The 57,671-nt window shown below is 32.5% G+C and carries 38 protein-coding genes (2 of these 38 only partly in view); 22 read left to right on the top strand and 16 right to left on the bottom strand.

What is annotated here, in order from left to right; translation table 11 throughout:
• The 6 genes from ACJ6WR_RS04340 to ACJ6WR_RS04315 form a co-directional block, all read left to right on the top strand.
• Window positions 1-747, top strand: partial view of a FemAB family protein gene (locus ACJ6WR_RS04340; RefSeq protein ID WP_409417157.1) — the 3' portion only. Its footprint begins 201 nt before the window's first position; 747 of the gene's 948 nt are visible here — the last part of the coding sequence; its start codon lies beyond the left edge, outside the window; the stop codon is at window positions 745-747.
• Entirely contained in the window at window positions 744-1,844 is a 1,101-nt protein-coding gene (locus ACJ6WR_RS04335; RefSeq protein ID WP_409417156.1) for a DegT/DnrJ/EryC1/StrS family aminotransferase, read from the top strand. The genes ACJ6WR_RS04340 and ACJ6WR_RS04335 overlap by 4 nt, the downstream gene beginning before the upstream one ends.
• A 2-nt stretch (window positions 1,845-1,846) precedes the next feature.
• Window positions 1,847-3,121, top strand: coding sequence for an O-antigen translocase (locus ACJ6WR_RS04330; RefSeq protein ID WP_409417155.1), 1,275 nt, complete (start codon window positions 1,847-1,849; stop codon window positions 3,119-3,121).
• Window positions 3,122-3,133: 12 nt separating this feature from the next.
• Window positions 3,134-3,370 (top strand): hypothetical protein, encoded by a 237-nt coding sequence (locus tag ACJ6WR_RS04325; protein WP_409417154.1) that lies wholly within the window; start codon window positions 3,134-3,136, stop codon window positions 3,368-3,370.
• A gap of 201 nt (window positions 3,371-3,571) precedes the next feature.
• Complete coding sequence (locus ACJ6WR_RS04320; protein WP_039111158.1) at window positions 3,572-5,011, top strand: MBOAT family protein; 1,440 nt, start codon at window positions 3,572-3,574, stop codon at window positions 5,009-5,011.
• Window positions 5,011-5,931 carry a hypothetical protein gene (locus ACJ6WR_RS04315; RefSeq protein WP_409417153.1) on the top strand — a complete coding sequence of 307 codons (921 nt, stop codon included), beginning with the start codon at window positions 5,011-5,013 and terminating at the stop codon, window positions 5,929-5,931. The genes ACJ6WR_RS04320 and ACJ6WR_RS04315 overlap by 1 nt, the downstream gene beginning before the upstream one ends.
• Before the next feature lie 33 nt (window positions 5,932-5,964).
• Here ACJ6WR_RS04315 and ACJ6WR_RS04310 read toward each other — a convergent pair whose 3' ends face one another.
• Entirely contained in the window at window positions 5,965-6,813 is an 849-nt protein-coding gene (locus tag ACJ6WR_RS04310) for a glycosyltransferase (protein WP_409417152.1), read from the bottom strand.
• Between the two features lie 326 nt (window positions 6,814-7,139).
• Here ACJ6WR_RS04310 and ACJ6WR_RS04305 point away from each other — a divergent pair, with 326 nt between their 5' ends.
• On the top strand, window positions 7,140-7,961 hold the full coding sequence (locus ACJ6WR_RS04305; RefSeq protein WP_409417151.1) for a glycosyltransferase family 2 protein: 822 nt from the start codon (window positions 7,140-7,142) through the stop codon (window positions 7,959-7,961).
• Window positions 7,954-8,370 (top strand): sugar 3,4-ketoisomerase, encoded by a 417-nt coding sequence (locus ACJ6WR_RS04300; protein ID WP_039111154.1) that lies wholly within the window; start codon window positions 7,954-7,956, stop codon window positions 8,368-8,370. Before ACJ6WR_RS04305 ends, ACJ6WR_RS04300 begins: the two co-directional genes overlap by 8 nt.
• On the opposite strand, the gene ACJ6WR_RS04295 is transcribed toward ACJ6WR_RS04300, so the two are convergent.
• A complete protein-coding gene (locus tag ACJ6WR_RS04295) occupies window positions 8,353-9,279 on the bottom strand; it encodes a glycosyltransferase family A protein (protein ID WP_323488996.1) in 927 nt (308 codons plus the stop codon). The two genes, ACJ6WR_RS04300 and ACJ6WR_RS04295, sit on opposite strands and share 18 nt — an antisense overlap.
• A gap of 5 nt (window positions 9,280-9,284) precedes the next feature.
• Window positions 9,285-10,169 (bottom strand): glycosyltransferase family 2 protein, encoded by an 885-nt coding sequence (locus ACJ6WR_RS04290; protein ID WP_409417150.1) that lies wholly within the window; start codon window positions 10,167-10,169, stop codon window positions 9,285-9,287.
• A gap of 110 nt (window positions 10,170-10,279) precedes the next feature.
• On the opposite strand from ACJ6WR_RS04290, the gene ACJ6WR_RS04285 reads away from it, so the two are divergent.
• On the top strand, window positions 10,280-11,113 hold the full coding sequence (locus ACJ6WR_RS04285; RefSeq protein WP_409417149.1) for a class I SAM-dependent methyltransferase: 834 nt from the start codon (window positions 10,280-10,282) through the stop codon (window positions 11,111-11,113).
• Between the two features lie 6 nt (window positions 11,114-11,119).
• Here the strand turns inward: ACJ6WR_RS04285 and ACJ6WR_RS04280 are convergent, their stop codons facing one another.
• Entirely contained in the window at window positions 11,120-11,803 is a 684-nt protein-coding gene (locus ACJ6WR_RS04280; RefSeq protein WP_039111151.1) for a cell division ATP-binding protein FtsE, read from the bottom strand.
• Between the two features lie 237 nt (window positions 11,804-12,040).
• Between ACJ6WR_RS04280 and ACJ6WR_RS04275 the strand changes: the two genes are divergently transcribed.
• From ACJ6WR_RS04275 to secDF, 8 genes are all read left to right on the top strand, one after another.
• Complete coding sequence (locus tag ACJ6WR_RS04275) at window positions 12,041-15,055, top strand: tetratricopeptide repeat protein (protein ID WP_409417148.1); 3,015 nt, start codon at window positions 12,041-12,043, stop codon at window positions 15,053-15,055.
• A gap of 88 nt (window positions 15,056-15,143) precedes the next feature.
• A complete protein-coding gene (locus tag ACJ6WR_RS04270) occupies window positions 15,144-16,916 on the top strand; it encodes a TonB-dependent receptor (RefSeq protein WP_409417147.1) in 1,773 nt (590 codons plus the stop codon).
• Between the two features lie 274 nt (window positions 16,917-17,190).
• Window positions 17,191-17,640, top strand: coding sequence for a hypothetical protein (locus ACJ6WR_RS04265; protein WP_039119238.1), 450 nt, complete (start codon window positions 17,191-17,193; stop codon window positions 17,638-17,640).
• Window positions 17,641-17,863: 223 nt separating this feature from the next.
• Entirely contained in the window at window positions 17,864-19,540 is a 1,677-nt protein-coding gene (asnB, locus tag ACJ6WR_RS04260; RefSeq protein ID WP_039119240.1) for an asparagine synthase B, read from the top strand.
• Window positions 19,541-19,701: 161 nt separating this feature from the next.
• Window positions 19,702-21,318 carry an asparagine synthase B gene (gene asnB, locus ACJ6WR_RS04255; RefSeq protein ID WP_409417146.1) on the top strand — a complete coding sequence of 539 codons (1,617 nt, stop codon included), beginning with the start codon at window positions 19,702-19,704 and terminating at the stop codon, window positions 21,316-21,318.
• Window positions 21,319-21,575: 257 nt separating this feature from the next.
• Window positions 21,576-23,519, top strand: a complete 1,944-nt coding sequence (gene gyrB / locus ACJ6WR_RS04250) for a DNA topoisomerase (ATP-hydrolyzing) subunit B (protein ID WP_039111145.1) — start codon at window positions 21,576-21,578, stop codon at window positions 23,517-23,519.
• A 123-nt stretch (window positions 23,520-23,642) separates the two neighbouring features.
• Window positions 23,643-24,578: a malate dehydrogenase gene (gene mdh / locus ACJ6WR_RS04245; protein ID WP_035619016.1), complete on the top strand. Its 936-nt coding sequence runs from the start codon at window positions 23,643-23,645 to the stop codon at window positions 24,576-24,578.
• Between the two features lie 224 nt (window positions 24,579-24,802).
• The gene (gene secDF / locus ACJ6WR_RS04240; RefSeq protein WP_409417145.1) at window positions 24,803-27,781 is read left to right on the top strand and encodes a protein translocase subunit SecDF; all 2,979 of its coding nucleotides are present in this window, start codon (window positions 24,803-24,805) and stop codon (window positions 27,779-27,781) included.
• 466 nt (window positions 27,782-28,247) lie between these two features.
• Here the strand turns inward: secDF and lgt are convergent, their stop codons facing one another.
• From lgt to ACJ6WR_RS04210, 6 genes are all read right to left on the bottom strand, one after another.
• On the bottom strand, window positions 28,248-29,177 hold the full coding sequence (lgt, locus tag ACJ6WR_RS04235) for a prolipoprotein diacylglyceryl transferase (RefSeq protein ID WP_409417144.1): 930 nt from the start codon (window positions 29,175-29,177) through the stop codon (window positions 28,248-28,250).
• Between the two features lie 63 nt (window positions 29,178-29,240).
• Window positions 29,241-29,489: a membrane protein insertion efficiency factor YidD gene (gene yidD, locus ACJ6WR_RS04230; protein ID WP_082001743.1), complete on the bottom strand. Its 249-nt coding sequence runs from the start codon at window positions 29,487-29,489 to the stop codon at window positions 29,241-29,243.
• Between the two features lie 83 nt (window positions 29,490-29,572).
• Window positions 29,573-31,054, bottom strand: coding sequence for a cysteine--tRNA ligase (gene cysS / locus ACJ6WR_RS04225; RefSeq protein ID WP_039111142.1), 1,482 nt, complete (start codon window positions 31,052-31,054; stop codon window positions 29,573-29,575).
• Window positions 31,055-31,191: 137 nt separating this feature from the next.
• Window positions 31,192-31,863 (bottom strand): GTP cyclohydrolase I FolE, encoded by a 672-nt coding sequence (gene folE, locus ACJ6WR_RS04220; RefSeq protein ID WP_039111141.1) that lies wholly within the window; start codon window positions 31,861-31,863, stop codon window positions 31,192-31,194.
• Window positions 31,864-32,275: 412 nt separating this feature from the next.
• Window positions 32,276-39,370, bottom strand: a complete 7,095-nt coding sequence (locus ACJ6WR_RS04215; RefSeq protein WP_409417143.1) for an FN3 associated domain-containing protein — start codon at window positions 39,368-39,370, stop codon at window positions 32,276-32,278.
• 322 nt (window positions 39,371-39,692) lie between these two features.
• Window positions 39,693-40,889, bottom strand: coding sequence for a pyridoxal phosphate-dependent aminotransferase (locus ACJ6WR_RS04210; protein ID WP_039111139.1), 1,197 nt, complete (start codon window positions 40,887-40,889; stop codon window positions 39,693-39,695).
• A 121-nt stretch (window positions 40,890-41,010) separates the two neighbouring features.
• Here ACJ6WR_RS04210 and ACJ6WR_RS04205 point away from each other — a divergent pair, with 121 nt between their 5' ends.
• The 4 genes from ACJ6WR_RS04205 (at window position 41,011) to ACJ6WR_RS04190 (ending at window position 48,217) form a co-directional block, all read left to right on the top strand.
• A complete protein-coding gene (locus tag ACJ6WR_RS04205) occupies window positions 41,011-42,333 on the top strand; it encodes an aspartyl protease family protein (RefSeq protein ID WP_409417142.1) in 1,323 nt (440 codons plus the stop codon).
• Between the two features lie 151 nt (window positions 42,334-42,484).
• On the top strand, window positions 42,485-45,124 hold the full coding sequence (locus tag ACJ6WR_RS04200) for a gliding motility-associated C-terminal domain-containing protein (RefSeq protein ID WP_409417141.1): 2,640 nt from the start codon (window positions 42,485-42,487) through the stop codon (window positions 45,122-45,124).
• 23 nt (window positions 45,125-45,147) lie between these two features.
• Window positions 45,148-46,083, top strand: a complete 936-nt coding sequence (locus ACJ6WR_RS04195; protein ID WP_409417140.1) for a type IX secretion system membrane protein PorP/SprF — start codon at window positions 45,148-45,150, stop codon at window positions 46,081-46,083.
• 10 nt (window positions 46,084-46,093) lie between these two features.
• Window positions 46,094-48,217, top strand: a complete 2,124-nt coding sequence (locus ACJ6WR_RS04190; protein ID WP_409417139.1) for an OmpA family protein — start codon at window positions 46,094-46,096, stop codon at window positions 48,215-48,217.
• A gap of 468 nt (window positions 48,218-48,685) precedes the next feature.
• Here ACJ6WR_RS04190 and ACJ6WR_RS04185 read toward each other — a convergent pair whose 3' ends face one another.
• Window positions 48,686-49,069, bottom strand: a complete 384-nt coding sequence (locus tag ACJ6WR_RS04185) for a DUF1573 domain-containing protein (RefSeq protein WP_035619044.1) — start codon at window positions 49,067-49,069, stop codon at window positions 48,686-48,688.
• Window positions 49,070-49,309: 240 nt separating this feature from the next.
• Between ACJ6WR_RS04185 and ACJ6WR_RS04180 the strand changes: the two genes are divergently transcribed.
• Entirely contained in the window at window positions 49,310-51,943 is a 2,634-nt protein-coding gene (locus ACJ6WR_RS04180) for a valine--tRNA ligase (protein WP_409417138.1), read from the top strand.
• A 75-nt stretch (window positions 51,944-52,018) separates the two neighbouring features.
• Here ACJ6WR_RS04180 and ACJ6WR_RS04175 read toward each other — a convergent pair whose 3' ends face one another.
• The 5 genes from ACJ6WR_RS04175 to ACJ6WR_RS04155 form a co-directional block, all read right to left on the bottom strand.
• Window positions 52,019-52,639, bottom strand: coding sequence for a GyrI-like domain-containing protein (locus ACJ6WR_RS04175; protein WP_409417137.1), 621 nt, complete (start codon window positions 52,637-52,639; stop codon window positions 52,019-52,021).
• A gap of 69 nt (window positions 52,640-52,708) precedes the next feature.
• Window positions 52,709-54,022, bottom strand: coding sequence for an APC family permease (locus ACJ6WR_RS04170; protein WP_409417136.1), 1,314 nt, complete (start codon window positions 54,020-54,022; stop codon window positions 52,709-52,711).
• Between the two features lie 316 nt (window positions 54,023-54,338).
• Window positions 54,339-56,594, bottom strand: a complete 2,256-nt coding sequence (locus ACJ6WR_RS04165) for a TonB-dependent siderophore receptor (RefSeq protein WP_409417135.1) — start codon at window positions 56,592-56,594, stop codon at window positions 54,339-54,341.
• Between the two features lie 211 nt (window positions 56,595-56,805).
• The gene (locus ACJ6WR_RS04160) at window positions 56,806-57,528 is read right to left on the bottom strand and encodes a DUF4198 domain-containing protein (RefSeq protein ID WP_409417134.1); all 723 of its coding nucleotides are present in this window, start codon (window positions 57,526-57,528) and stop codon (window positions 56,806-56,808) included.
• Between the two features lie 46 nt (window positions 57,529-57,574).
• On the bottom strand, window positions 57,575-57,671 hold the 3' portion of the coding sequence (locus tag ACJ6WR_RS04155) for a TonB-dependent siderophore receptor (protein ID WP_409417133.1). 2,324 nt of this gene lie beyond the right edge of the window; the window shows 97 of its 2,421 coding nt (coding positions 2,325-2,421); its start codon lies beyond the right edge, outside the window; the stop codon is at window positions 57,575-57,577.

Here is a 57,671-nt window from a genome sequence, read left to right as displayed (position 1 = left end):
GTAGTTTATTCTCATCAAGGATTGACTTATGGTGGTTTGGTTTATTTAAAAAAAATAAAAGGAACAGAAGTAGAATTGATTTTAGATAGCCTTTTCTCTTTTTTGAAGCAAAATGAAATAAAAACATTCTATTATAAACCAATTCCAGCTTTTTATCTTCCAGATGGAAATAGTGAAGTTGATTTTTTTATCTTTAAAAGAGGTGCTTCGTTAGAAAAGAAAGAAATGAACTTGGCAATAAACATGTCGGTTTCATTAGATATTTCAAAAAGTAAATTAAAGCATTTTAGGAGAATTCAGGAAAGGGATTTAGATATTTTAGAAGAAGAATGCTTTAAACCCTTTTGGGAATTGGTTCTTGAACCAAGATTGTCAGAAAAACATAATGCGAAACCTGTACATAATTGTACAGAAATCACTTTGCTAAAGCAAAATTTCCCAAATAATATAAAACAGTTCTCAGTGTATTATGAAGATGAAATTATTGCAGGAATAACTATTTTTGAAACTGATGCGGTTGTAAAATCACAATATGGAGCAACAACAAGAAAAGGAGAAGAATTAAGAGCATTAGATTTTTTATTTATTAACTTGATACAGAAATATAAAGAAGAGGGAAAGCTTTTCTTTGATATGGGAATTGTGGGAGATGATAACGAAAAAGGATATAATCTAGGGCTTTTAAAGCAAAAAGAAGAGTTAGGATGTTCAGTTTATAATCAGGATTTTTATAAAATAATACTATGATTTCTTTTTTAGATTTAAAAAAAATAAACGAGCCGTATAAAAAATCATTTCAGGAAAAAACTGAAACGGTTTTAAATAATGGTTGGTATATTCTAGGAAAAGAGGTCAAAGCATTTGAAGCGTCTTTTGCGGATTATTGTGGTGCAAAACATTGTATAGGAGTAGGAAATGGTTTAGATGCATTAATCTTAATTTTTAAAGCATACATTCAGTTAGGGAAACTACAAAAAGGAGATGAAGTCATTGTTCCGGCAAATACTTATATAGCCAGTATTCTAGCTATTTTGCAAGCCGATTTAGTTCCGGTTTTGGTTGAGCCGAAGTTAGAAACATATAATATTGCCCCTGATTTGATTCAGGAAAAAATCACATCTAAAACTAAAGCTATTTTAGTAGTTCATTTATACGGACAATTAGCCGAAATGGATGCAATAAATGAGATTGCAACTAGAAATAATCTTTTCATTGTTGAAGACGCTGCACAATCACACGGTGCAATCAGTAATCTGAAATCTAAAATCAACAATCTAAAATCAACTGCAGCGTACAGTTTTTATCCAGGAAAAAATTTAGGTGCTTTGGGAGATGGCGGGGCAATAATAACTAATGATTCTGAGTTGGCTAAAATTTTGTTTTCGCTTCGTAATTATGGTTCAGAAACAAAATATTATAATGATTTTGTTGGTGTAAATTCGAGATTAGACGAATTACAAGCAGGATTTCTTAATGTGAAATTGCCAAATTTGGATGCTGAAAATGTGCAGCGAAGGACTATTGCAAAAAAATATTTAGCTGAAATAAAAAATGAAAAAATCGTATTACCATTTTGGAATTTTTCAGAGAATCACGTTTTTCATTTGTTTGTAATTCGAACTCAAAAAAGAAATGATTTACAGGCTTATTTATTAGAGAATGATATTCAAACCATGATTCACTATCCTGTTCCGCCACATAAGCAAAAAGCATTCCCACAATGGAATAATTTGTCTTTTCCTATTACCGAAAAAATACATAACGAAATTTTAAGTCTACCAATAAGTCCAGTTTTGACAGATGAGGAAGTCAGTTTTATTATTGAGATTTTAAATAAATACTAATCTTGAATTTCGTTAAAAAATATACCCAAACGAATCTATTTAAAATTACTTCTTTAAATAGCTTGAGTGTAATATTGAAAATTTGTATTGGACTAATTACATCAAAATTATTAGCAGTTTTTGTTGGGCCAAGTGGGATGGCATTGGTTGGGAATCTTCGTAATTTTATGACTTTATTGGAGAGTATTTCAACGTTGGGTTTTCAAAGCGGAATTGTAAAATATGTTGCCGAAAATGATAAAAATAAAGCGGAACTTCAAAAAATAATAGTCACAGTTTTTATCTCACTACTTGTTATTGCTGTTGTTTTAAGCGGACTTTTATTTTTTCTAGCTTCATTTTGGAACAGTAGAATTTTCGGATATAATTATGAATATTCGTTGGTATTTAAAATTTTGGCTTTAACGTTACCTTGGTATGCTATTTCGGTTTTTTTGCTTGCTGTAATTAATGGTTTGGGGAAATTTAAAAAAGTAATTTGGATTAATTGTATTGGTAATATTATAGGATTATTAGTTTCATTGCTTTTAATCTTTCAATTAAAAACTTTAGGGGCTTTATTGGCTGTTGTAATTTCGCCTGCATTGTTGTTCTTTGCAACATTTTATTTTATCAATAAAGAGATAGTTTTTTTTGAGATGGTAAGATTTGGTCAGTTCGATTTTAAAATCATAAAAAATTTGTCTTCATACTCTTTAATGGCTTTGGTTTCATCAGTTTTCGGGCCTTTGGTTTTCTTGGCAATCCGAAATAATGTGATAGAAAATCTTGGAATAAATCAAGCAGGTTATTGGGAAACTATGACTCGTATTTCAAGTTATTATATGATGTTTATTTCGACTATTTTAAGTGTTTATTTTTTGCCGAGATTAGCAATTGCCAAAAATAATCAAGAATCGAAATCAATATTCTGGAGTTATTATAAAACGATTTTACCTATTTTTATTATTGGAGTTACGGTGATTTATTTTTTGCGTTTCTTTATAATAAAATTACTTTTTACATCAGATTTTCTTCCTGTAGAGAGTTTGTTCTTCTGGCAATTATTAGGTGATGTTTTTAAGGTTTGTTCTCTTATTTTAGGCTTTCAGTTTTTTGCAAAAAAAATGACAACTGCGTTTATAGTTACTGAGTTATTATCATTAATGACTTTGTATTTTTTAAGCTTATGCTTTATTAATAATTTTGGAATAGAAGGAGTTGTTATGGCGCAGGCTCTAGGTAGTTTTCTTTATTTACTAGTATTGTGTGTTTATTTTAGGAAAAGTTTGGTTTAATAAATTGATGTAATGAAAAAAACAATAAAAATTTTCTCTCTTATATTTATAATTCTATATGTTTTTAATAGTTTTTTCTTTGAGAAGATGATTGTAGGGACTTATTTTAATCGAAATTATGAAAATGGTTTCATAACGGATAATCCTCATGTTTCTGATAAGTTAGTTCTTTTGGATAATGGCACATTTATTAGTAGATATTATGGAAAAGGAAAGTATGAATTGTATCATTCTTTAGGCGGAACATAAATTTCATTAGAACCTAATAGTAGCTCAATTATGCCATTTCGAACATCGATTAATAGACTACATTTTTTTGGGAACATTAAAATTGATTTATTTAAAGATTTAAATCAATATTATGAGAAAATAGATTAGTAATCCTTTTAAATTTTTATATGTACACTGGTTTTATTGTAAGTGAAGGATTTAGTTTAATAAAATAAAAATATGTTATTTAATACTTTAAGTTTTGCACTTTTTTTTTCTGTAGTCTTTGTGTTATACTGGTTTGTGTTTTATAAAAGCTTAAAGTTGCAAAATCTGTTTTTATTGTTAGCTAGTTTGTTTTTTTATAGTTGCTGGGACTGGAGATTTACTTTCTTATTAGCTTTCTCTATAGGTTTAGATTTTTATATAGGAAAAAAAATATATGATAATGTAAGTGATACTTCTATAAAAAAGCGTTGGCTTTGGTTAAGTATAATTCTTAATTTGAGTTTCTTAGGTTTATTTAAATATTATAATTTTTTCATCGATAATTTTTCGGAACTTTTTTCAGTCTTAGGACTTAAGATTAATACTTGGACATTGCAAATAATATTACCAGTTGGAATTTCATTTTATACCTTTCATGGGTTATCATATGTAATTGATATTTATAATAACAAAATTAAACCAGTAAAAAGTATAATTGATTATTCTTTATTTGTTAGTTTTTTTCCTTTATTGGTTGCCGGTCCGATAGAAAGAGCCACGCATCTTTTGCCACAAATCCAAAAAAAGAGAAGTTTTAATTATGAAAATATTGTTTGTGGATTAAGGCAAATTTTATGGGGATTAGTGAAAAAGGTAATTATTGCAGATAATTGTGCAGAATATGTTAATCTAATTTTTGATAATCCGTCTAATTTTTCAGGAAGTACATTGGTTATTGGAGCAATTTTATTCTCATTCCAAATCTATGGGGATTTTTCTGGTTATACAGATATTGCTATCGGAACTGCTAGATTATTAGGAATTGAATTATTACAAAATTTTTCTTATCCGTATTTTTCAAGAGATATAGCCGAATTTTGGCGAAGATGGCATATTTCTTTATCAAGTTGGTTTAGAGATTATGTTTATATACCACTAGGAGGTTCTCGCGGCTCTAAATGGGAGCAGGTAAGGAATGTTTTTATCGTTTTTATGTTAATAGGTTTTTGGCATGGAGCCAATTGGACCTTTATAGTTTATGGTTTTATTAATTTTTTATACATTCTACCTTTGGTATTACTCCATCAAAACAGAAAAAATATTGAAATAGTTTCAACTAATGGTTTTATTGTAAATAGTAAAGTCTTTTTTAATATTATTTTGACTTTTGGATTAGTTTCATTTGCGAGGATTTTCTTTAGATCCAATACTATAGAGGATGCTTTTTTATATATATCTAAAATATTTTCTCATACATTGTTTACTTTTCCTGAAATATTTCCTAAAACAATAATTGGATTTTTATTTTTATTTATGTGTATTGAATGGAGAGGAAGAAAAGATTATTTTGCAATTGAAAAATTTGGATTGACTTGGATGAAACCAATTAGAATAGGATTTTATTATGTTTTGGTAATGTTGGTTTTGTATTATTCTGGTAAGGATTTACAATTTATATATTTTCAATTTTGATGAAAAAGTTAATCAAAAACCTAGTGTTTTTTTTATTACCAATACTATTGGTATTGTCTCTTATAGAATGTTTTTATAGATTAGTTCCAAATAATTATACTTTAAAAAATACAAATATTCAAAAGATATATGATACAACCGAGGTATTAATTTTAGGAAACTCTCATACTTTTTATGGATTGAATCCATCTTTTTTTGATAAACAGACATTTAATTTGTCTAATATTAGTCAAACATTGTATTTTGATCAGCTTTTATTTGAAAAGCATATTAATAAATTTAAAAAACTAAAATATGTTATCTTAAATATTGAGTATACAAGTTTGAGTCAATTAAAAGATACTGAAGAAGATAGTTGGAGGAAATATTATTATAAGAGTTATATGGATTTAAATGTTCCAATAATTTCTAAGTTTGATTATGGTAATTATTTTTTATCATCTACAAGACCATTTAATAAAAATATAAAATTAGTAAATAGCTATTTTATCGAAGGGACAGTTATTGATTGTGATGTAAATGGTTTTGGGATTAATTATACTAAAGAAAAACGATTTTTAAATATAGATAAAATTGCGCCTAATACAATAAGAAAGCATGAGGATAATTTATTTGATTTTTCTGAAAATATTTCCAGAATTGAATCAATTATCCGCCAATGTAAAGAAAAAGAGATTGAAGTGATTTTAGTAACAATGCCAGTTTCTAAGGCATATTCTGTAAGGGTGAATAAGTTTAAATTAGATAAGATCGTTAAAACAGCTAAATTATTTGAAAACAAAAATTCAAATGTCAGATACTTGAATTTATTTAATGATTTTAAATTTACAAATAATGATTTTTATGACCCAGATCATTTACATACCGAGGGAGCAGAGAAGTGTTCTTTAATTGTAAGTACTTTTTTAGATAATAATTAAAATACACTAATAATTAGTTATATAAAAAATGGTTTAATTTTTATTCCAAATTTCCAGATATTTTTCAGCTATTTTTATGTAGTTGTGTTCTTTCTCTATGAAAGCTCTGGCTCGTTTTCCTATAGCTATTATTTCTTCGGGATTTTCAATTAAAAAAGATAATTCATCTACTAAATAATTTACATCGGGTAGTGCATTTATAGCAACACGTTCTCCAAGATTATAGTACTCTATGAATTCTTTTTCGGCTCCTGTGAAAACAACTTTCCCTTTGGCCATTGCTTCAAGAGCATTGTAACCTTGATCATATCCGTAAACTTGATCTAATACAACATGTGCTTTGTTATATAGGGTAATGTATTCATTATAAGGAACGCTTTCTACAGTAATGATTTCTATTTTAGCCTTATATTTTTCTTTGATAATTTCAAGGGCTTCTTCAAAAAAAAGACTTCCTTTTTTTATATAACTCCCTTTGTTTATTCCTATAAAAATGATAATTCTTTCATTAATAATTAGAGATTCAAAAGAGATTTTAGTTGTATTTATAGGGTTTGGAATTAATTTTTTTTCAGGTAAAGGAATTTTATAGTCTAAGTCGGAAACAATTATTTCTAAAACATTTAAGCTAACAAAATCAAACAGATTTCGATAGCTATCTTTCATGTATTTTAATGAAAATCTATAATCAGATTTTAATTTTGAATTTTTTAAGAGAGGAGTCATAATTGAATATTTCAATGTATCTCTCATTAAAAAATCAATTATAGGAGTATCTTCACCACAGACAAGAAGAAAGCTTTTTCCATTTTGTTTGAATATTTTTTTTAATAAGTATGTTGATAGGAAAGGATAGGTTTCAATTGCATTTGAGTTAATCAATTGTACAATATCGTAATTTTTTAGTTTTGGTAAGAAAAACCAAAACCGAATACCTTTTTCTAGTAATTGTAAATCAATGTGAAAGATTTTGAATAGAACTTTATTTAAAAAAACACAAAATCTATTTGAGAGGAAATATTTTGGGGAAATAGAATAATCTACAGGAAATTGTTTGAAATTATCACCTGTGCCTATAATTTTAACTTCATGATTAAATGACTCTAATCCTTCTTTTAAGGAATTATGTAATCGACTATATTCACCTATTAAGAGTATTCTCATTATTATTAATAGAAATATTTATATTTACCTAAATATATATGAAAATGTCAGATATTTTTTCGGAAAATGACTTAGAGATTTTAATTGCTACCAAAGATAGGTGCAATTTTGATTTTTTGCTTAAAATGTTTCCTTTTAAACATTTTTCTAATTTTAATTTATTGATAGTTAATCAATCTAAAACTGGAATTTTACTATCAGAATATAATTCAGTAAGGGTAATAAATAGTAACGAAAGTGGCTTATCAAAAAGCAGAAATATTGCAATTAAAAATGCGGTAAAAAAGATTTGTCTTATTTCTGACGATGATGTGGTTTTTTCTGATACTTTAGAAAAATCTGTTTTAGATGCTTTTATGTTATATCAAGAAGCGTCGATTATTACCTTTAACCACATAAGAGTAGGTAATTCTTATCCAGAAAAAAAACTTAATAAAAAATTTGAGCATAATTTTAAAAGTATTTGGAATGTTAGTTCTATTGAAATAGCTTTTAAAGTGGATGATATTAGAAAAAATGAGATTTATTTTGATGAAAATTTTGGATTAAGTTCATTCTTTGAAACTGCAGAGGAATTCTTGTTTTTGAGGAGTTCTTTGATACAAAAAATAAAAGTGATTTATAGTCCCGAAATAATTGTTTCCCATCCTCAAGTATCTTCAGGAAAAGATGCTGGCGCTGATAATTTAATTTTTGCAAGAGGTGCTTTGTATTATAAAGTTAAAGGGAATTTTGCATATTTATGGTTACTCAAGTATATGTTGTTTTTGATATCGAATAACTATATCAATAAAGCGGATTTTATTAAAAAATATAAAAAGGGACTAGCAGGAATTTATAAATATAAAGAATTAACAAATGCATAAAGTAACAGCCAATTCTGATGTTCAATTAATTGAAATTCCTAAAATTCAAGACAGGAGAGGGAATCTTTCGGTTATTGAAGGAGAAACTATTCCATTTAATTTTAAAAGAGTGTATTATTTATATGATGTTCCTAGTGGGAGTAAGCGAGGAGGCCATGCACATAAAGAGCAACAAGCATTTTTGATAGCCTTAAGCGGTAGTTTTGATGTAGTTTTGAAAGATGGAAAATCAATAAAAACGGTAACGCTTAATAAACCTAATGTCGGTTTACTTATTGTTCCTGGAATTTGGAGAGAATTACGAAATTTTTCTTCTGGATCAGTTTGTTTGGTATTATCTTCTGATGAGTTTAACGAAGATGATTATATTCGGGAATATAAAAAGTTTAGGTTATTTAAAAACAGATGAACCTACACCTAAATGTGCAAGTTTTGTTTTTAGATTAATCAGCTTAACTAGTTCTGAAGCAGGTAATTTTAGTAAAACTCTTTTTCTTAAATTTAAATTTTGCAAATTAATGTCTTCGCAGTGTTTTTTGAAGAGAATATCTTCCTTTGCAATCTTACTTTTTATAGCTAAAGAAAACCGATTTAAATCAAGAAATTTTTTTAAGTCAGAATTTGATTTTTCATACTCTAAAAATTTTGTAAAATCCATTTTGCTAGCAATAAAATTTGTGTTTTTAGAAAGACTGTTTTCATCGTATACATAACGTGCTAATACTTTCCATGTAAATAAGACAGGATATTTTAGTCCAATTCTAACCCATAAATCAGTGTCTTGGCCGCTTTTTATATTAGTGTCAAAATTTCCTATTTCTGTAAAAATGCTTCTGTCAAACACAGCGCATGAAGTAAATATTACACTTTCTTTTAAACTTGCTTTAAAATAATTCACGATTTCATAATCGCCAGTTTTTATAATAGAATATTGTGATGGAATTACTTTTTTTGAAGTGTCTACTTCAATAGCAGCTGAGAATACTTTATAATCTGAGAGATTTGTAATATTTTCATACATCACTTTTAAAAAATCGGGGTACCAGTAATCATCTGCATCTATGAAAGTAATATAATTAGCAGAAGCTTTTTCTATTCCTAAATTTCTTGCACTTGATACGCCTGCATTTTCTTTGTGATAATACTGAATTCTGGAATCTTGAAATTGAATTAATTTTTCTTCACTTCTATCAGTAGATCCATCGTTCACAACAATAATTTCAAAATCTTGAAAAGTTTGATTCAAGATACTTTGCATCGTTTTTTCGATAAAATTTTCTTTGTTGTATAACGGAATAATTACTGAAAAAAATGCCATATTTTTTATTTTTTCAAAGTGAAATAATAACCCAATCGATATAGATCAAAGATAAAAAGTGACGGATTATCACTCAATAAATTTTTCTTTAGCGATGATTTAAATATTAAAAATAGCTTTTCTAAAAAAAGAGAGAGCTTATACTTTTTTACTATTTGGTAATAATACGAAAGTTTTACATATTCTACACCTATCAGTTTTTCGTCGACTAAGTATTTTAAACCTATAACTGATTCTTCCGATTTCTTTAAAAACGTTTTACTACTCTCGATACCTAAATGATAAACAGGGTTTTCAATGTGGATAACCTCAATCTTATTTTGCTTTAATTCAAAAGAAAACAAAGTGTCTTCATGTCTTAAATTTGGAATTTCTTCATTAAAAAACACTTTTTTAAAGATTGATTTCTTTATCAGAAAGTTTAATGTTAATAACGAAAGATATGGGCTTATTTGCCTTTTTTCTACCGATAATGCTTCTCTGGATTTACCGTAAATCCATCTTAGAATTTCAGATTTTGTTGGTTCTTCTTTTTGGTATTGAATTCCGCCATAAATGACTTTTTCGTCTTTATTTATCTGAAGAATATAATTAGTAATAAAATTAGAATGAATTGGTAACGTATCAGCATCCAGAAAAAGCAAATCCTCGAAGTTGGCTTTCTGAGCTAATAAATTCCGGATAGCACTTCTTCCAATATTCTTATCTAAAATAGCATAAGAACTGTTTGTTAATTGATTTAATTTTTGATTTTCAGTTAAAAACTGAGAGGAAGCATCATCCAAACAAATAATTTCAAATTCGATTCCAGATTGTAAACATTGTTTATGTAGCTCAGTGATAAGAGAGCAAACATCATAATTGTATACTGGAATAAGAATAGAAAGCATTAATTGTCGTTTTTTAAAATATATTTGTAAAGAAAATACTTTTTATTAAGAAAATCTCTTTGTCGATAAAAATGATATCAAGTTTGTAAAAAAAAGTAAAACATTAAAAAATGAATTTAAGATCTGTTTATTATTTTATCTCTCCAAAATCAAGGCTTGTTGTTCGGAAAATTTATTATGCGCCCATTGATTTTTTAAATTCGATAAGTGGACGTAAAAATAAATTGATTCCTAATAAAGGAGATATTTTTATAGGTTCAGGTGATTTTGTAGAGCAAGGAAAGCATCATCTTAAACTCTTAATAGAATATGCAAAATTAAAACCCAATCATTCAGTTCTGGATATTGGTTGTGGTATTGGTAGAGTAGCCGTTCCGCTTACTAATTATTTATTAACTGATAGTAGATATGAAGGATTTGACTTGGTTAAGAAAGGTATTAATTGGTGTAAAAATAATATCACAAGTAGCTTTCCTAATTTCAATTTTCAACATATTCCTTTAAGTAATGATTTGTATAGTTTAACAAATCAAAAAGCCGAAAATTTTGTATTTCCTTATAAAGACGATTCTTTTGAAACGGTTTTTTTGTTTTCTGTTTTTACACACATGCAACCATTAGAGGTTCAGAATTACCTTAATGAAATTTATAGAGTATTAAAACCAGAAGGAAAATGCCTAGCTACTTTTTTTGTGTATAATGAAAAAAATGAAGATATAATTTCAAAAAATAATGGAACCTATATTTTTCCATTCAAAAAAGTAGGATATAGATTGATGAATCAAAAAGTTCCTTCCGCTAATATTGCCTTTGATGAAGAATCTCTAAATAAAATGGTAGATTTGAGTAACTTAAAAGTTGAAAATAAAATATACGGAACCTGGTCTAAAAGAGGAAATAAACCTCTAGTAGACTTTCAAGATATCTTAGTTTTTGAGAAATAAAAATAATTACACCGTTCTCTGAACAACTTCAAAAATCCTGGCATCTTCACATTTTAATGTTTTCGAAGGGAATTTCATTAGTAAAGCATAATCATGAGTTGCCATGATAACAGTTTTTCCAAGTGCGTTGATGTTTCTTAAAACTTCAAGAACTTCTGAACTTGTTTGTGGGTCTAAGTTTCCTGTAGGTTCATCGGCAAGGATAAATTCAGGGTCGTTTAATAAAGCTCTTGCAATTGCAACACGTTGTTGCTCACCACCAGAAAGTTGGTGTGGCATTTTTTGAGTAAACTCTTTCATACCAACTTTATCAAGAACTTCGTCAATTTTACGTTCCATACCTTCTTTGTCAACCCATCCAGTTGCTTTTAGTACAAAAAGCATATTGTCTTTTACAGTACGGTCTGGAAGTAATTTGAAATCTTGGAATACGATTCCGATTTTACGTCTCAAATATGGAATCTCACTCTCTTTTAAAGTTGCCAAATCAAAATCAACAATATGACCTTCCCCTTCAGTTAAAGGTAAATCGCCATATAAAGTTTTCATGAAACTACTTTTTCCTGAACCTGTTTTTCCGATGATATAAAGAAACTCACCGTGTTTAACTTCTAAATTTACGTGAGATAAAATTTTTCTTCCTTCTTGATAAATAGTTACATCTTTAAGAGACAGTACGGTTTGTGACATGATAAAATTAATTTGAATGGTAAAAGTAATAAGTTAACGGCTGTATTCAAAATAAATTTTCCTCAATTAAGGAAATAGTCCTTTATATGTCTTTATTTAAGACAATAAGTGTGTGGTTGTTGGGTTTTATAAGTGTGTTAAATCATGATAGTTGGATTTTTGTTTATAATAAATACCAAAACGGTTTCGTTATACCCAGTAGAAAATGATACATTTGAATATTAAATTAAAATCACAATGCACAAACTTTCACGGTTATTTTTTATACTAGTTCTTCTTTTATCGATTAAGGTTTCGGCACAAAAGTCGGCTATCTATACCTACGATTTAAAGGATTTCGACAAAGCACTTTCCTTATATAATGATAAACAATATACATCGGCTCAGATTATTTTTGAAAAAGTAAAAGAAAAAGAGACGAGAGAAGAGGTAAAGGCAGACTGTGCTTATTACATCGCCAATTGCGCCATAAGAACCAATCAGCCAAATGCTGATGAACTTATGGAGCGTTTTGTTGAAGATTACCCAATAAGTACCAAGCAAAATCAAGCATATATAGAAGTTGCTCATTATTTTTTCGATCAGGCCAATTACCCAAAAGCATTGCAATGGTTTGATCGTGTAGATGAGAACTATATGAGTAAAAGTGATTTGGATAAATTCAACTTCCAAAAAGGATATAGTTACTTTAATTCTAAAAAGAAAAAAGAAGCAACAACCTACTTTAATAAAGTGGTAAATTCTCCCGAATATGGTTCACAAGCCAAGTATTATTTGGGTTTCATGGCTTATGAAGGTGATGATTACAAAGAAGCTACTAAGTATTTTGATGAGGTTTCGGGCGAAGAAAAATACAAAGAAAAACTTTCGTATTATCAAGCTGATATGAACTTTAAGTTAGGTAATTTCCAAAAAGCAATCGATTTGGGACAAAAAGCAATGCCTAAATCTAATGAAATCGAAAAATCGGAACTGAATAAGATTATCGGAGAAAGTTACTTTAATTTAAAAGCGTATGATAAAGCGATTCCGTTTTTAGTACAATATAAAGGTAAAAAGGGAAAATGGAATAACACCGATTTTTACCAGTTAGGATATGCTTATTATCAGCAAAAAGATTATGAAAATGCCATTTCACAATTCAATAAAATCATTGAAGGAAAAGACTTCGTGGCGCAAAATGCATATTACCACTTAGGTCAGAGTTATTTAAATACCGATAAAAAGCAACAAGCTTTAAATGCATTCAAGAATGCTGCCGAAATGGATTTTGATAAAGCAATTCAAGAAGACGCAAGTTTAAATTACGCTAAACTGAGTTACGAAATCGGGAATTCATACCAAACGGTACCAGCAGTTTTACTTGATTTCTTAAAGAAATATCCAAATAACTCCAGTAAATCTGAAGTAGAAAAACTATTGATAGATTCTTATATTTCTTCTAAAAACTATAGTGAAGCATTGACTTTATTAGAAAAAAACAAATCTCCCGAGAATAGATTGGCTTACCAAAAAGTGCTTTTTTACAGAGGTTTAGAACTGTATAATGATAATAATTATCAGGAAGCTTCTAAGATGTTTATTAAGTCGCTTAACGAACAAAAAAGCCCAGAGTTTACAGCTCGTGCAACTTTCTGGAAAGGAGAAACGGAATATCTTAATGAAGATTTTAAAAACGCATTAATCAGTTATAAGCAATTTGCGGGTATGGCAGCAGCCAAAACAACTCCTGAGTTTAAAAACGTGAATTATAATATTGCTTACACTTATTTTAAATTAAAAGAATATGATAATGCAGCAAATTCATTTCAGGCTCAAATCGATAATGCCAAAGATGATGCTTCAAGATTACATGATTCCTATTTAAGATTAGCCGATTGTCGATTTGTAACTTCTAAGTATACTTCGGCGATGGAAGCTTATACTAAAGTTATGACTTTTAAAGGTGTCGATGCTGATTATGCCTATTTTCAAAAAGCCATTTGTTATGGTTTTATGAATAAAAATGATAAAAAAATAGAAGAACTTAACGGATTTCTTCAGATGTACAAAAAATCAGAATACCGTGACGATGCCATGTTTGAGTTAGCAAATACATATGCTGCCGAGAAAAAAACAGAGCAGGCAATTAAAACTTATGACCAATTGGTTGCAGAATTCAAGAATGGAGCTTTCACTGCAAAATCTATTTTGCGTGAGGGATTAATTTACTATAACTCCGACAGAGATCAATTGGCTTTGGTGAAATTTAAAAAAGTAGCCGCCGATTTCCCTAGAACTCCCGAAGCTCTTGAAGCAGTTTCTACAGCGAGATTAATTTATGTAGATAATGGTAAAGTAGATGAATATGCTACTTGGGTACGTACGCTAGATTTTGTAGCTGTTACAGATGCCGATTTAGATAATGATACTTTCGAAGGGGCAATAAAACAATATGAGCAAAATAATAACAAACAAGCTATTGTCGGTTTTAGTAATTACGTAAGCAAATTTCCAAAAGGAATCCATGCGCTTGAGGCGAATTTTAAATTAGCCCAAGCTTATACTACCGAAGGTTCTGAGGGTAAATCGATTCCTAATTATCAATATATAATCGAGCAACCTCGTAGTGAATATACAGAGCAATCTTTAATGCGTTTAGCGCAGATATTCTTAAAAGCTAAAGATTGTGATAAAGCAATTCCAGTTTTATCTCGTATAGAAAACGAAGGAGATTCTTCGCAAAATAAAACATTTGCACAAGCTAATTTGATGAAGTGTTATTATGATAAAAACGATTATAGTAACTCGGTTGTGTATGCAGAAAAAGTATTGCAAAACCCTAAAACGGATGAAAATGTAAAAAGCGATGCGCAAATTATTGTAGCAAGAGCAGCAATTAAATCTGGAGATGAGGATAAAGCTAAAACGGCTTACGCAAAATTGGCTACAACATCCAAAGGAGAATTGGCGGCAGAATCATTGTATTATGATGCTTACTTTAAAAATAAAGAGAACAAGTACGATGCTTCTAATGCTGCGGTACAAAAACTAGCTAAAAACTATTCATCATTCAAATATTTTGGAGCCAAAGGATTGGTATTAATGGCAAAGAATTTCTATGGCTTAAAAGATAGTTATCAAGCAACTTATATTTTAGAGAATGTAATTCAGAATTTCACTGCTTATCCAGATGTAGTTTCTGAGGCCGAAAAAGAATTAAGTGCTATAAAAGCAGAAGAGTCTAAAACAAATTCATCGATTACAAAGTAGAAAATAGAGGAAAAAGAGTATAGATAATAGAGACAAGAAAAATAGATAAGTCTTTTCTCTTTAATCTTTGCTCTCAAAAAAATAAAATATGAAAATCAATTTCCAAAATAAACATATCGCTTTTCTTTTGTTGCTAACTTCTCAGTTGACTTTAGCGCAGAAAAAAGACGAAACAAAAAAGAAAGAAGAAACAATTGGTACCGAAGAAGTAAATGTGGTAAAAGCATATTCTCCTACAATCTCGGATGCTTTTAAGGTAAAAGAAATTCCGTCATTGAATGATGAAGGAAATGCTGCTAAAGAAACGATTAAATACGCTATTTTTTCTTTTCCAGTAGCTTCTACTTTTACACCTTCAAAAGGAAATGCGCAATTGGTTGATAAAGCCAAAAAAGAGCATTTGTTTACTAACTATGCTACTGCAGGTGTTGGTAATTACGGTAATTTAAATGCCGAATTATTTGTAGCGCAGGAATTAGGAAACAATGATTATGTAGCAGGAATGTTCAAGCATCAATCTTCGCAAGGAGGTATTAAGGATATAGATTTAAATGATAAATTTTACGATACATCACTAGATTTAATTTATGGAGTAAAAAACAGAGATATGTCCTGGAATATTGATTTAGGATATCAAAACCAGATTTATAACTGGTATGGTTTACCAGTAGATTTCGGTTCTACCTTAACTCCGCAAGATCGCGGGATATTGATTAATAGTATAAGTTCAAAGCATTCGTATAACGGAATTAATCTTGGCGGAAATATCGATTTTAGTGATGGCATTTTTACTAAGGCAAGTATGAAGTACAGTCATTTTTCGGATAATTTAAAATCTTCTGAAAATAGATTTTACATAAAGCCATCTTTTAAAGTCGAAATAATGGATCAGTCTATAAATACAGATGTAATTGTAGATTATGTTGGTGGAAGTTTTGAAAATAATTATGAAAAAACAAACTTACAGCCTATAAAATACGGTTTTACCAATTTCGGATTATCACCAAGTTTTGTAATGCAACAAGATGATTGGACGCTTAATTTAGGAGCTAAATTGTTTTATAGTTTAGATAATGAAAATAGTAATAGTAAGATTTTAGTGTATCCAAATGTAACTGCTTCGTATAAAGTAGTTGGAGATTTAATGATTTTTTACGCTGGAGCGGAAGGGAATTTAGAACAAAACACCTATATGGATTTTGTAGATCAAAACCCGTTTTTATCACCAACACTAAATATTAATCCAACGGATATGCAATTCAATATTTTTGCTGGGTTAAAAGGAAAACTAGCTAATAATGTAAGTTATAAAGTTCAGGGATCTTATGTAAACGAGAGAAACAAAGCTTTGTTTAAGAGTAATGACTATACAGAAGATATAACTAATGAAAATTACGCTTTCGGAAACTCTTTTCAGGTTGTGTATGATGATATGACGACAATGCGTTTTTACGGAGAGTTAAAAGCTGATTTCTCAGAGAATGTTTCTTTTGGAATCAACGGAACTTTTAATAGCTACAGTAATGATCATCAAAGCGAGGCTTGGAATCTGCCAACAATGAAATTAAGTGCTAATCTTGATTTTAATATTACCAAACAATGGTACGCAGGATTCAATTTGTTTTATGTAGGAGAAAGAAAAGACGAACAAGTAAATACAAGTTTAGCTATTGATGCAAGCCCGATTACACTAAAAAGTTATTTTGATTTAAATGCTCATGTAGGATATAAGTACAGCGATAGATTAACATTTTATTTAAAAGCAAATAATATTACTAATCAAGCTTACCAAAGATGGTTGAATTACCCAGTTCAAGGTTTTCAGATTATGGGTGGAGCTAATTATAAATTCGATTTTTAGGTTTATTTAACCGCAAAGACTGCAAAGTTTTACGCAAAGTACGTTAGGATTATTTAACCAAAAAGAATACAAGATTCGCTAGATCTTTTTTAAGATTTAGCGAATTTTGCTTTTTAATTAATGTTAATCTATATCTAATAAATAAACCCTTCTTTGTGGTCTTTGTGTGAAACTTTGCGTTCTTCGTGGTTAACTCCTCAAAGTTCATATTAAATAAATTCTTTTTTGCGACCTTTGCATAAAACTTCGCGCACTTTGCGGTTAATATTTTATTATGACTTTCAAGCAAAAAATACACGCCTATTATTTACAAATGGTTCAGGATCGAATAGATGTTTTTAAAGACATGATTTCGGCATTGACCGAGGATTCTAAAAATGATGCAAAAGGTTCGGCAGGTGATAAGCACGAAACAGCTTTGTCGATGATGCATATCGAACAGGAAAAGCTAACCAATAAATTAAAAGAAGCGATTAGTCAAAAAGCTATTTTGGATCGAATAGATGCTGAGTCTGTGGCTTCGACTATTATTGTAGGGAGTTTGGTTCAGGCAAACGGTATTTATTTGTATCTAAGTGTTGCTTTACCAAAAATAACTATCGATGGTATTAATGTAATTGCATTATCTCCTCAATCTCCACTTGGGAGTAAATTAATGGGGAATGCTGTAGGTTTTGAATTTGATATTAATACAACTCATTACATAATAGAGAGTATTTGCTAGGCTTAAACGCTTCAATTATTTGTGACTTACTTTGGTTTAATGGGCTCAAATTAAAATCTATAACCAGCATTCTGTTTTTTGTATATTAAAAATTACATTTTTATTGTAAATAGTTTGTTTTGGTTTTAGTTTATAACTAAAACAGCTGTTTGTGTTTTGTATATGTAACTGTTATCGCATATTTGCCTTATTAAAATAAACAAAACATCAAAAATATATAGTTATGTGCGGAATAGTATGTGCCTTTGACCTAAAACAAAAAGCAGAAACCTTAAGACCTCAAGTATTAGAAATGTCTAAAATCATTCGCCACCGCGGACCAGATTGGAGTGGTATTTATAGTAATGATAAAGCAATTTTGTCGCATGAGCGTTTGGCAATTGTAGATCCTGCTTCAGGAAAACAGCCTTTGTTTACTGAAGATAAGAAATTAGTTCTGGCTGCAAATGGCGAAATATACAACCATAGAGAATTACGTAAACAATTCGAAGGGAAATATAACTTTCAAACAGAAAGTGATTGCGAAGTTATCTTAGCACTTTATAAAGAAAAAGGACCTCATTTTTTAGACGAAATGAATGGTATTTTCGGATTTGCAATATATGATGTAGAAAAAGATGAGTATTTTATTGCTCGTGATCATATGGGAATTATTCCGTTATATATTGGATGGGATCAACACGGAACTTTTTACGTAGCTTCAGAATTGAAAGCTTTAGAAGGATATTGTACAAAAATACAGTTGTTTCCTCCAGGACATTATATGACAAGCAAAGACGGCGAATTTGTACAATGGTACAAAAGGGACTGGATGGAGTATGATGCAGTAAAAGACAACGAGACTAGTATTCCTGCGATTAAAGAAGCGTTAGAAGCTGCAGTTCACAGACAATTAATGAGTGATGTTCCTTACGGAGTTTTACTTTCAGGAGGTTTAGATTCGTCTATTACTTCGGCTGTAGCCAAAAAATTTGCGCAAAAACGTATAGAGTCTGATGATACTACAGATGCTTGGTATCCACAATTGCATTCTTTCTCGGTAGGATTAGAAGGTTCACCAGATTTAGCAGCAGCCCAAATAGTAGCAAAGCATATCGGGACAATTCACCACGAAATTAAATTCACCATTCAAGAAGGTTTAGATGCAGTTCGTGATGTAATTTACAACTTAGAAACGTATGATGTAACTACAGTTAGAGCATCAACTCCAATGTGGTTAATGGCAAGAGTTATTAAGTCAATGGGGATTAAAATGGTATTGTCTGGTGAAGGTGCAGATGAATTATTTGGAGGGTATTTGTATTTTCATAAAGCGCCAAATGCGAAAGAGTTTCATGAAGAAAACGTTCGTAAGTTAGGAAAACTACACATGTACGATTGTTTACGTGCTAACAAAAGTTTAGCTGCATGGGGAATCGAAGGTCGTGTGCCATTCTTAGACAAAGAATTTATGGATGTTGCCATGCGCATCAACCCACAAGATAAAATGATCAACAAAGAGCATCCAATGGAAAAATGGGTTGTTCGTAAAGCTTTTGAAGATATGTTGCCGGAAAGTGTTGCTTGGAGACAAAAAGAGCAGTTTTCTGATGGAGTAGGCTATAGCTGGATTGATACTTTGAAAGAAGTGGTAGCAAAAGAAGTTTCGGATGAACAATTAGCGAATGCAAAATATAAATTCCCTTTGCAAACACCAACTTCTAAAGAAGAGTATTATTACCGATCTATTTTTGCAGAACATTTCCCGAGTGATGCTGCGGCTTTATGTGTACCTCAGGAAGCAAGTGTGGCTTGTAGTACAAAAATTGCATTAGAATGGGATGAAGCATTTAAAAACATGAACGATCCTTCAGGTAGAGCAGTTGCAAGTGTTCATGATGATGCTTATGTTAAAGCATAAAAAGGAGCAATTGTTTTAGAGTGAAATAATATAAAAGAAAACGCTCTCAATTTTGAGGACGTTTTCTTTGTGAATATAAAACTATTGATTCAATGGGGTGAAAAGAAATTTTAACCATATTTGTTATCGCAAAATTTTAAAAGTATTAAAAAGATATAGTTATGTGTGGAATATTAACCATTATTGGAAAAGGAAAAGACCCGCAACTTGTAAAAGAACTTTCAGAAAGAATGTCACATCGTGGTCCAGATGAAAGTGATTTGCATATAATGGAAAAAGGGCATATCATGAGTCATGAACGTCTTTCTATTATAGATTTACATTCGGGAAAACAGCCTATTCAGGGAACATCTTCTGCTTGGATGGTTCATAATGGTGAAATATACAATCATCAGGCTTTAAGAGATGGTGTTTTAAAAGGACATACTTTTAGAACAAAGTCTGATTCAGAAGTAATTGTTCATTTGTATGAAGAGTTTGGTTATGATTTTTGTAACATGCTGGATGGAGATTGGGCTTTTGTAGTGATCGATGGAGATGATTTTATTGCAGGAAGAGATCCGTTAGGAGTAAAGCCTTTGTATTATGGGTTGGATGAAAGAGGAAGAATCTATTTTTCATCAGAAATGAAACCTATTGCAGATCAGTGTAAGTCATTTTCGACGTTTCCTCCAGGACATTATTACACACCAAAAACTGGATTTGTAAAATACTATCAACCAGAATATGAAGATTATTTAAAGGCAGATCAAAATTTAGATTTAGACTTAATCAGAGAAACTTTGACAGAGGCAACTCGTAAGCGTTTAATGAGTGATGTACCAATCGGAGTATTACTTTCAGGAGGGTTAGACTCATCTTTAACATCGGCAATTGCTTCAAGATTATTGGCTGAAAGGGGGGAGAAACTACATTCGTTTTCTATCGGATTAGATGCAGATGCTCCAGATGCAAAAGCAGCTAAAAAAGTGGCTGAGTTTTTAGGAACTGAGCACCACGAAATACATTTTACGATAGAGCAAGGGATTGAAATCCTCGATAAATTAGTTTGGCATCTGGAAACTTATGATGTAACATCAATTCGTGCAAGTACGCCAATGTATTTCTTGTCTAAAGCAATTACTGATATGGGAATAAAAGTAGTGCTTTCAGGTGAAGGAGCAGATGAGATTTTTGGAGGATATTTATATTTTAGAAATGCTCCATCTGCTGAAGAATTTCAAAAAGAAACAATCGAAAGAGTTCAGAAATTATTTACTGCCGATTTGTTAAGAGCGGATAAGTCAACAATGGCTCACGGATTAGAGGCTAGAGTTCCGTTTTTAGACAAAGCTTTCCTTGATGTGGCAGTTCGTGTCAAACCAGAAGAAAAACAGCCTAAAACGTACGATGGTAGAGAAAAATATATTTTAAGAAAAGCTTTTGATACACCAGAAGATCCATATTTACCTGCGGAAGTATTGTGGAGACAAAAAGAACAATTTTCTGATGGAGTAGGTTACAACTGGATTGATAAATTAATAGAGTATTGTTCATCTAAAGTTACAGACGAACAATTGGCTGGAGCAGCGGTTGAGTTTACTTATAACTCACCAACTACAAAAGAAGCTTATTTTTACAGATCAATATTTCATAAATACTACCCACAGGTTAGCGCAGCGCAAACTGTTAGAAAATGGATTCCAAAATGGCAAGAAAACCAGGATCCAAGTGGTAGAGCAAATGCAGCACACGTTAAAGCAGATACAGAAATTGCTAAATCGGGAGTTGCAGTTTAGTAAAACGAGTTTCATTTTGAGTTAGAAATATTAATTAAGTCAATTAGCAAAATTTCAAAACAACATTTTTAATGTGCGTTTTGGAATTTTGTCGTTTATAAGAGTTAGGGTTTTTGTTTTTTATGCTTTTAAAAACTTGATTTTTTAATAATATGTTAATAACTTAAGTGCTTTAAATGGTATTTTAACGGATATATAATTTGCGTTTTTATATATTTGCGTGTTAGACAAATATTACATTTTTTAGAATAAATTATATGAGCGAAGAAATCAAGAAGAGCAATTATTCAGCAGATAGTATTCAGGCATTAGAGGGAATGGAGCATGTAAGAATGCGTCCATCGATGTATATTGGAGATGTGGGTGTTCGAGGACTACATCATTTGGTTTATGAAGTAGTAGATAACTCTATTGATGAGGCCATGGGAGGGCATTGTGATACCATAGGTGTTGCGATAAACGAAGATGGATCTGTAAGTGTAGAAGATAATGGTCGTGGTATCCCAGTAGATATACATAAAAAAGAAGGTGTATCGGCATTAGAAGTTGTAATGACTAAAATTGGTGCTGGAGGTAAATTTGATAAAGATTCATATAAAGTTTCTGGAGGTTTGCACGGTGTTGGGGTTTCGGTAGTAAATGCCTTGTCAAATCATCTACGTGCAACTGTTCACAGTAGTGACGGAAAGGTATATGAGCAAGAATATGAGAAAGGAAAAGCTTTATATCCAGTTAAACAAATTGGAGAAACTACAAAAAGAGGAACTATTGTAACCTTTTATCCTGACGAAACAATTTTTACACAAACTACAGAGTTCTCTTATGATACTTTGTCAGCTCGTATGCGTGAGCTTTCTTTCTTAAACAAAGGAATCACAATTACATTTACTGATAAAAGAGAAGTTGATGAAAAAGGCGAGTTTAAAACAGAAATATTCCATTCTGACGAAGGATTAAAGGAATACATTCGTTATCTGGATGGAAATCGTGAGCCGATTATTGCACACGTTATTTCTATGGATCATGAAAAAGGAGAAATCCCTGTAGAAGTAGCTTTAATTTACAATACAAGTTATACGGAGAATATTTTCTCTTATGTAAATAATATTAATACACACGAAGGAGGAACGCACCTGCAAGGTTTTAGAACTGGATTAACCAGATCGTTAAAGAAATATGCAGATGCTTCTGGAATGTTAGACAAATTAAAGTTTGATATTTCTGGAGATGACTTCCGTGAAGGACTTACAGCAATTATTTCGGTAAAAGTAGCTGAGCCACAATTTGAGGGGCAAACAAAAACTAAACTAGGAAATAGAGAAGTTGTTTCGCCAGTAAGTCAGGCTGTGAGTGAAATGATTGAGAATTATTTGGAAGAAAATCCAAATGATGCTAGAATCATCGTTCAAAAAGTAATTCTTGCTGCTCAAGCGCGTCACGCTGCTAAGAAAGCACGTGAAATGGTACAACGTAAAACCGTAATGGGTGGAGGCGGATTGCCAGGGAAACTTTCAGATTGTTCTGAGCAAGATCCAGCACGTTGCGAAGTATATCTTGTCGAGGGAGATTCGGCAGGTGGAACTGCAAAACAAGGTCGTGATCGTGCGTTTCAGGCAATTTTGCCATTACGTGGTAAGATCTTGAATGTTGAAAAAGCAATGCACCATAAAGTGTTTGAAAACGAAGAGATTCGTAACATATTTACAGCTTTAGGAGTTACAGTTGGTACTGCTGAAGATAGTAAAGCATTGAATTTAGAAAAACTACGTTACCATAAAGTAATTATTATGTGTGATGCCGATGTCGATGGTAGCCACATTTCTACTTTAATATTAACATTCTTCTTCCGTTTTATGAAAGAACTAATAGAGGAAGGGCACGTATATATTGCTGCTCCACCTTTATACTTGGTTAAAAAAGGAAATAAAAAAGAATATGCATGGAATGATGTTCAACGTGATCAAGCTAACGAAAGAATGGGCGGAAGTGCTGCAATTCAACGTTATAAAGGTCTTGGAGAGATGAACGCAGAGCAATTGTGGGAAACTACAATGGATCCAAGTTTTAGAACATTACGTCAGGTAACAATTGATAGTTTAGCAGAAGCTGATAGAGTTTTCTCTATGTTAATGGGGGATGAGGTTCCGCCACGTAGAGAGTTTATCGAGAAAAATGCAGTTTATGCAAAAATTGATGCTTAAAAAAGTTTAATTGTTTATATTTTTAATTGACTGTTGCTTATATTAGCAGCTAAGTAAATTGATTTAGAGTAAACAATTAATCCGAAAAAAAAAATTAACTAATAACCGAATAAATTTTAAAATATGAAAGTTACCATTGTAGGAGCAGGAAACGTTGGAGCCACTTGTGCAGACGTTATTTCTTATAGAGGAATTGCAAGCGAAGTAGTATTGTTGGATATCAAAGAAGGTTTTGCTGAAGGTAAAGCTTTGGATATTATGCAATGTGCTACAAATACAGGTTTTAATACCAAAGTATCTGGGGTAACAAATGATTATTCTAAAACCGCAGGTAGTGATGTAGTAGTAATTACATCAGGAATTCCTAGAAAACCAGGGATGACACGCGAAGAATTAATTGGAATCAATGCAGGAATTGTGAAAACAGTTGCAGAAAATGTATTGAAACATTCGCCAAATACTATTATTGTTGTGGTTTCAAATCCTATGGATACAATGACTTATTTAGCATTGAAATCAACAGGATTGCCAAAAAATAGAATTATAGGTATGGGAGGAGCGCTTGATAGTTCTCGTTTTAGAACTTATTTATCTTTAGCTCTGGATAAACCAGCCAATGATATTTCGGCTATGGTAATTGGAGGTCATGGTGATACAACTATGATTCCGTTAACACGTTTGGCTTCATATAATGGGATTCCAGTAACGGAATTTCTTTCAGAAGAAGTTTTACAAAAAGTAGCAGCCGATACTATGGTAGGAGGAGCTACGCTTACGGGACTTTTAGGTACATCAGCTTGGTATGCACCGGGAGCTTCTGTTGCTTATTTGGTTGATAGTATTTTAAATGACCAAAAGAAAATGATTGCATGTTCTGTTTTTGTTGAAGGCGAGTACGGACAAAATGATATTTGCATTGGTGTGCCATGTATTATTGGTAAGAATGGTGTAGAAGAAATTTTAGATATCAAATTAAATGATCAGGAAAAAGCATTATTTGCTAAGAGCGCCGATGCGGTTAGAGGAATGAATGACGCTTTAAAATCGATTTTAGTATAAGATTTACGAGTAAATAGGAAAAGACTGCACTTTTGCAGTCTTTTTTTTGAGATTAATTAATAAATAAATTGGTTAATCTTTTCGTTAATTATATATTTGCTCGGTTTAAAAAAAATAATGTAATTCGTGATTCCGTTATTTAGATATAAAAAACAGCTTAACGGCTTGATTTTGTGGAATTTAAAACAAAACAAACTATAAAACATAATTAATTTTTAGTAATAATGCAGAATAAAGGACTTATTAAATTTTTCGCAATTCTATTTGCATTGGTAAGTATTTACCAACTTTCCTTCACTTTTGTCGCTGATAAAGTAAAAAGTGATGCGAAATCTTTTGCAGGAGATAATCCTGATAAAGAATTAAAATATTTGGATTCTATTGGTAAAGAAAAAGTTTTCAATCTAGGATTTACTAGTTTTACTTTTAATGAAGTAAAAGAAAAGCAAATCAATAAAGGTCTTGACTTAGAGGGAGGAATCAACGTTATTCTTCAAATCTCTGTTAAAGATGTTTTAAAAGGATTGGCTAATAATTCTAAAAATCCAGTTTTTAATAAGTCATTAGCTGATGCAACTGCAAATCTAAAAGGAAATCAAACGTATTTAGATGCGTTTTTTGAAGCTTTTGAGGCAAACTCAAATGGAACAGTAAAATTAGCTTCTCCAGAAATTTTTGCTAACAGAAGTTTGCAAGGTGAAGGTGGTATCGATTTTCAAATGAGTGATGCTCAGGTGAAAAAAGTTATCAAAAGAAAAGTTGATGAGTCTGTAGAAAGTGCTTTTGGAGTACTAAGAAAACGTATCGATAAATTTGGTGTAACTCAACCTAATATTCAAAAAATTGGAGAAACAGGAAGAATTCTTGTTGAACTTCCAGGTGCGAAAGATGTTGATAGAATCAAGAAATTATTGCAAAGTACTGCTCAATTAGAGTTTTGGGAAACTTACAAAATTGAAGAAATGGGTAATTTCTTAATGGCTGCTAATGATGCCTTAAAGAAAACCGAAGTTAATAAAGTTGAAACTAAAGCTGTAGTAAAAGATTCATTAAATGATTTACTTACAGGTGGTAAAGATTCACTTGCTACTAAAAAAGGAAACAATCCTTTATTTGACAAAATGATAGGTCAGGGTGGAGGACCAGTTTTAGGTCTTTTCTCTCCAAAAGATACTGCTGTTGTAAACGGTTATTTAAAAAGACCAGATATCAGAGTATTATTAGGTGCTGATCAACATTATGCAAAATTTGTTTGGGGAAAACCAACAGATGTTAAAGATGCAAAAGGTAAAGAAATTGAAGCTGTAGAATTATATGCTTTAAAAGGAAATAGAGATAATGTTGCCGCTATGGGCGGTGGTGTTGTAACTGATGCTAAAGATACTTTTGACCAAATGGGTAAACCAGCTGTTTCTATGCAAATGAACAGTCAAGGTGCAAGAGCTTGGGAAGAATTAACAGGTAGAGCTTATACTCAAAAAAGTAATATCGCTATCGTTCTTGATGATATCGTATATTCAGCTCCAGGAGTTTCTAGTGGTCCAATTTCAGGAGGAAGATCTGAGATTTCAGGTGTATTTGATGTTACAGAAACTAAAGATTTAGCTAACGTATTAAGAGCTGGTAAATTACCTGCTGCTGCAGATATTGTTCAGTCAGAAGTTGTAGGACCATCCCTAGGACAAGAGGCTATTGATAATGGAACAACATCGGCTATCGTGGGATTACTTTTAGTATCTCTTTGGATGATGATTTATTATGGTAAAGCTGGTTGGTATGCAAACCTTGCGTTAGCAGTTAACTTACTTTTCTTATTCGGTATTTTGGCAAGTTTAGGTGCAGTTCTAACTTTACCTGGTATTGCAGGTATCGTATTAACAATGGGTACAGCAGTAGATGCGAACATTATTATATATGAAAGAGCAAAAGAAGAATTGCGAGCAGGTAAAACACTTGATGAAGCAATTAAAACTTCTTATAGCTGGAGAGGTGCAATGTCATCTATTACAGATGCAAACGTTACACATATTTTAACAGGAGCGGTATTATTTATATTTGGTTCAGGACCAATTAAAGGATTTGCTACTACATTGTTAATTGGTATTATAACCTCTTTATTTACTTCTATTTTTATCGCTAGAATATTTATTGATAGAAATATTAGCGGAAAGAATGATTTAACTTTCGTTACTAATTTCTCTAAAAATATGTTTAACAACTTCCATTTTAATTTCTTAGGAGCTAAAAAATGGACGTATTTATTCTCAAGTATCGTTGTTGTAGTGAGTATTACATCATTATGTATTAACGGACTTGATCAAGGTGTGGATTTCGTTGGAGGAAGAACATTCCAGATACGTTTTGAAAAACCAGTAGAGGCAGAAGTTGTTAAAGATGAACTAGCAGTAGTTTTTGGTAGTGCCGAAGCAAAAGTTTTTGGTAGCGATAACCAATTAAAAATTACTACTAAATATAAAGTAGAAGAGCACGGTATTAAAGCTGACGAGGAAGTAAACAAATTATTGTTTGAAAACTTGAAAAAGCACTATTCTGAAGGATTAACTTATGATAAGTTTGTTAACTCTTTCGAAGGTAATGGAGGTAAGAAACTTGGTATCTTACAAGCTTCTAAAGTTGGACCTACTGTTGCTGAGGATATCAAAACAAATGCATATTGGGCTGTACTTGGAGCAATGGCAATTGTGTTCTTATATTTAATGATTAGTTTTAGAAAATGGCAATTTAGTTTAGGTGCGATTGCAGCTATTGCTCATGATGTTATCTTCGTATTAGGTATTTATTCATTATGTTACAAATTCATGCCATTTGGTATGGAAGTAGATCAGCACTTTATTGCGGCGATCCTTACGGTAATTGGATACTCGATGAATGATACTGTAATTGTATTTGACAGGGTTCGTGAATTCTTAGCAGGGAAAACAAAAGGTTCTTTTGAGCAAATTGTAAATGACTCTATTAATACAACTATGTCTAGAACAATCAATACTTCATTAACAATGATTGTGGTATTATTAATCATGTTTATTTTTGGTGGAGAATCAATTAGAGGATTTATCTTCGCTATGTTGGTAGGTATTATCGTAGGAACATATTCTTCGTTATTTATCGCAACTCCAGTATTGGTAGATTCTATCTCTGCAGCTGATAAATTATCGATTGAAGAAAGACATAAAAACGCATAACAGTTTTTATAACTATATATTTAAAAAGGATTCAATGAAAATTGAATCCTTTTTTTTGTGTAAAAAAATATAGTTTCAAAAGGGTAAAGAGGTAAAAGAGTTGTGGTGTATGAGTAGCAAAGGTCTGAAGTCACAAAGGATTAAGAGGTTGGGTAAAGAATAATGAATATTTGAAATAGTAAAAAACCTTGAGCTTTTAAGTAGTATGGAATGCTAATTTCATTCATAATACAACTCAATCTTATCTTTCTGCAGGAAGAATCTTTGCAAGTAGCTCGTTAATAGAAAAGGCATGTGCTTTCTTAGGGGGAATTAAAAGACAGCTTATCTGGCGAAGTTGTTGAGAGTAGAATTCAAAATAGGGGGAATGCTAAGTTTCTGAAATGGGTAATTAATACTGAAGTAAAAAAAAAGACCCGATACTTTCATATGAATGTATCGGGTCTTCTTATTAAGTATGTTTTATTTAGCTTTTTAAGGCTTTTTTATTGGCTCTAATCATAAAGTAAGCTCCAACTATTATAAAGGGAATACTTAACCATTGTCCTGTTGAAAACAAGCCTAATTCGTTTTCAAAACCGCCTTGGCTGCCTTTTACAAATTCGACTATAAAACGAACTACAAATAAAAGAACTAGAAACAAACCGAATAAAAATCCAGGTTTCTGGCTTGCATTTGTTTTCCAGTATAAATAGTAAAGGATTGCAAAAACAAAGATGTAGCAAAAACCTTCATATAATTGTGCTGGATGTTTTACGGGAACTTGTGCTAATAAGTCGGTAAATTTTGGATCTGTAGCAATAGCAGTATATGCGTCTTTTGGATTAGCAATCTGAGTTTTGTTTACTGCATCATTTTTGCTGAAATATTCATGTAAAAAACGAATTCCAAAAATAGAATCGGTCTCATTTCCTGTAATTTCTGAATTAAAGAAATTACCTAAACGTACAAATATTGCTCCACTGGCAACAGGAATTACCACCCTGTCTAATATCCATAACAAAGGACGTTTTAATATTTTTTTGCTGTAATAGTACATTGCAATTATAATTGCGATTGCTGCACCATGACTAGCTAATCCTTGGTATCCTGTAAACTCAAAATTTGGACTAAAGCGGAATGGTAAAAAGATTTCAGAAATATGATTTCTATAATATTCCCAATCGTAAAATAATACGTGACCTAAACGTGCTCCAATTAAAGTAGCTAAAACAGTCCAGATAAATAAAGAATCTAATTTGTCGATTGGTTCATTTTCACGTTCGAAAATTTGTTTCATTATGTACCATCCTAATCCAAAAGCAATTACGAACATTAGGCTGTAATAACGAATCATAAAAAAACCTAAATCAATTCCCTCCGAAGGATTCCAAACAATGTTTAAAGCGTGTATCATGTAGTAATATATTTTTATTTTGTAAAAATAAATATTTAAAGTAAAGTTATACTTTATAAAAAGTTAATGTTTGTGATTGCATTTCTTTTCAGGAACAGGATCGTAGCCACTTCTTCCCCACGGATGGCAACTCAATATTCGTTTGATGCCTAAATAGCCGCCATAAAATAAACCATGGGTTTGTAATGCTTCAATCATATAACTCGAACAGGTTGGCTCAAAACGACAAGCTGCCGGAGTAAATGGAGAAATAGCATTCTGGTAAAACCGAACGAGTAAAACAAATGGATATATTAATATTTTTGATATCATATGCTCAGTAATTCAGTGTCGCTATTAAAAATATCAATACAAGACTATTTTCTAATGTTCATATGCAGAGTACTAAAAACTCTTTATTGAACACTAAATAAAGTTCCATCTTTACCATCTTTCAATTGAATACCTAGTTCAATCAATTGATCCCTGATTTGATCAGAAAGAGCAAAGTTTTTATCGGCTCTGGCTTGATTTCTCATTCCGATTAGCATAGTTACAACACCTTCTAATTTATCATTATTAGAGTCAGACATTTTCTCGTCTTTTAATCCTAAAACATCAAATACAAAAGCTCGTAAAGCAGTTGATAGGTTGTTTAAGTCTTCAGAAGTTATGGTTTCTTTATTGTCTTTTAATAAATTGACATAACGAACAGCTTCAAATAATTGTGCGATTAAAATAGGAGTATTAAAATCATCATTCATGGCATCGTAGCATAATTGTTTCCAACTTGCTATATTAATTGAAGAAGAAGTGCTTGGAACAATTGTATCCAATGAATCCATAGCCTCCATCAATCGTTTATATCCTTTTTCGGCAGCAACAATTGCATCATCCGAAAAATCTAAAATGCTTCTGTAGTGTGCCTGCAACATGAAAAAACGAGCTACCGAAGCAGAAAAAGGTTTGCTAAGGATAGTGTTTTCACCACTCAAAATCTCGCCTGGTAAAATATTATTTCCAGTAGATTTTGCCATTTTCTTTCCGTTTAAGGTAAGCATATTAGCATGCATCCAATAATTTACTGGACTTTGACCTGTACAAGCTTCATTTTGTGCAATTTCGCATTCGTGGTGTGGGAATTTTAAATCCATTCCGCCACCGTGAATATCAAAATGATTACCCAAATATTTGGTACTCATTGCTGTACATTCAAGATGCCAACCAGGGAAACCATCACTCCAAGGTGAAGGCCATCTCATTATATGTTGTGGTTCTGCCTTTTTCCAAAGAGCAAAATCCTGTGGGTTTCTTTTGTCCGATTGTCCATCAAGATCACGAGTATTAGCTAACATATCTTCGATATTTCGTCCGCTTAATATACCGTAATTATTGGTTTCGTTATATTTTACGACATCAAAATATACAGATCCATTAGCTTCGTAGCCTATTCCTGTGTCGATTATTTTTTTGACAATCTCAATTTGTTCAATAATATGACCAGTAGCAGTAGGTTCAATACTTGGAGGTAAAAAATTAAAAGCTTTAAGGATATCATGAAAATCTACAGTATAACGCTGTACAATTTCCATAGGTTCTAATTGCTCCAAACGTGCTTTTTTTGCAATTTTATCCTCACCTTCATCAACATCATCTACAATATGTCCAACATCGGTAATATTTCGTACATAACGCACTTTATAATCTAAATGCGAAAAATACCTAAAGATTACATCAAACGACATAAAAGTTCTAACATTTCCTAAATGTACATTACTGTAAACTGTAGGCCCGCAAACATACATTCCAACATTTCCCTCATGAATAGGATTGAAATTTTCTTTTTCACCCGAAAGTGAATTGTATATTTTTAGATGTTGACTTGTATATAAAGGCATATTTTTTTACTGTTTGATTGTTTATTTGAAGCTATTCCTGCTGTTCGCTATATCTTTTACTGGCTAAAGGAGCCAGAAAAAGGATGCCGCTTCCATCAGGGCTAGGTCATAAATATAGTTTGAAAAGATGTTATAAACTAGAATTGTGTTTCTAACTTAATGTAATCCAAAAATTCTCTTCTTGTTTGAGGATCTTTAAATTTACCGCCAAATTCAGATGTTACTGTACTGCTTTCGATATCTTTAATTCCTCTTGAATTTACACAAAGGTGTTTTGCATCAATGACGCAAGCTACATCTTCAGTACCAAGAGCTTTTTGTAATTCCTGAACGATTTGCATAGTTAATCGCTCTTGAACCTGAGGCCTTTTTGAGTAATACTCAACAATTCGGTTCATTTTTGATAGACCAATTACTCTTCCGTTAGAAATATATGCAACATGAGCTCTTCCTATAATTGGTAATAAATGGTGTTCACAAGTAGAATAAAGCGTAATGTTTTTTTCAACCAACATTTCGCCATATTTATAATTATTATCAAAAGTAGATGCTTTTGGTTTTCTTATAGGATTAAGTCCGCCAAAGATTTCTTTGACAAACATTTTTGCTACTCGGTTTGGAGTACCTTTTAAACTGTCGTCAGTCAAATCCATTCCAAGTGTAAGTAGAATGTTTTCAACATCTTTCTTTATTTTTTCTATTTTTTCATCGTCAGTAATTGCAAAAGCATCTTCTCTGATTGGATTTTGCGCACTTGAACCGATATGATTGTCACCTATTTCGTCTAAAAAATCTTCGTTATTTATCATTAAAAACTACTATTATATTGGGTATATCTTTTTGAGTGCGTAAAGATAATTAATAAAAGGGAAACATTTTCTATCGTTTCTACTATTTAATCTTCACTTTTTAGATTAGATGCACGTAGTTGCCTAAAACAGAAATGACAACAACTTTTGATTGTTGTTATCATTCACACTTTATTAACTAATTGTTTCTTTTGTTGTCTATTATTTTTAGCAATATAGGCTAAAATGTTTTGTTTTAAAGTATTAACTCTGTCCATTAATTCTTCTTTGTTCAAGATAAATGTAATTTGCATTTGGTTTAATCTCATTTTAATCTAGAATAGAAACCTACTGCAGATTTATAAAAAAACCTCTCAGAATTTAATCAGAGAGGTTTTTCTTCATTACATTTCTCAAAAAGAAGAAATCTTTATTATTTTTTAATTAACTTATGTGTACTTACTGTACCATTACCATTTACAATCTTTATAATATAAAATCCAGAATTTAGATTTCCAATATTTACAGTATTAGATTGACTTGTTAAGGTATTGTTCTGTACCAGTTTTCCATCGATAGAGTAAATACTCATCGTTGAATTTACAGAAGCTGTATTCTCTAAGTTTACATTAATTTCGTTATAAGCAGGGTTAGGGTAAATAATTACATGTTGAGCTTCGGTATTTAATAATTCTTCCGAAATATTTGCTGCCGAACGTTTAGTCATTACACTACCTTTTACGTCTGCCTTAGACAAAGGCCCCCAGTTATTAGTGGTAAAAGCTCTCGATACCAACGAATAAATACCCGAAGAAAGTGTAATACCTTTATTTGCATCGTACAGAAATGCCGATGGAGAAACAACACCATCTTTGCCCATAGGATCTGAACCATCGGTCGTATAATACACTTGTGTTCCTGTATTAGGATTGTTAATTGTAATATGCCCTGTAACAGTTGTATCAAATGGTGCTGCCAGCATAGTATGAACCATATTGTATTCTTGCCATTTTTGCAATGAATAAGATACCCTTTCAGGTACTTGAGCTATTACTCTGGGTACATCTATATTTTTCCAATAATTGTAGACTTCTCTGTCATAAGACATATAAGCTGCGTCCAGTTTATACACATTATTCAGTTCGGTCACTGTAGTTTTTATCTTAGTCTGTACATTACTCACAGAAAGAGGAGCTGCAACCGTACTTTTTGAATCTCCAAATGCTGCTTGTACATAATCTTTTACGAGTGTTTTAAATTCGAGGTTACCCGTAGTTTGATTCGTATTTGAGCCCATGAAGTTGCCGAATAAGCCACCAGGGCCTAATCTGGAATCATTTAAAATCCATTTTTGTTTGTAATTACCTCCGCCGCCAGCAAAACCTATTGCAGGCATTGTTGTTGATGAAGTAGGGGCTGTGAATCCTCCAAAAAACGCACCATCGGTATCATTTATATTCATTTTGGCTTTCATGAAAGTCGGTGCATAATTGTGTACTATGGCAATTGCTTCGTTTTCTGTATCAGTAAACATAAACATAATCTGGAATTTGATTAAGTCTTCAACATCTACCCAATTTTTAAAACCTTGAAAATCTTTGGCTGCTGCGAGTTTTTTTATATTTTGCCAAATGGCAGTACTACCATCGCCTTCCTCAACAACACCTCCTGGGAAATTACCATCCTGTAAATTTACGGTTGTGTAATTATCAGCATCATCTCCAAATACTTCTTCTAAATTGTTGGAACTGAAGTCGTTTCTCATGGTCTTAACACCTCTGTATTTACCGTTTATAAAGAAATTTACATAACGGGTGTCTAGTGCATATTTACCTATTTCTTTGCTAAGGTTCATTGTCATCTTCTCGTCGAAACGTAAGTAACCAGTATTGTAAATATTATTCTGAGGGCCATCTTGTCCTTCTTTCAATGAGATAACTTGTATCTTATTTGTGGTAGGATAAACTTCACCAGGATACGTATCAAAGAAAGGATAGTTTGCCTTTTTAACGGCTGCGTTTTTGTTAAATTTAAATTTAACTCCGCCGTTATATTGTGCTAGACTCGCTTGTCCAAACTGCTTCGTAGTAGAATTTGAGAAAAAGTTGGTATGGTCGCTATAAATATGTTTATCTATATATTCAAACGAGCCTTGTACCCAAAGAGTAGATATCTCTGCATCTGTCGATATAGAAATAATAGGTAATTCAGCTATTGCTTTTGAATATTCGTCGGCTGTTAATATATAAGTTTTATTATACCATTGCGCATAACTGGTAGGTAATTCGTTCTTATAATTGTCTTGCAATACGTAAGTGTGGGATGCTACTCCTGAATTACCTGTTGCGTCATAAGCATATACTTTAAGTACACATGATTGTTTTATAGAAACGGGAACGGTATATTTTGTTCCAACTGTTTTTGAAGGAAACTTACCATCTAATGTATAATTTATGGTAGTACCTGCGGGAGCTGTGATTGTAACATCAAAGCCTGTTGGGTATACACCTCTTTCTTTACTGAACGACAAAGCCAATCCTTGTTGACCCACACTATTAGATAAATTGTATGTAGGATTGATAAAAGCCGCTAAAGTAGTTGATGCATCTGTGCTTCGTCCGTAACTTGTATTGTATGGAGTTTCTAAGTATTTCAATTCATCCAAAGCAGTTGTTTTTTTACCTACTAAAGTCGATAAATAGAGTGTACCTCCTGTATTTTTCAAATCGAAATTAAGATGGAAGTCTCCCTTTTCTGGTTTTTTATCTGCTATTAGTGCAGCAAATCCTTTAGCAGGAACAAGAATGTTTTTTAGTATATTAAGATCTTTTTTAGTGTCTTTATTAGATACGGAAACATTACTATCGATAAGAACCATTTTATCTAGACTGTTATATATCTCTATCCAGTCTTCCTTTTGATCCGTAGTACCTTGTGCCGATACCTCGTTAATAACAAGTCCGGTCATTTGCGATGGAGTAGTTATTACATTGTTTAGCGTACTAATTACAGATGCTGCATTCGGTCCTTTTTGATTGTCTTTGTATTTAATTACTAGACGAGGTCTATACATATTACCTGCTTCGTAAGCGCGTACACGAGCAAAATTTGACGACACACCCTTGCCTTCAAATAAGAATGCTAAGCCTTGTCCGGATTCCCATCCTCTCAAACGGTTTTCGTCGATCAGTTTTTTAATATCTACTGTACGGTTTTGTGCATAATCGTTACGTGTGTCCGTATTCCATAATTCAGTATTTTCGGTATAAGTACGGCTTGAAATATTATTTTTTACCGGTGAATAAATTTGCGCATCGCCTATCTCTGATTTTATAGATACGGTAGTTGCATTACTTGAACCGTAGGCATAAAATTCGATGTATGCTTCTGTTATTTCGGCATTAGTAGGAAATTCAACAGCTTGAAAGCGAATACCTGTTTTATAAGAATCGGATTGTCCAGCTAGTGATAAATAAGCGTCACCCAAATATATGTTACCATCCGTATTTTCGCGTCCATCATCATATCCATTGGTTACAATCGAAACAGAGGTTTGTATTTCGTTAGGGTCAACCACTATACTTGGTCCTGCACCGTTAAGAACATATTTTATCACCAAGCGTGGTTTATAAAGTACTGAACCTTCATAAGCATAAGCTCTTGCTCCATCGTTTATACCTAGTCCATTGAATTTGAATGCGATATTTTCGCCTGATTTCCATCCATTTAAACGAATTTCATCGATAATATTTCTCAGATTAGGAGTTCTATTTTTTGCCAAATCAGTATTCCAGGCTTCGGTTACCCAGTTGATTTTATTATTGGAGTATTGGCGAGCCGTAATGCTTTTAGGGTCATATGTATAAGGTGTTTTTTGGTTTACCTCGGCATATATATCTACAGTTGTAGCGGGGCTTGTGGCGTAAGCGTAAAATTCAATATAAGCATCTTTAATTTCTGAATTTGCAGGAATTTGAGCATTGCGAAAAATATAACCACTGTCGCTACCATCAGTACGTCCGCTCAAAAACATATAACCATCTCCTAAAGCCATATTGCCGTTGGTAAATTCTCTTCCATCATCATTTCCGGTAGATACAATCGAAGCTTCAGTTTGTATTTCGTTAGGGTCAATCACTATACTTGGTCCTGCACCGTTAAGAACATATTTTATCACCAAGCGTGGTCTGTAAAATGATGATCCTTCGTATGCATAAGCTCTTGCCCCATCGTTTAAGCCTATTCCATTGATCTTGAATGCAATATTTTCGCCAGATTTCCATCCGTTCAAACGAATTTCGTCAATAATATTTCTCAGATTTGGAGTTCGGTTTTTTGCAAGATCGGTAGTCCAGTTTTCAGTTACCCAATGGATTTTATTATTGGAATATTCACGAGCCGTAATGTTTTTCGGGGTATAGGCATAAGGTGATTTTTGGTTCATTTCAGCATATATATCTACAGTTGTAGCGGGGCTTGTGGCGTAAGCGTAAAATTCGATATAAGCATCTTTAATTTCTGCATTTGCGGGAACTTGGGCATTACGAAAAGTAAAACCACTATCGCTGCCATCAATACGTCCGCTTAAAAACATAGCACCATCTCCCAAAGCCATATTACCGTTTGTGTATTCTCTTCCATCATCATTTCCTGTATTGATAATGGAGACATAGGTTTGTACTTCGTTCGGGTCAACCACAATACTTGGCCCTGCACCGTTGTTAACATATTTTACTACCAAACGTGGTCTATAAAGTGTAGATCCCTCGTATGCGTAAGCTCTTGCGCCGTCATTTAAAGCTTGTCCATTGAATTTAAATGCAATATTTTCGCCCGATTTCCATCCGTTTAAGCGGATTTCGTCGATAACATTTCTTAGATTAGGAGTTCGGTTTTTTGCCAAATCACTGGTCCATGCTTCGGTTGCCCACTGAATGTTATTGTTGGTATACTCGCGAGCTGTTATGCTTTTAGGATTATTTGTATAAGGTAAATTTTTGCTTTTCTCAGCATATATATTTACGGTTGTAGCAGGACTTGTGGCGTATGCATAAAATTCGATATAAGCATCTTTGATTTCTGCATTTGCTGGAATCTGGGTATTTCTAAAAATAAAACCGCTGTCGCTGCCATCAGTACGTCCACTTAAGAACATAGCACCATCTCCTAAAGCCATATTACCGTTGGTATATTCTCTTCCATCATCATTTCCAGTATTGATAATGGAGACATAGGTTTGTACTTCGTTCGGATCAACCACTATGCTTGGCCCTGCGCCGTTGTTAACATATTTTACTACCAAACGTGGTCTATAAAGTGTAGATCCCTCGTATGCGTAAGCTCTTGCACCGTCATTTAAAGCTTGTCCATTGAATTTAAATGCAATATTTTCGCCCGATTTCCATCCGCTTAAACGGATTTCGTCTATGATATTTCTCAGGTCAGGGGTTCTTTTTTTCGCAAGATCGGTAGTCCAGGCTTCAGTCGCCCAGTGAATGTTATTAGTGGTATATTCGCGAGCCGTAATACTTTTCGGATTATAGCTGTAAGGTGATTTTTGGTTCTTCTCTGCATATATATTTACTGTTGTAGCAGGACTTGTAGCGTAAGCGTAAAATTCGATATATGCTTCTTTAATTTCTGCAGTTGCTGGAATTTGGGTATTGCGAAAAGTAAAACCACTGTCGCTGCCATCAGTACGTCCGCTTAAAAAGATAGCGCCGTCTCCCAAAGCCATATTACCGTTAGTATATTCTCTTCCGTCATCATTTCCTGTAGACACAATCGAGGCAGAGGTTTGTATTTCGTTTGGGTCAACTACTATGCTTGGGCCCGCACCGTTGTTAACATATTCTACGACCAAGCGTGGTCTGTAAAGTGTTGATCCCTCGTATGCATAAGCCCTTGCTCCATCGTTTAAGCCAGTTCCATTGAATTTGAATGCGATATTTTCGCCCGATTTCCATCCGTTTAAACGGATTTCGTCGATAACATTTCTTAGATTAGGAGTTCGGTTTTTTGCCAAATCACTAGTCCATGCTTCGGTTGCCCACTGAATGTTGTTATTGGTATACTCGCGAGCCGTTATGCTTTTAGGATTATTTGTGTAAGGCAAATTTTTGCTTTTCTCAGCATATATATTTACGGTTGTAGCAGGACTTGTGGCGTATGCATAAAATTCGATATAAGCATCTTTGATTTCAGCATTTGCGGGAATTTGGGTATTTCTAAAAATAAAACCGCTGTCGCTGCCATCAGTACGTCTACTTAAATGCATATAACCATCTCCCAAAGCCATATTGCCATTGGTATATTCTCTTGCATCATCATTTCCAGTTGATATAACGCTTGCTGAAACTCCATTTAGCGGATTTGTTTCGATTTTGGGACCATTCCCTTCTGTTTTGTATTTTATTACAAGACGAGGTTTATATAATTCGCCCATTTCATTAGTACTTGCAGTAGCTCCATTATTTTGCAAAGTCCCAACAAATTTAAACCCGATTGCTTGACCTGATTGCCATCCCGATAGACGAGTTGCATCAATAATGTTTTTAAGATCTGGTGTTTTATGTTGTGTGTTACTAATAGTCCAAGATTCGGTAAACCAATTGACTGTGTTTACTGAATAGTTTCTTTTGGTAATATTGCCAGAAGTGGTAGCGTATGTAGCAGCATCAGCCAACTCAGTATAGATGTTGACGGTGCTCGCAGGGCTTGTTCCATAGGAATAAAACTCTATGTAAGCTTCTGATATTTCTGCTTTTTCTGGTATTTCGACAACAGGAAATCTTACAACACTATTACTAGAGTCAGATCTTCCTCCTAGGTTGATGTAGCCATCAGTTAGGTACATTGATCCATTGGTATTTTCGCGACCATCATCGGTATTAGCTAACACGGTAGTTGTAAAAGTGCCGTAAGCCGATGTAAAAGTTATTTGTAACTTGGGAGCCATAGCAGCGTTTCCGTCAAAAGACCACATAACAAATGAGCCTTTTTGATTTCCTGCTAGTTTAAAAGATATATTGGCATTTCCTACACCTGCAGGAAACATATCCTGTAATAAGTTTGTTACATCGGGTGTTGTGTACTCTTTATTTGCTACACAAACAGGGGTATTCCATGTTACGGAATCGAATGTGTATTGACGTCCTTTTATTGAAGTAGCTGTAGTTGGTGCAGTAGAGGTAGGGTATGCATCCGAATTTCCTCTTTCGCCAAAAATAGTAACGGTTGTGCCCACTGTACTGGCAGTTCTTCCGTAAAATATAATATTAGCACTTTTAATGACAGCATCTGCTGGCAACGAAATTTCCTGGAAACGAATGTATGTTTCTGTAGGTGCGGCGGTAGTTCCACCCTCTAAGTATAAGCCGGTACTTGTATAGTTTACAGCATTAGATGATGTAGTTATTGCAACATCATTGTAGCTGCCCTTGATAGGGAGCTGTGTCTTTTGTTGGGCATTTAAGTAGCCACCAATGAGGCACAGTGAAGCAAGAAAAAGGTGTAGTTTTTTTTTCACGATGATTGGGTATTTTGTTGTAAATCAATATTTTGAGTATCGTGCAAAGGTATAAATATGCTCATGTGGTGTTTTCCCAGATAAGTTTTTATTGTAACATGATAAGTTTTTATTGTATCATTTAGAGCAGAAGATAAAAAGATTGTTGTATAAAGCTAAAATTAAACACACAGAATGAATTAATTTATTTTTGTAATTGATCTAGTAAACAAGATTTGTTTAAGATTATGATTTAAATTTTGGATAAAAAAAAGCTAGGAATTCACAAATTAACATTGGCTAATTTGCGAATTCCTAGCTAAAGGATTTGAAGATTATTTTATTACTTCTTGTTATAAACTAAAAGCGCTTCTTTTAATATGTTTACAGCAGTAATTAAGTCTTTTTTATTTAAGACGTAAGCAATTCTTACCTGATTTAATCCCATTCCAGGAGTAGAATAAAATCCTGCGGCAGGAGCAACCATAACAGTTTCTCCATTTAAATCATAACTTTCTAAAAGCCATTGTGCAAAATCATCGGCATTTTCTATTGGTAATTGTGCGATGCAATAAAATGCTCCTTTTGGTTTTGTTACAATTACGCCATCAATTTTATTTAATTCGGTTATTAGAGTATCGCGACGACTTTTATATTCTGATATAACTTCATCAAAATAACTTTGTGGTGTGTCTATAGCAGCTTCACAGGCAATTTGTTCTATTGTTGGCGGACTCAAACGTGCCTGAGCAAATTTCATTACTGTTGCCAGAACATCTTTGTTCTTGGTAACCAAACAACCAATTCTTGCGCCACACATACTGTAGCGTTTGGAAACTGAATCGACCATAATTACATTTTGCTGTACATCTTCAAGATTCATTACTGAATAATGTACATCGTCTCCATCGTATAAAAACTCACGATAAACTTCATCGGCGATTAAATACAAATCGTGTTTTTTAATCAAAGTAGCCAATTGTTTAATTTCGGCTTCAGTATATAAATAACCTGTTGGATTACCAGGATTGCATATTAAAATTGCTTTAGTTTTAGGCGTAATTAATTTTTCGACAGTTTCAATGCTTGGTAAAGCAAAGCCGCTTTCGATTGTAGAAATTACAGGAACTACAGTTGCACTTGTTGATGATGCAAAAGCATGGTAATTAGCATAAAAAGGTTCTGGAATAATAATTTCATCACCAGGATCTGTTATCGTGGCCAGTGCAAACAATAAGGCTTCAGAACCACCTGTAGTAACAATGATGTCTTCTGAGTTAACGTTTACATTTTGGCGTTGGTAAAATTTTGCTAGTTTTTTTCTATAACTTTCATATCCCGCAGATGGACTGTATTCAATAATAGTTAAATCAATATTTTTTACCGCCTCGATGGCCACTTCGGGTGTCTTGATATCCGGTTGACCAATGTTTAGATGATACACTTTGTGTCCTTTTTGTTTTGCAAGATCTGCAAAAGGAGCAAGTTTACGTATCGGTGATTCGGGCATGTTTCTGCCTTTGTGTGAAATTGTTGGCATGTGTTTTATTATTGAAGTGCAAATTTGCATTTTTTTTTCGAATTTAACGTGAACAATATTAGCACATGCTTATTTGTATTAATTAACTAAAATTTTAGTATTTTTATAAGAAATACTCTTAATGAAAAGAAAAATTACTTTGTTTTTTTTGCAAATAGTCACCTTTACTGCATTTGCACAAGATGGATTTGTTATCGATGGACATACTAACAAGATTAGTATTCCCTTTAAATTAATAAATAATTTAATATTTGTACCTATAAAGGTAAATGGAGTCGAATTAAATTTTTTATTAGACTCTGGAGTTGATGACACTGTGCTTTTTAGTTTAGAAGATAAAAAGGAAGTAAATTTTTTTAATGTCGAAAAAATAAGGCTTAGAGGTTTAGGAGCCGAAGAAGCAATCGAAGGTTTAAAATCGACAAATAACACATTAGATATAAATGGTTTAAAATCGATAAATCATCTATTGTATATAATATTGGATCAGGATTTTAATTTGTCTTCTCATATAGGTATTCCTGTAAATGGTATTATAGGATATCAGTTTTTTAGAAATAATTTAGTTGAGATTAATTATCAGAAGAAAAAAATTATTGTCTTTAAATCGAATGAACAAAATCGAATTAAATTTGAGAAAAAATTCAAGTCTATTCCTATTACTATAGAGAAATCCAAACCATATCTTTATTCTACTGCAGTTATAGACAGTATTGAAACCCCTGCCAAACTTTTAATTGATATTGGGAATAGTGATGCTTTTTGGGTTTTTCAAAACTCAAGAATAAAAGTACCTAAGAAAAACTTTGAAGATTATTTAGGAAAAGGATTTAGTGGAGATATTGAGGGAAGGCGAGCCAGAGTTTCTTCGTTTTCTATTGGAGATTTTACTTTTAAGAATCCTATAATTGCTTTTCCAGATTCAAGTTCTATTCGTAATGTTAGGATGGTTCCAGATAGGATAGGTTCTGTAGGAGGGGAGATATTAAAAAGGTTTACATTGGTTTTTGACTATGCTGATAAAAAAATATACCTCAAGAAAAATAGAGATTTCTCTCATCCTTTTGCTTATAATAAAAGCGGAATTATAATTCAGCACAATGGCTTGCAATGGGTACAAGAAACTGTACATCTTGAAACTGTCCCTGTGATGGGAGATTCATTTGATTCTAAAGGAGAAAAAATGAGTAATGATTTTAGATATAAATTTCAATTAAAACCTGTTTTTGAAATAGCTAATATTCGAAAAAAATCTGCTGCTGAGCTTTCAGGTCTAAAAAGCGGAGATATTATTATTAGCATCAACGGAAATAAAGCCTATAAATACTCTTTGCAACAAGTAAATGCATTGCTAAAATCGGAAGATGATATTTGGATAAATTTAGAAGTTGAGAGAGAGAGTCAAATTTTTAAATTTCGTTTTAAATTAACAGATGAATTATAAGGTGCCTGGATTTTGACAATTGTTATTGTTGGATATTGACACTTAATGTGTTAAAATATATTGTTTTTAGGTGCTAAATTGCTAAATAAATATGTTTTTTTGGTGTTAAGGAATTGTTTTGTTAGTTTTATTAGAAATTTAATAATAATATATGGTCAAAAACTACCTTGTTGCATTAAAAATACTTTTATTTTTTATTGTTTTATTCTTATTACCATCCCAAAGTATTGCACAATGTGCAGGTATAGATACTGACGTAAAAATATGTGATATTGAGAATCCAGTACATGAATCAATTAATCTACTAGGATTATTAGATGGTAATCCAACTGCTGGAGGAAAATGGACAGATGATAGTAACACTCAAGAACTAGATACTATAACGGGTATTTTATATGCGCAAAATATTAGTAGGGGTGGTGTTTATCAGTTTACCTACACAGTTCCAGCTACTCCTGGATGTGTAAGTACTACAGCGAAATTAAGAATTACTATAGGGGCTTATGCAGGAGTACCAGCTCCTTATGCTACGCCATGTAGCGATAGAGAGACTTATAATCTTTTTGAAGCATTTAATGGTACCGTTATGGGGCCACATAAAAACGGAACCTGGACTAACGGTGCAGGTCAAATTGTTCCCTCTGGATTTCCGATTAAAGGATTACAAGGAACCTTTAAATTTACGTATACAGTACCTCCAGTACCCGGCTGTATATTACTAATACCATCAGTAACGGTATGGATAACGGTTGTTAGAGCACCCGAACCAGGAAACGCAAAGGATTTATTGTTGTGTGGAAGTACAGATTTAGCCACTTATACCAATTTTGATTTGCATGGTTTACTTGTTGGTCAAGATCCTGGAGGCGAATGGAGTGGTCCGGGGATAGTAGCGCCAGAGTATAAAGTCAATCTTCAGAAAATATTTGATACGCAGGGAGCAGGAGATTATGAGTATACTTATACCGTTTTAGCACCAACTCTTAATGGTCATAGGCCATGTTCTAATAAATCGGTATCAGCAGTAATTACACTCGAAAAAAGTTTAGATTTTACAGGAGCTACTCTTGTTGTTGATTCAGATATATGTGAGACCGAAATTGCCAGTGCGACTTATTTGGCAACACTTACAAGAGGACCAGAAGTTATTCCTAATGGTAAATATAAGATTACTTACACCATATCGGGGCCAACAGGGACATCAGTTACTACTGAATCAGTAATTTTTAATAACGGTGTAGTAACTTTTCCATTAGAGGCTGTTAATTTTCAAGAAGTTGGGGCTTTTAAAGTTGAAATTACGAGTATAGTTGCCGAATGGAACAAAGGCGTTTGTGAAAATATAGTGGATAATCTATCGGATATTTTAAACATTTTTCCAATTCCCAATTTAGATTTAGCAAAATTAAAAATTGACCCAATCTGTCAGAAAGAAAATGCTGTAGTACAGATTACCGGAGCTTCAAAACTTTTAAACGGAACTTATGATATTGTCTATAAGCTTAGTGGAGCCAATACTGCAAATGCCCAAGGAGCATCAATAACTGTTGTTAATGGAGTTGTGTCTGATTTTATAATTCCAGCAGCTTTAATTAGTAAAGATGGAAATACCTCTGTGGTAATTACAAAGATTACAAATAGCGTTACTAAATGTACTAATACAGCTAATGTTATAGGTAATATTGTGGTTAAGCCTTTGCCTAATGCAACTAATTTTAAGGTACAAATAGATGATTTCTGTTTAAATGAACCTGTCCCTGTTACTATTTCTGGATTAGGAACTTTAAAAGATATTGCAATTTCGTACACGATTTCGGGAAGTAATTCCGCAACGACGCAAACAATCAATTTATTAGTAACAAATGCAAAAGCGAGTTTTATAATTCCGCAAAATTTACTCCTTAATACAGGTACAACCAGACTTACAATTACAAAAGTTACCAATAATGAAACTACTTGCGGTATTGCACCTACAGGTTTATTAGATGATTTTTTAATAAATGCTATTCCTACTGCACCAACAACTAATTCCCAGTTTTTTTGTAAATCAGATGAAGCAACAGTTGCCAATTTAGTACCAAGCGGGACTCAATATAAATGGTATAATTCAGTCACGGCTACGACTCCTTTAGGAGCCTCAACCATATTGGTGTCGGGAAATTACTATGTTAAAGTAACGGCACCTGGAGGATGTGTATCACAAGAAAGTTTAAGTGTTGTTACTGTAAATGATACACCTGCACCAGTATTAATACCTAAAGGACAAGATTTTTGTGGAATAAATAACCCTACAATTGCAGATTTATCTAATAATACAAATGCTTCGGCTTCGGTAGTTTGGTATGATGCTCCAGATAATGGAAATCAGTTAACTAAAGTGACTTTATTAGAGGATAATGCAACTTATTATGGGTTTGATTTCTCGAGCACTACAAATTGTTTTTCTAATGATGTGCTGATAGCAAAAGTTTCACTTACAAATTGTACTAATGAAGAAGAGTATGCTGATTTCTTCATTCCCGACGGATTTTCGCCAAACGGAGATGGTACAAATGATACTTATACAATCCCAGATATAGACTTTTTATACCCCGATTATACCCTCGAAATTTATAACAGATATGGAAACTTAATGTTTACAGGTAATAAAAATAAACCAGAATGGGATGGTAAGAATTCCGATTCCAAAGTAATTGATGGAGTTGCACCAAATGGCGTTTATTTTTATGTTGTCCATTTCAATAAAGATAACAGATCGCCTTTACAAGGTCGTCTTTATTTAAATCGATAATTCCTATTTAATATAATTTTCAGATGAAAAAAATAATACTAATTATAAGTTTTCTTTTCTATGTCGTTCACGCTTTTGCGCAGCAAGATCCCGAATACACACATTATATGTATAATATGAGTATTGTAAATCCAGCCTATGCAACAGGAACACCAGCAATGCTAAATTTAGGAACTTTATATAGAACACAATGGGTAGGAGCAGTTGGCGCACCTAAAACATTTAACTTTTTTGCACATACTTCTTTAAGTGATAAAATAGAAGTGGGAGCCTCATTAATATCTGATGATATAGGTGATGGAGCCAAAAAAGAGAATAATTTCTATGCCGATTTTGCTTATATACTAGAGTTAGGAGGAAACAATAAACTTTCGTTAGGACTAAAAGCGGGATTAACTTCTTTGCAAACTAATTTTAATGGATTTCAACTTCAGAGTGGAGATGTTACTACCGATTTAGCTTTTGCTGAAAATGTAAATGTTACCAAACCTAATATAGGTTTAGGAGCTTATTATTTTACAGATAAATTTTATGTTGGATTATCTGCACCAAATTTATTGAAGTCCAAACATATCGAAGAGAAATCAGGAATAAATGCGTATGGTTCCGAAGATATTCATACGTTTTTAACTGCAGGATATGTATTTCAGCTTAGTGATGCGTTCAAACTAAAACCAGCTTTTATGTCAAAATTTGTGGTTGGAGCACCGGTTTCTGTAGATATTACTGCGAATGTTTTGTACAACGAACGATTTGAACTAGGTGCCGCTTACAGGATCGATGATGCAGTAAGTGTCTTGATGAATGTAAACGTTACCAAAGCAATTAGAGTAGGTTATGCTTATGATTATACCACAACCAATTTTGGACAGTTTAATTCTGGAACGCACGAGATTATGCTTCTTTTTGACTTAGATTTATTAGGCAAGGGATATGATAAATCACCAAGATTCTTTTAAAATGAAAAATATGAAAAAATTACTAGTTATTATATTCGTATTTTCAATACAGTTTATAAATGCTCAAGATCAAGATTTGGCTCGGGCAAAACGTTTCTTTGATAAAACATATTACAGCGAAGCTATTCCGTTGTACGAAAAAATAGTCTCCGAAAAGCCTTCGGCGGAAGCCATAAAAAACTTAGCCGATTCGTATTATTATACCAATGATTTAAAGAAAGCACAACAATATTATAGACTTCTGATTAAAAGTTATGATAAGGATTTAGATAGAAACTACTATTTTAAATATGCTCATACGCTTAAAGCGACCAATAGTTATGAAGAAGCAAATGAAGTTTTAAAACAATACTATTCTAAAAACAGTCAGGATTATTTAGACTTTGAAAATGCTACTAAAGAATTAGAGAATATTACGGCTATTGGAGAGAGATTTATTATTAAAAATCTAGCGATAAATACCAAAAACTCCGAGTTTGGAGCAGTAAAATATAAAGACAGTTTAGTTTTTGCAGCAGTAAAGAAGAGACCAGGAATATTTGATAAAATGTACAAATGGGATAATGAAACGTATCTTAATCTAGTTTCGGCATCTATAAACAAGATAAAAGCAGGAGATTCGATTGCGTATTATTTTGCAAAAGAATTAAAAACAGGAATGCACGAATCTAATGCTGTTTTTACAAAAGATGGTAAAACCATTTATTTTACACGAAATAATTATAAAAACGGACGAAGAGGAAAAAACGATGATAAAATTTCGAATCTTCAGATTTTTAGAGCTGAACTTGTAAAAGGAAAATGGAAAAATGTGATTTCACTTCCGTTTAACAGCGAAAATTATTCAGTAGAACATCCCGCTTTAAGTCCTGATGAAAAGACATTGTATTTTGCTTCGGATATGCCTGGAACATTAGGTTCATTTGATATATTTTCGGTAGCAATAAACGAAGGTGCGTATGGTAATCCTCAAAATTTAGGCGCATTAATTAATACCGATAAAAGAGAACAGTTTCCGTTTGCATCAAAAGATAATAAACTCTATTTCTCCTCCGATGGGCATTTAGGCTATGGTTCACTCGATGTTTTTGTATCCGAGATTAAAGAGAGAACATTTACAAAACCCTTGAATGTAGGTTTGCCATTAAATTCAAATTTGGATGATTTCTCCTTTAATATAGATTCAGATACCAAAGAAGGATATTTTGCCTCGAACAGAGTAGGAGGAAAAGGGAGTGATGATATCTACCAATTAAACGAAATTAAACCATTGCTGATTGAAGATTGCAAGCAACTTATTGCAGGGATAATTACTGATATTGATACAAAATTGCCACTAGAAAATGCGGTGGTTATACTTCAGCAGGAAGAAAGCAAACAATTGCGTACGATTGTAACGGCTGCCGATGGAAAGTTTAATTTTAAAGTAGCTTGTGAGTTAGCCTATACAATTTCGGCATCGAAAGAAAATTATACGAGTAATTCCAGAATCTTAGTTCTTGATAAAACAAGAGGAAAAAGTAACGATGCATCGATGGCGCTTAAATCTCTTGAGGTCATAAAACAAGAAGAAAAAGAACTTGAAGAGCAGAAAAAACAAAAAGAAGCTCTAGAGTTGGTAGCTTTAAAAGCAAAAGAGGCAAAAACTAAAGCAAATGAATTAGCACAAGCTGAAATCAAGAAAAAAGAGAAGGCAGAGAAAGCTATTACAGATCAAAAAGAAAAAGTAGAGAAGATTATTGCACAGGAAAAAGATGTTATAAGAGATAAAGACAGATTAATTATCAAGACCGATCCTATTTATTTTGATTACGATTTATGGTATATAAGAAAAGAATCTAAAGTTATCTTAAACAGAGTTTTAGAATTAATGAAGAAATATCCTGATATGGTCATCGAAATAGGTTCTCATACCGATTCCAGAGGTAATGATAAGTATAATGCCGATTTATCTCAAAAACGAGCGCAATCAACCAAAGAATATCTGGTAGACTCCGGGATTGATACAAAGAGAATTGTTGCCAAAGGTTATGGAGAATCTGTGCCGATTATAAAATGTAAAACCGATGATGCTTGTAACGAAGAACAACATGAGTTAAACCGTCGAAGCGAATTTGTGATTAAGAATTTATAAGAATTATTTATTTGGTGGGGAAATTAACAGCAAAGTTAGCAAAGGTTTACGCGAAGCTCGCAAGGTTTTAAATCAGTTTAATCTTTTAATCTGTGGCTAAGAAATTAACCGCAAAGGGCGCAAGGGTTTACGCAAAGTTGGAAAATCCTTTTAATCTCTTTAATCTGTGGCAAAAATTTTAACCGTAAAGGTTCAAAAGAAGGCTCTTAGGTTTTGAGGTACAAAGTGACAAAGGTTTGGTTTGCGCGTAAAAGGGAACGCGGATGATACGGATTCGCTATCGCGAAAACACAGATAAAAACGGATTTTCTATCTATTGTTTTTAAAAATCTGTTTTATCAGCGTCTTTACTTTAGTAAATCCGTATCATCCGCGTTCCTTTGTAGCCAATTCGTGCCAAACTAAAAAAAAAATCGCTTCCTAAATTTTAGGAAGCGATTTGTATTTATAAGAAGTTTGATTTGAACGTTAGTTCGCTACTTCTCCTCTAATTTTTAAAGCTACACGACCCTCAGGGTAATTTACTGCATTAGTTTCTACAGTAATTGTTTTTCTTATTGGCCCTGGAGCCATATTAAATTTAACTTCAATTTTTCCTGATTTTCCAGGCATAATTGCCGCACTTGGTTTAGATACAATACTAATACCTGCTGTAGACTGTACTGATGTAATCATTAATGGTGCATCTCCAGAGTTAGTAAATTCAAAGGCTTTGGCCCCGTTATCACCTTTACTTACTGTACCATAATCAATCGTATTGTCCTTGGCAGCAAAATCAATTTTTGGGCCGTTTTGAGCAAGACCGATGGTTGTTACCATAAGGATTGCTATAAATGAGGCTGCTTTCTTCATTTGAAATTGTTTTAAGTTATTAAGTAAATATACTTTCTTTTAATTAATACACAAATTATTAATTCGCTTTTTATAGTGTACTTAATTATTTACTTTTGTTCTCTATTATAAATACAAAAATCAAACCAAAGTATAAAAGGGTTATTTGTTAAGCTGCCTGATCGGTTATTTTGCTGAGGTAAAAACGATTAGACAATTTAGTAATTAAACAAATTAACGATAAAACATATCCAAGATAAAATGACAATTCCAGCACAATTTGACGCTAAAACAATCGAGAACAAATGGTATGACTATTGGATGAAAAATAATTATTTTCATTCAGAGCCAGATCATAGAACACCTTATACTATTGTAATCCCTCCACCTAACGTTACAGGAGTCTTACACATGGGGCATATGCTTAACAATACCATTCAGGATGTATTGATAAGAAGAGCACGTCTTAAAGGATTCAATGCTTGTTGGGTACCAGGAACAGACCATGCATCGATTGCTACTGAAGCTAAAGTTGTTGCTAAATTAAAAGCCGAAGGAATCAATAAAAATGATTTGACTCGTGAAGAATTCTTGGCTCACGCTTGGGAATGGACAGATAAATATGGTGGTGTAATCTTAGATCAGTTAAAAAAACTAGGAGCTTCTTGCGACTGGGAAAGAACTAAGTTTACTATGGATCCAGATATGTCAGCATCTGTAATTAAATCATTTGTTGATTTATATAACAAAGGATTAATTTATAGAGGATACCGTATGGTAAACTGGGATCCTGAGGCAAAAACAACTTTATCTGATGAAGAAGTTATTTATGAAGAGCAACAAGGAAAATTATTTTTCCTTAAATATAAAATAGAAGGAACTGAGGAATTTTTGACCGTTGCCACAACGCGCCCAGAAACTATTTTTGGAGATACTGCCATTTGTATCAACCCAAATGATGAGCGTTTTACACATTTAAAAGGTAAAAAAGCTATTATTCCTATCTCTGGAAGAGTTATTCCTATTATTGAGGACGAATATGTAGATGTAGAGTTCGGAACAGGATGTCTTAAAGTTACTCCTGCACACGATATGAATGATAAAACGTTAGGAGAGAAACACAATCTGGAAATTGTAGACATCTTTAATGAAGATGCTACACTTAATAGTTTCGGATTGCATTATCAAGGAAAAGATCGTTTTGTAGTTCGTACTGAGGTTGCAAAAGAATTAGAAGAAATTGGTGCTTTGGCGAAAACTGAGATACACCTTAATAAAGTAGGAACTTCTGAAAGAACCAAAGCGGTTATCGAACCAAGATTATCAGATCAATGGTTTCTTAAAATGGAAGATTTAGTAAAACCAGCAATTAAATCTGTTTTAGTTGATGGTGATATTAAATTACACCCAAAACGTTTTGAAAATACCTACGCGCATTGGTTAAATAATATTCGCGATTGGAATATCTCTCGTCAGTTATGGTGGGGACAACAAATTCCAGCTTATTTTTATGGAGACGGAAAAGAAGATTTTGTTGTTGCAGAAAACATTGAGGACGCTTTAAAATTAGCTCAGGAAAAAACATCTAACAATTCACTAAAAACATCTGACTTAAAACAGGATGTTGACGCACTAGATACTTGGTTCTCCTCTTGGTTATGGCCAATGTCGGTTTTTGGTGGAATAATGGATCCGGAAAGCGAAGATTTTAAATATTATTATCCAACAAATGACTTGGTTACAGGTCCGGATATTTTGTTTTTCTGGGTTGCCAGAATGATTATTGCAGGGTATGAATATGCAGGCGAAAAGCCATTTACAAATGTATATTTAACAGGTTTAGTACGTGATAAGCAACGTCGTAAAATGTCTAAATCATTAGGTAATTCACCTGATCCTTTAGATTTAATAGATACATTTGGTGCTGATGGAGTTCGTGTAGGATTACTTTTAAGTGCTTCTGCAGGAAATGATATCATGTTTGATGAAGAATTATGTAATCAAGGAAAAGGATTCTCTAATAAAATATGGAATGCCTTTAAATTGATCAAAGGATGGGAAGTTTCGGATACTATTCCGCAACCAGAATCATCAAAAGTAGCAATCGAATGGTATGAAGCTAAATTGCAACAAACATTGGTTGACATTGAAGATAATTTTGAAAAATACAGAATTTCAGATGCTTTAATGGGAATTTATAAATTGGTTTGGGATGATTTCTGTTCATGGTTCCTTGAAATGATTAAGCCAGCTTACCAACAACCTATTGACAGTGCTACTTTTGCGAAAGCAATAGAAATGTTAGAAAGTAACTTGAAATTGTTACACCCGTTTATGCCTTTCTTAACAGAGGAAATTTGGCATATAATTGCCGATAGAACTCCAGAAGAAGCTTTAATTGTTTCGACTTGGCCAGAATTGAAACCTTTTGATGCTAAATTAATTGCTGATTTTGAAAACACAAGCGAGGTAATTTCTGGAATAAGAACAATCCGTAAAGACAAGAATATTCCGTTTAAAGATGTTATTGAATTAAAGGTTGTAAACAACGATAAAGCTTCTACTTATTTTGATTCGGTTGTAACCAAATTAGGAAACATTACTTCATTAGAATATGTTTCGGATAAAGTAGATGGAGCATTATCTTTTAGAGTAAAATCGAATGAATATTTTATTCCGATAACAGGAAATATTAATGTTGAAGAAGAAATTGCAAAACTTACTGCAGAGTTAGTTTATACACAAGGATTCTTAAAATCGGTTCAGTCTAAATTGGCAAATGAGAAATTTGTTGCAGGTGCGCCAGAGAAAGTTTTGGCAAACGAAAAACAAAAGGAAGCAGATGCATTAGCAAAAATTGCTACAATTGAGCAAAGTATTGCTGGTTTGAAATAAGAACTAGATTTTCTTTTAAAAATAAAAAATCCCAGTACTAGTTTTAGTATTGGGATTTTTGCATTTAAGGAGGCTTTATTTTACAGGTTCTCTTAGTATTGTTCTCAATTTTTCAGGAGGTGTTTTTCGGAAATCCGATAAATAGATTTCATGATGCATTCCGTTTTTCTGCAAATTATTTTCCTTAGAAAATTCCTGAATTTGTTTAAGAGTTTCGGGCTCATTAGCAAAAGGTCCAATATGAAGAATTTGTATTACTTTGCCTTCAGTCATTTCATAAAATTCAATTGTACTTGCTAGTTTTATTTGTTTTTTGATGGCAATATCAATAGCAGTTTCAACTTGTTCTTTGGTGACAAAATCTGGCATTCTAATCATGATTCTGTAATTCCATTCGCTTCTTGGGATTTTTAATGGTGCTTCATCAATAGATACGTTATTGTATTTTTCTTCATCAAAACTCCATAAAGCTTCAAGTTTAGGAACAACAAAGTCATTGTTTAATGCTTTGCACATAAACTTTATCGCATAAGCTGTTGGATACAACGCCTGGATATTATTTGCAAAAGCTTCTCCAGAAGGATCGCCTTTACCTACAATTGATAAATAATGTGCTTTTTCAATATGAATTATTTGTGGCTTAGTTTTGGCAGTATAATATACCTTATCTGTTTTTGTTAAATCTAATTTATTCATTTTTTGTATGTTTAGATTACAAAGTAAATTACATCTGGTGACAACCCTATGTCATCAGTAATTCAGTTTTTACTTCTTTCTGGTTAAAACCAAAAATAAAGGATAAGAAATCAAGGTGATACCAACTATAATTATAAAGCTTTTAGGATCGCTATATATAAATCCTATTAATAGTGCTAACGATACCAAAATAGCCAAAATAGTAGTCCATGGATACCAAAAAGAACGATAAGTTCTTGGTAAATCAGGTTCTGAAATTCTTAGTTTAAGAAGCGAAAAATAGGCTAATCCCCAAACAATAATAGAGGTGAAGGCTGCAAAGGAAAATAAGACTTCAAACGAGCCGATACAAATTAAGAATAAACTAAATAATGAGGAAACCAAAAGAGCAACAATTGGAGTTCCACCTTTGTTTACCGCTGTTCCTTTTTTGATAAAAAAGCCATCACGACTTAATCCGTATAAAATTCTTGGCGGTATCATCATAAATGCATTCAGGATACTAATCAGAGAAAAAATAGAAATGACTGTGACTATTATAGCACCATTTTTTCCGAAGATAATATTTGCTACATCGGCAGCAACCAAATTAGATTTTGCGACAGTTTCAAGTGGTAAAACATGTAAAAAAGCAATGTTTACTAAAACATAAATAGCAATTACAAGCAGTACGCCGCTAAATAATGATTTCGGAATGTTTTTACTTGGATCATCATTTTCTTCTGCAAAAAAGCAAACGCTATTCCAGCCGTTATATGTTCCGATAATAAGCTGAAGTGATTTAAATAATCCAAATAAAATACCAATCTGAAAGATGGAATTATCTTTTTGAATCGGAGCTAATTTTACTCCCGAATACATAAAACAAGCAACTACTAAGGCAACAAAGCAAATTACTTTAATGAAGCTGGTAATTTGTTGGATAATACTCCCATTTTTTACACCACTTAAATGTAATAATACAAATGCTATTAATAGTGAGATGGCAATTGTTGTTGAGTAGTTTTGCAGACTTGGAAACAAGATGATGATATATTCACTGATAACAATGCAGTAAAAAGCAGGCGGAATTACATTGGTAATATAATCAAACCAACCCGAGAGAAAACCTGCATAGTTGCCAAAAGCTCTTTTTATATAATTATAGGATCCTCCAGCTTTAGGAAGCATAGTAGCTAGTTCGGCATAGGAATTGGCTCCAATTAAGACAAACAATCCACCAAAAAGCCAAGATGCAATAATGAGCCAGTAATTATCTAATAATCCCGCAATTGTACCCGGTGTGCGTAAAATTCCAACTCCTATAGTACCTCCAATTAATACCGCAATGTTAAAACTTAGCCCTAGACTTTTTTTTAATTGGTTCTTTTTGGAGTCTATCATATTTAGAATTTTTGTCGGATGTTGAGGTTCGGATTATTTGCTTGGCAAAAGTAATACAATTAATGTACTTTTCTTTGAAACAAAAAACCTCGTTTAATAATAAACAAGGTTTGATTTTTATAATAACGAATAGGGATTAAGCTAGTAAAAACAAGAATGTAAGCAGAAAAAACGTTCGATGCTAGTTTCTAATTTCTGAGTTTAAAGCTAACCTTGGTTGAATATTTATATTTGACTAAAATTAAAAACCTTTTTCTGATTTTCATTAAATGAAAATTTCAGAAAAAGGCTTTTATTAAGAGAAACGAAATGTTTCTTAGAATTTATATCTTAAGCTTGTCATTACTTGACGAGGTGCAATTGGATTCACACTATAATTCTCGTGAACTGTATAGTTTAACTCATTTGTTATGTTTGATAATTTACATAAGATTGAGAATTTGTTCCATTCGTAACCTGCTGATACGTCAATTGTAGTATATCCTTTTAAAGGAATTTCTCTGTCGTTGATTGTAAGTATTTTGGCTGTAGAGTCATTTGGGTCAACAACTTCAACATATTGGCTATTCCAACCACCAATTCTATCTCCGATGTAATTTCCGATTGCTCCAATAGAAACACCTTTTAACAAGCCAGTTTGTAATGTATAGAAAAAGCTTAAGTTAGCAGTATTTGCTGGAGTTCTTGCCAAACGGTCTCCTTCTACAAAACTTCCAGGTTTTCCAGATGTTTTGGTATAACGCATGTCATTATAGCTATAACCAGCGATGATGCTTAAACCGTCAACAGGTCTTGCTGTAATATCAATCTCTATACCTTTACTTTTTGTTTCTCCACTTAACACTTTTAGGTTAGCATTTGTGTTAGGTGTACCATCAAGATTTAGCTCAGCAGTCTGAACTAAATTATCATTTGTGATTTGGTAAACAGTAATGTTTGTACTTAATGCTCCGTTCCAAAAATCCTTTTTCACACCAACTTCATATTGATCAATAATTGAAGGATCTAGAGGTTCGTTATTATATGTAAATCCTATATTTGGAGTAAATGAGCTTGAGTAACTTGCAAATAAAGACATGTCTTTAGTAGGCTGATAAATTAATCCCACTTTTGGAGAGAATGCTTGATCAGTCAAAGGAGCAACTTCTGGTAAAGTTTCAAGTTGCTTAGTTTTTACATTAAGTTGTTGCGTTTCGGCTTTTGCTTCTTGCCAAGACCAACGTAATCCTGCTAAAACTTTGAACTGTTCTGTGATTGAAATTAAATCCTGGAAATAAATACCAAAACGATTTGTATCTGTTTTTACAATCTTTGTGATATCTGCATTTGGGATGTCAGTCCTCTCTTGGTCGTAATTGAAGTTAAAAATATTTATCTTATCATAGATTGCAGGATTAAAAGCATATGTAAATGCTTGTGTATATGAATTCTCTAAATCAACTCCTGTAAATAATTGATGTTTTACTCTTCCAGTATTGAAAGTTCCTTGTAAACTAAATTGCTCACCAATTATTTGTTCTAAAGCTTTATTTTGTCCTAATGGTCTGTTCCAGTCACCATAAACGTAATTAGGTATTTTAGGATCAATTGAGACACGTTCAGTCCCTTTAGATTTTCTGTCAAAATTCTGGAATGAAGTATTGAAATTGAATTTCCAATTGTCATTAAAATTATGATTTAATAATGCCGAAATAGTAGTTTGTTGTGTCGTTCCATTAGACCACAATGCGCCTAAATATTTATTACGAGGTACATCAGCAATATCTTTATCTATTGCACCTGTTCCAAAATCTGGAGTCCAATCATCATGCAAATAATCTCCTTGTAATGTAATGTCTGTTTTATTACTTATTTTAAATAAGAAAGAGGGATTGATGTAATAACGTTCTCTTTTTACTATATCTCTAAAGCTTTCTGAATTTTCGTAAGAACCAGTAAATCTATAGGCAACAACATCACTTAAAGGGCCATAAAAATCAACTGTTGGTTTGTAAAATGAGTAGCTTCCCATTTGAATAGATACTTCTCCACCACTTTTAAAAGAAGGTGCTTTGGTAACCATGTTTAAGATTCCCCCTGGATTAACATTTCCAAATAATAAAGCCGAGCCTCCTTTTAAGACTTCTACTTTTTCAAGAGAAGAAACTTCAGGCATAACTCCACTGTTTACGCGGAATCCGTTTTTAAACATATTATTTGTAGACATATCGTAACCTCTAGAGAAAAAAGATTCCTGAGCACCACCACGAGCTGATCCTACATAAACTCCATTTACATTTTTTATTACATCGCTTAATCTAATAGCTTGTTGTTGTTCGATTACTACATTGTCTATTACTTGTACACTTTGTGGAAGATCCATAACTTTGATGCCTGAACGTACTGCAGTTACGGGTTTTCTTTGTTTATTGGCTGTAATTACAACTTCGTTAAGAATTTCTCCTTTTTTGTTTTTTACAGTATCAGTAATTGCTGTGGCTGTATCACGATTTTCGACTGTGTTTGCTCTCCCTTGTGCAAAACCTGTTAGACCGAATAATAAGCCTAGAGTAGGCAATAAAATATGTTTCATGTTTGTTTATTTGGAATAAAAAAAAATAACGCCGCAAAAGTAATGTCTATGATTGAATAATCAAAGCTTATTTAGATTAATTACGCATAGTTTTTAACAAATTTTTAAGGTTTGGTTTAGCGTATAAATAACAAAACCCTGTTTATACAAACAAGGTTTTGCTTTTTTTATATAAAAAGATGCTATAAAAATTCCTTTTTAAGGAATTAAGTTATTTAACTTCAATTGAGTAAGTTGCCATTTTCCAGATTTCGTCATACTTTTTTCCATTATGTTCACCAGCACTTTTTTCTGTGTGAGCAAATTCTACCATATATTGTCCAGACCAAATAGGAGTAAATTCAAATTGTCCTTTTTCGTCAGTATATAATTCTTTTTCCCAACCGTTTGGAGCAATTACTTTAATTTTTTGTTTTTTGGCAGCAGCACCTTCATATAATGCAAATCCAGATATTTTTACATTTTTCTTAGCTACATCAACACTTTCAGAAAACACACCGATTGTATTTTTGTTTGCTGTAGCATTATTACCTGCAGTTTTGTTCCCAACAACAACATTGGCGCTAGAGTTATAATCTAATTTCATTGTGCCGTATACATCCTTTACAGTATGTTGCATTACTACTGTATAAACTCCATCTTCCTCTGGAGTAAAAAAAGCTTGGTATTTTTTCTCTAAAGCTGTTGGAGTTAATTTGATTTCTTTTTTAGATGGGCTTATTAATACTAAAGAGAAATCTTTTAAATCAGAAAACCATTTTGCAGCAGGAGTAATATCATTATCTGAGAATTCGCCAAAGTATATTGAAATTTCTTGTGGTTTTCCTTTTGTACCAGTTGCTTTGGTTTCTATCCAAAGAGCGTGAGCAAATAATTGTGGGCTTAGTATAAGAGTTAATAATACTAATAGCGTTTTTAAAGAGCTTAATTTCATGATGTAAAATATTTAAGTTAATTTTTGTTTTTAATTTTTATGGTGATTAAAATTTATATGCAACAGTTAAACGTGCATTAGTTCCTGCTTCGGTTTGCCAATCATAGTAACCGTTATAGATTCCTCCTGAATATAGATATTTG

This window comes from Flavobacterium sp. PS2 (assembly GCF_046250155.1).
Lineage (GTDB): Bacteria > Bacteroidota > Bacteroidia > Flavobacteriales > Flavobacteriaceae > Flavobacterium.
Note: the sequence above shows the minus strand (reverse complement) of the source record. Positions and strands in the feature narration are given on the sequence as shown.

Excerpts from the sequence above, each read along its gene's own strand:
- ACJ6WR_RS04300 (WP_039111154.1), top strand. The coding sequence starts at position 7,954 with ATGCATAAAGTAACAGCCAATTCTGATGTTCAATTAATTGAAATTCCT.
- ACJ6WR_RS04315 (WP_409417153.1), top strand. The coding sequence starts at position 5,011 with ATGAAAAAGTTAATCAAAAACCTAGTGTTTTTTTTATTACCAATACTA.
- ACJ6WR_RS04325 (WP_409417154.1), top strand. The coding sequence starts at position 3,134 with ATGAAAAAAACAATAAAAATTTTCTCTCTTATATTTATAATTCTATAT.
- ACJ6WR_RS04335 (WP_409417156.1), top strand. The coding sequence starts at position 744 with ATGATTTCTTTTTTAGATTTAAAAAAAATAAACGAGCCGTATAAAAAA.
- ACJ6WR_RS04270 (WP_409417147.1), top strand. The coding sequence starts at position 15,144 with ATGAAAATCAATTTCCAAAATAAACATATCGCTTTTCTTTTGTTGCTA.
- lgt (WP_409417144.1), bottom strand. The coding sequence starts at position 29,177 with ATGATACACGCTTTAAACATTGTTTGGAATCCTTCGGAGGGAATTGAT.
- ACJ6WR_RS04205 (WP_409417142.1), top strand. The coding sequence starts at position 41,011 with ATGAAAAGAAAAATTACTTTGTTTTTTTTGCAAATAGTCACCTTTACT.
- yidD (WP_082001743.1), bottom strand. The coding sequence starts at position 29,489 with ATGATATCAAAAATATTAATATATCCATTTGTTTTACTCGTTCGGTTT.
- secDF (WP_409417145.1), top strand. The coding sequence starts at position 24,803 with ATGCAGAATAAAGGACTTATTAAATTTTTCGCAATTCTATTTGCATTG.
- ACJ6WR_RS04195 (WP_409417140.1), top strand. The coding sequence starts at position 45,148 with ATGAAAAAAATAATACTAATTATAAGTTTTCTTTTCTATGTCGTTCAC.
- ACJ6WR_RS04170 (WP_409417136.1), bottom strand. The coding sequence starts at position 54,022 with ATGATAGACTCCAAAAAGAACCAATTAAAAAAAAGTCTAGGGCTAAGT.
- ACJ6WR_RS04185 (WP_035619044.1), bottom strand. The coding sequence starts at position 49,069 with ATGAAGAAAGCAGCCTCATTTATAGCAATCCTTATGGTAACAACCATC.
- ACJ6WR_RS04320 (WP_039111158.1), top strand. The coding sequence starts at position 3,572 with ATGTTATTTAATACTTTAAGTTTTGCACTTTTTTTTTCTGTAGTCTTT.
- asnB (WP_409417146.1), top strand. The coding sequence starts at position 19,702 with ATGTGTGGAATATTAACCATTATTGGAAAAGGAAAAGACCCGCAACTT.
- ACJ6WR_RS04265 (WP_039119238.1), top strand. The coding sequence starts at position 17,191 with ATGACTTTCAAGCAAAAAATACACGCCTATTATTTACAAATGGTTCAG.
- asnB (WP_039119240.1), top strand. The coding sequence starts at position 17,864 with ATGTGCGGAATAGTATGTGCCTTTGACCTAAAACAAAAAGCAGAAACC.
- ACJ6WR_RS04190 (WP_409417139.1), top strand. The coding sequence starts at position 46,094 with ATGAAAAAATTACTAGTTATTATATTCGTATTTTCAATACAGTTTATA.
- ACJ6WR_RS04290 (WP_409417150.1), bottom strand. The coding sequence starts at position 10,169 with ATGCTTTCTATTCTTATTCCAGTATACAATTATGATGTTTGCTCTCTT.
- ACJ6WR_RS04295 (WP_323488996.1), bottom strand. The coding sequence starts at position 9,279 with ATGGCATTTTTTTCAGTAATTATTCCGTTATACAACAAAGAAAATTTT.
- gyrB (WP_039111145.1), top strand. The coding sequence starts at position 21,576 with ATGAGCGAAGAAATCAAGAAGAGCAATTATTCAGCAGATAGTATTCAG.
- ACJ6WR_RS04275 (WP_409417148.1), top strand. The coding sequence starts at position 12,041 with ATGCACAAACTTTCACGGTTATTTTTTATACTAGTTCTTCTTTTATCG.
- ACJ6WR_RS04160 (WP_409417134.1), bottom strand. The coding sequence starts at position 57,528 with ATGAAATTAAGCTCTTTAAAAACGCTATTAGTATTATTAACTCTTATA.
- folE (WP_039111141.1), bottom strand. The coding sequence starts at position 31,863 with ATGATAAATAACGAAGATTTTTTAGACGAAATAGGTGACAATCATATC.
- cysS (WP_039111142.1), bottom strand. The coding sequence starts at position 31,054 with ATGCCTTTATATACAAGTCAACATCTAAAAATATACAATTCACTTTCG.
- ACJ6WR_RS04175 (WP_409417137.1), bottom strand. The coding sequence starts at position 52,639 with ATGAATAAATTAGATTTAACAAAAACAGATAAGGTATATTATACTGCC.
- ACJ6WR_RS04200 (WP_409417141.1), top strand. The coding sequence starts at position 42,485 with ATGGTCAAAAACTACCTTGTTGCATTAAAAATACTTTTATTTTTTATT.
- mdh (WP_035619016.1), top strand. The coding sequence starts at position 23,643 with ATGAAAGTTACCATTGTAGGAGCAGGAAACGTTGGAGCCACTTGTGCA.
- ACJ6WR_RS04180 (WP_409417138.1), top strand. The coding sequence starts at position 49,310 with ATGACAATTCCAGCACAATTTGACGCTAAAACAATCGAGAACAAATGG.
- ACJ6WR_RS04285 (WP_409417149.1), top strand. The coding sequence starts at position 10,280 with ATGAATTTAAGATCTGTTTATTATTTTATCTCTCCAAAATCAAGGCTT.
- ACJ6WR_RS04305 (WP_409417151.1), top strand. The coding sequence starts at position 7,140 with ATGTCAGATATTTTTTCGGAAAATGACTTAGAGATTTTAATTGCTACC.
- ACJ6WR_RS04210 (WP_039111139.1), bottom strand. The coding sequence starts at position 40,889 with ATGCCAACAATTTCACACAAAGGCAGAAACATGCCCGAATCACCGATA.
- ACJ6WR_RS04165 (WP_409417135.1), bottom strand. The coding sequence starts at position 56,594 with ATGAAACATATTTTATTGCCTACTCTAGGCTTATTATTCGGTCTAACA.
- ACJ6WR_RS04280 (WP_039111151.1), bottom strand. The coding sequence starts at position 11,803 with ATGTCACAAACCGTACTGTCTCTTAAAGATGTAACTATTTATCAAGAA.